The organism is Pseudomonas sp. GL-B-12, from assembly GCF_019955895.1.
Taxonomy (GTDB): domain Bacteria; phylum Pseudomonadota; class Gammaproteobacteria; order Pseudomonadales; family Pseudomonadaceae; genus Aquipseudomonas.
In genome coordinates this window covers 1-55431 of record NZ_JAHBCX010000039.1, presented here as the reverse complement: position 1 = coordinate 55431, position 55431 = coordinate 1, and the positions used below count along the sequence as shown (strand labels likewise).

At 61.3% G+C, this 55431-nt stretch carries 57 protein-coding genes and 1 pseudogene (1 of these 58 only partly in view); 27 read left to right on the top strand and 31 right to left on the bottom strand.

Annotated elements, in window-relative coordinates; genetic code table 11:
* A protein-coding gene (locus KGA85_RS21320) for a FadD3 family acyl-CoA ligase (protein WP_223457134.1) crosses the window boundary here: on the top strand, positions 1-413 show its 3' portion. 1168 nt of this gene lie to the left of the window's left edge; the window shows 413 of its 1581 coding nt (coding positions 1169-1581); its start codon lies beyond the left edge, outside the window; its stop codon occupies positions 411-413.
* A 264-nt stretch (positions 414-677) separates the two neighbouring features.
* Here KGA85_RS21320 and KGA85_RS21315 read toward each other — a convergent pair whose 3' ends face one another.
* On the bottom strand, positions 678-1556 hold the full coding sequence (locus tag KGA85_RS21315) for an SDR family NAD(P)-dependent oxidoreductase (RefSeq protein WP_223457136.1): 879 nt from the start codon (positions 1554-1556) through the stop codon (positions 678-680).
* The gene (locus KGA85_RS21310) at positions 1553-3295 is read right to left on the bottom strand and encodes an FAD-binding protein (protein WP_223457139.1); all 1743 of its coding nucleotides are present in this window, start codon (positions 3293-3295) and stop codon (positions 1553-1555) included. The genes KGA85_RS21315 and KGA85_RS21310 overlap by 4 nt, the downstream gene beginning before the upstream one ends.
* Before the next feature lie 266 nt (positions 3296-3561).
* On the opposite strand from KGA85_RS21310, the gene KGA85_RS21305 reads away from it, so the two are divergent.
* The 3 genes from KGA85_RS21305 (at position 3562) to surE (ending at position 7598) form a co-directional block, all read left to right on the top strand.
* Positions 3562-5139: a DUF1302 domain-containing protein gene (locus KGA85_RS21305; protein ID WP_317848735.1), complete on the top strand. Its 1578-nt coding sequence runs from the start codon at positions 3562-3564 to the stop codon at positions 5137-5139.
* 23 nt (positions 5140-5162) lie between these two features.
* Positions 5163-6542, top strand: a complete 1380-nt coding sequence (locus tag KGA85_RS21300; protein ID WP_223457143.1) for a DUF1329 domain-containing protein — start codon at positions 5163-5165, stop codon at positions 6540-6542.
* 78 nt (positions 6543-6620) lie between these two features.
* Positions 6621-7598 (top strand): 5'/3'-nucleotidase SurE, encoded by a 978-nt coding sequence (gene surE / locus KGA85_RS21295; RefSeq protein WP_223457144.1) that lies wholly within the window; start codon positions 6621-6623, stop codon positions 7596-7598.
* A gap of 144 nt (positions 7599-7742) precedes the next feature.
* Here surE and KGA85_RS21290 read toward each other — a convergent pair whose 3' ends face one another.
* The 3 genes from KGA85_RS21290 to KGA85_RS21280 are packed head-to-tail and all read right to left on the bottom strand — an operon-like array spanning position 7743 to position 10601.
* On the bottom strand, positions 7743-8852 hold the full coding sequence (locus KGA85_RS21290) for a 3,4-dihydroxy-2-butanone-4-phosphate synthase (RefSeq protein ID WP_223457146.1): 1110 nt from the start codon (positions 8850-8852) through the stop codon (positions 7743-7745).
* Positions 8849-9775, bottom strand: a complete 927-nt coding sequence (locus KGA85_RS21285) for an alpha/beta hydrolase (protein ID WP_223533416.1) — start codon at positions 9773-9775, stop codon at positions 8849-8851. The genes KGA85_RS21290 and KGA85_RS21285 overlap by 4 nt, the downstream gene beginning before the upstream one ends.
* Positions 9762-10601 carry an SDR family NAD(P)-dependent oxidoreductase gene (locus KGA85_RS21280; protein ID WP_223457150.1) on the bottom strand — a complete coding sequence of 280 codons (840 nt, stop codon included), beginning with the start codon at positions 10599-10601 and terminating at the stop codon, positions 9762-9764. The genes KGA85_RS21285 and KGA85_RS21280 overlap by 14 nt, the downstream gene beginning before the upstream one ends.
* 146 nt (positions 10602-10747) lie before the next feature.
* Between KGA85_RS21280 and KGA85_RS21275 the strand changes: the two genes are divergently transcribed.
* From KGA85_RS21275 to KGA85_RS21260, 4 genes are all read left to right on the top strand, one after another.
* Complete coding sequence (locus tag KGA85_RS21275; protein WP_223457152.1) at positions 10748-11791, top strand: Rieske 2Fe-2S domain-containing protein; 1044 nt, start codon at positions 10748-10750, stop codon at positions 11789-11791.
* Positions 11792-11927: 136 nt separating this feature from the next.
* Complete coding sequence (locus tag KGA85_RS21270) at positions 11928-13058, top strand: helix-turn-helix transcriptional regulator (RefSeq protein ID WP_095967425.1); 1131 nt, start codon at positions 11928-11930, stop codon at positions 13056-13058.
* Positions 13059-13145: 87 nt separating this feature from the next.
* A complete protein-coding gene (nudE, locus tag KGA85_RS21265) occupies positions 13146-13694 on the top strand; it encodes an ADP compounds hydrolase NudE (protein WP_223457154.1) in 549 nt (182 codons plus the stop codon).
* Between the two features lie 349 nt (positions 13695-14043).
* Positions 14044-14211 (top strand): hypothetical protein, encoded by a 168-nt coding sequence (locus KGA85_RS21260; protein ID WP_223457156.1) that lies wholly within the window; start codon positions 14044-14046, stop codon positions 14209-14211.
* Between the two features lie 62 nt (positions 14212-14273).
* Here the strand turns inward: KGA85_RS21260 and dmpG are convergent, their stop codons facing one another.
* Genes dmpG through KGA85_RS21240 form a run of 4 tightly spaced genes read right to left on the bottom strand, consistent with a single transcriptional unit; the run spans position 14274 to position 17879 of the window.
* Complete coding sequence (gene dmpG / locus KGA85_RS21255; protein ID WP_223457158.1) at positions 14274-15308, bottom strand: 4-hydroxy-2-oxovalerate aldolase; 1035 nt, start codon at positions 15306-15308, stop codon at positions 14274-14276.
* A 13-nt stretch (positions 15309-15321) separates the two neighbouring features.
* Positions 15322-16230: an acetaldehyde dehydrogenase (acetylating) gene (locus KGA85_RS21250; protein ID WP_223457159.1), complete on the bottom strand. Its 909-nt coding sequence runs from the start codon at positions 16228-16230 to the stop codon at positions 15322-15324.
* Between the two features lie 18 nt (positions 16231-16248).
* Positions 16249-17040 (bottom strand): fumarylacetoacetate hydrolase family protein, encoded by a 792-nt coding sequence (locus KGA85_RS21245; RefSeq protein ID WP_223543357.1) that lies wholly within the window; start codon positions 17038-17040, stop codon positions 16249-16251.
* The gene (locus KGA85_RS21240; protein WP_223457169.1) at positions 17037-17879 is read right to left on the bottom strand and encodes an alpha/beta fold hydrolase; all 843 of its coding nucleotides are present in this window, start codon (positions 17877-17879) and stop codon (positions 17037-17039) included. The genes KGA85_RS21245 and KGA85_RS21240 overlap by 4 nt, the downstream gene beginning before the upstream one ends.
* A gap of 159 nt (positions 17880-18038) precedes the next feature.
* Between KGA85_RS21240 and KGA85_RS21235 the strand changes: the two genes are divergently transcribed.
* Together KGA85_RS21235 and KGA85_RS21230 are read left to right on the top strand one after the other, a co-directional pair.
* Positions 18039-18815, top strand: coding sequence for an SDR family oxidoreductase (locus KGA85_RS21235; RefSeq protein ID WP_223457171.1), 777 nt, complete (start codon positions 18039-18041; stop codon positions 18813-18815).
* A gap of 13 nt (positions 18816-18828) precedes the next feature.
* Complete coding sequence (locus tag KGA85_RS21230) at positions 18829-19329, top strand: SRPBCC family protein (RefSeq protein WP_223457173.1); 501 nt, start codon at positions 18829-18831, stop codon at positions 19327-19329.
* Here KGA85_RS21230 and KGA85_RS21225 read toward each other — a convergent pair.
* From KGA85_RS21225 to KGA85_RS21180, 10 genes are all read right to left on the bottom strand, one after another.
* Positions 19305-19739, bottom strand: coding sequence for a nuclear transport factor 2 family protein (locus KGA85_RS21225; RefSeq protein WP_223457175.1), 435 nt, complete (start codon positions 19737-19739; stop codon positions 19305-19307). The genes KGA85_RS21230 and KGA85_RS21225 overlap by 25 nt on opposite strands.
* Entirely contained in the window at positions 19736-20125 is a 390-nt protein-coding gene (locus KGA85_RS21220) for a steroid Delta-isomerase (RefSeq protein ID WP_223457183.1), read from the bottom strand. The genes KGA85_RS21225 and KGA85_RS21220 overlap by 4 nt, the downstream gene beginning before the upstream one ends.
* Positions 20126-21328, bottom strand: a complete 1203-nt coding sequence (locus KGA85_RS21215) for an acetyl-CoA C-acyltransferase (protein WP_046042767.1) — start codon at positions 21326-21328, stop codon at positions 20126-20128. It lies immediately after the preceding gene.
* Positions 21329-21357: 29 nt separating this feature from the next.
* Complete coding sequence (locus KGA85_RS21210; RefSeq protein WP_223457185.1) at positions 21358-21816, bottom strand: MaoC family dehydratase; 459 nt, start codon at positions 21814-21816, stop codon at positions 21358-21360.
* 2 nt (positions 21817-21818) lie between these two features.
* The gene (locus KGA85_RS21205) at positions 21819-22601 is read right to left on the bottom strand and encodes an SDR family oxidoreductase (protein ID WP_046042769.1); all 783 of its coding nucleotides are present in this window, start codon (positions 22599-22601) and stop codon (positions 21819-21821) included.
* 13 nt (positions 22602-22614) lie between these two features.
* Positions 22615-23808: an acyl-CoA dehydrogenase family protein gene (locus KGA85_RS21200; RefSeq protein WP_223457187.1), complete on the bottom strand. Its 1194-nt coding sequence runs from the start codon at positions 23806-23808 to the stop codon at positions 22615-22617.
* A complete protein-coding gene (locus KGA85_RS21195; protein WP_223457189.1) occupies positions 23805-24977 on the bottom strand; it encodes an acyl-CoA dehydrogenase family protein in 1173 nt (390 codons plus the stop codon). Before KGA85_RS21195 ends, KGA85_RS21200 begins: the two co-directional genes overlap by 4 nt.
* A 150-nt stretch (positions 24978-25127) precedes the next feature.
* The gene (locus KGA85_RS21190; RefSeq protein WP_223537297.1) at positions 25128-26537 is read right to left on the bottom strand and encodes an ArnT family glycosyltransferase; all 1410 of its coding nucleotides are present in this window, start codon (positions 26535-26537) and stop codon (positions 25128-25130) included.
* 3 nt (positions 26538-26540) lie between these two features.
* A complete protein-coding gene (locus KGA85_RS21185; RefSeq protein WP_223457192.1) occupies positions 26541-26819 on the bottom strand; it encodes a lipid-A-disaccharide synthase N-terminal domain-containing protein in 279 nt (92 codons plus the stop codon).
* Positions 26816-27556: a glycosyltransferase family 2 protein gene (locus KGA85_RS21180; RefSeq protein WP_223457193.1), complete on the bottom strand. Its 741-nt coding sequence runs from the start codon at positions 27554-27556 to the stop codon at positions 26816-26818. The genes KGA85_RS21185 and KGA85_RS21180 overlap by 4 nt, the downstream gene beginning before the upstream one ends.
* Before the next feature lie 305 nt (positions 27557-27861).
* Between KGA85_RS21180 and KGA85_RS21175 the strand changes: the two genes are divergently transcribed.
* Positions 27862-28506: a YceH family protein gene (locus KGA85_RS21175; RefSeq protein ID WP_223457195.1), complete on the top strand. Its 645-nt coding sequence runs from the start codon at positions 27862-27864 to the stop codon at positions 28504-28506.
* Positions 28507-28650: 144 nt separating this feature from the next.
* On the opposite strand, the gene KGA85_RS21170 is transcribed toward KGA85_RS21175, so the two are convergent.
* Both KGA85_RS21170 and KGA85_RS21165 read right to left on the bottom strand, forming a co-directional pair.
* The gene (locus KGA85_RS21170) at positions 28651-29169 is read right to left on the bottom strand and encodes a cupin domain-containing protein (protein WP_223457197.1); all 519 of its coding nucleotides are present in this window, start codon (positions 29167-29169) and stop codon (positions 28651-28653) included.
* 9 nt (positions 29170-29178) lie between these two features.
* Entirely contained in the window at positions 29179-29997 is an 819-nt protein-coding gene (locus KGA85_RS21165) for a shikimate 5-dehydrogenase (protein WP_223533413.1), read from the bottom strand.
* Positions 29998-30243: 246 nt separating this feature from the next.
* On the opposite strand from KGA85_RS21165, the gene KGA85_RS21160 reads away from it, so the two are divergent.
* The 3 genes from KGA85_RS21160 (at position 30244) to KGA85_RS21150 (ending at position 31342) form a co-directional block, all read left to right on the top strand.
* On the top strand, positions 30244-30606 hold the full coding sequence (locus KGA85_RS21160; protein ID WP_223457201.1) for a hypothetical protein: 363 nt from the start codon (positions 30244-30246) through the stop codon (positions 30604-30606).
* Positions 30607-30840: 234 nt separating this feature from the next.
* Positions 30841-31035: a hypothetical protein gene (locus tag KGA85_RS21155; protein ID WP_008052996.1), complete on the top strand. Its 195-nt coding sequence runs from the start codon at positions 30841-30843 to the stop codon at positions 31033-31035.
* A 115-nt stretch (positions 31036-31150) separates the two neighbouring features.
* On the top strand, positions 31151-31342 hold the full coding sequence (locus KGA85_RS21150; RefSeq protein ID WP_223457208.1) for a hypothetical protein: 192 nt from the start codon (positions 31151-31153) through the stop codon (positions 31340-31342).
* Here KGA85_RS21150 and KGA85_RS21145 read toward each other — a convergent pair.
* Positions 31339-32400: an AI-2E family transporter gene (locus tag KGA85_RS21145; protein WP_223457210.1), complete on the bottom strand. Its 1062-nt coding sequence runs from the start codon at positions 32398-32400 to the stop codon at positions 31339-31341. The genes KGA85_RS21150 and KGA85_RS21145 overlap by 4 nt on opposite strands.
* Positions 32401-32560: 160 nt before the next feature.
* On the opposite strand from KGA85_RS21145, the gene yegQ reads away from it, so the two are divergent.
* Positions 32561-33886, top strand: a complete 1326-nt coding sequence (yegQ, locus tag KGA85_RS21140) for a tRNA 5-hydroxyuridine modification protein YegQ (protein WP_223457211.1) — start codon at positions 32561-32563, stop codon at positions 33884-33886.
* Positions 33887-34004: 118 nt separating this feature from the next.
* Here the strand turns inward: yegQ and KGA85_RS21135 are convergent, their stop codons facing one another.
* Positions 34005-34868, bottom strand: a complete 864-nt coding sequence (locus KGA85_RS21135; RefSeq protein ID WP_008053002.1) for a LysR substrate-binding domain-containing protein — start codon at positions 34866-34868, stop codon at positions 34005-34007.
* Between the two features lie 96 nt (positions 34869-34964).
* Here KGA85_RS21135 and KGA85_RS21130 point away from each other — a divergent pair, with 96 nt between their 5' ends.
* Positions 34965-35876 carry a DMT family transporter gene (locus tag KGA85_RS21130; RefSeq protein ID WP_223533411.1) on the top strand — a complete coding sequence of 304 codons (912 nt, stop codon included), beginning with the start codon at positions 34965-34967 and terminating at the stop codon, positions 35874-35876.
* A 94-nt stretch (positions 35877-35970) separates the two neighbouring features.
* Here KGA85_RS21130 and KGA85_RS21125 read toward each other — a convergent pair whose 3' ends face one another.
* Complete coding sequence (locus tag KGA85_RS21125; RefSeq protein WP_223457215.1) at positions 35971-36681, bottom strand: FadR/GntR family transcriptional regulator; 711 nt, start codon at positions 36679-36681, stop codon at positions 35971-35973.
* A gap of 280 nt (positions 36682-36961) precedes the next feature.
* Between KGA85_RS21125 and KGA85_RS21120 the strand changes: the two genes are divergently transcribed.
* From KGA85_RS21120 to ampC, 3 genes are all read left to right on the top strand, one after another.
* On the top strand, positions 36962-38308 hold the full coding sequence (locus KGA85_RS21120; RefSeq protein ID WP_223457216.1) for an MFS transporter: 1347 nt from the start codon (positions 36962-36964) through the stop codon (positions 38306-38308).
* 24 nt (positions 38309-38332) lie between these two features.
* Positions 38333-39676, top strand: coding sequence for a glucarate dehydratase (gene gudD, locus KGA85_RS21115; protein WP_223537274.1), 1344 nt, complete (start codon positions 38333-38335; stop codon positions 39674-39676).
* Positions 39677-39820: 144 nt separating this feature from the next.
* Positions 39821-40930: a class C beta-lactamase gene (gene ampC / locus KGA85_RS21110; protein ID WP_411741645.1), complete on the top strand. Its 1110-nt coding sequence runs from the start codon at positions 39821-39823 to the stop codon at positions 40928-40930.
* 50 nt (positions 40931-40980) lie between these two features.
* Here the strand turns inward: ampC and KGA85_RS21105 are convergent, their stop codons facing one another.
* The gene (locus KGA85_RS21105) at positions 40981-41334 is read right to left on the bottom strand and encodes a DUF6124 family protein (protein WP_223457222.1); all 354 of its coding nucleotides are present in this window, start codon (positions 41332-41334) and stop codon (positions 40981-40983) included.
* A gap of 521 nt (positions 41335-41855) precedes the next feature.
* Here KGA85_RS21105 and KGA85_RS21100 point away from each other — a divergent pair.
* Both KGA85_RS21100 and KGA85_RS21095 read left to right on the top strand, forming a co-directional pair.
* On the top strand, positions 41856-43223 hold the full coding sequence (locus tag KGA85_RS21100; protein WP_223533408.1) for an AAA family ATPase: 1368 nt from the start codon (positions 41856-41858) through the stop codon (positions 43221-43223).
* On the top strand, positions 43216-43851 hold the full coding sequence (locus tag KGA85_RS21095) for a retron system putative HNH endonuclease (protein ID WP_223457226.1): 636 nt from the start codon (positions 43216-43218) through the stop codon (positions 43849-43851). Before KGA85_RS21100 ends, KGA85_RS21095 begins: the two co-directional genes overlap by 8 nt.
* Positions 43852-43927: 76 nt before the next feature.
* On the opposite strand, the gene KGA85_RS21090 is transcribed toward KGA85_RS21095, so the two are convergent.
* Entirely contained in the window at positions 43928-44479 is a 552-nt protein-coding gene (locus KGA85_RS21090) for a DUF4174 domain-containing protein (RefSeq protein WP_223457228.1), read from the bottom strand.
* Positions 44480-44659: 180 nt separating this feature from the next.
* Between KGA85_RS21090 and KGA85_RS21085 the strand changes: the two genes are divergently transcribed.
* Positions 44660-45028, top strand: a complete 369-nt coding sequence (locus tag KGA85_RS21085) for a VOC family protein (RefSeq protein ID WP_223457230.1) — start codon at positions 44660-44662, stop codon at positions 45026-45028.
* A 20-nt stretch (positions 45029-45048) separates the two neighbouring features.
* Here the strand turns inward: KGA85_RS21085 and KGA85_RS21080 are convergent, their stop codons facing one another.
* Together KGA85_RS21080 and KGA85_RS21075 are read right to left on the bottom strand one after the other, a co-directional pair.
* Positions 45049-45834: a sulfite exporter TauE/SafE family protein gene (locus KGA85_RS21080; protein ID WP_223457232.1), complete on the bottom strand. Its 786-nt coding sequence runs from the start codon at positions 45832-45834 to the stop codon at positions 45049-45051.
* A gap of 186 nt (positions 45835-46020) precedes the next feature.
* On the bottom strand, positions 46021-46770 hold the full coding sequence (locus tag KGA85_RS21075; protein ID WP_223457234.1) for a hypothetical protein: 750 nt from the start codon (positions 46768-46770) through the stop codon (positions 46021-46023).
* A 219-nt stretch (positions 46771-46989) separates the two neighbouring features.
* Here KGA85_RS21075 and KGA85_RS21070 point away from each other — a divergent pair, with 219 nt between their 5' ends.
* A complete protein-coding gene (locus tag KGA85_RS21070; RefSeq protein WP_223457236.1) occupies positions 46990-47811 on the top strand; it encodes an aldo/keto reductase in 822 nt (273 codons plus the stop codon).
* A 29-nt stretch (positions 47812-47840) separates the two neighbouring features.
* Positions 47841-48311, top strand: a complete 471-nt coding sequence (locus tag KGA85_RS21065; RefSeq protein WP_223457238.1) for a DUF1810 domain-containing protein — start codon at positions 47841-47843, stop codon at positions 48309-48311.
* Here KGA85_RS21065 and KGA85_RS21060 read toward each other — a convergent pair.
* A complete protein-coding gene (locus KGA85_RS21060) occupies positions 48276-50636 on the bottom strand; it encodes a DNA polymerase II (RefSeq protein WP_223457240.1) in 2361 nt (786 codons plus the stop codon). The two genes, KGA85_RS21065 and KGA85_RS21060, sit on opposite strands and share 36 nt — an antisense overlap.
* A 240-nt stretch (positions 50637-50876) precedes the next feature.
* Between KGA85_RS21060 and KGA85_RS21055 the strand changes: the two genes are divergently transcribed.
* A complete protein-coding gene (locus tag KGA85_RS21055) occupies positions 50877-51317 on the top strand; it encodes a CBS domain-containing protein (RefSeq protein WP_007987990.1) in 441 nt (146 codons plus the stop codon).
* A 64-nt stretch (positions 51318-51381) separates the two neighbouring features.
* Here the strand turns inward: KGA85_RS21055 and KGA85_RS21050 are convergent, their stop codons facing one another.
* A complete protein-coding gene (locus KGA85_RS21050) occupies positions 51382-52005 on the bottom strand; it encodes a glutathione S-transferase family protein (RefSeq protein ID WP_223457242.1) in 624 nt (207 codons plus the stop codon).
* A gap of 262 nt (positions 52006-52267) precedes the next feature.
* Here KGA85_RS21050 and KGA85_RS21045 point away from each other — a divergent pair.
* Positions 52268-52504, top strand: a pseudogene (locus KGA85_RS21045) (phage infection protein); the annotation flags it as partial.
* An 86-nt stretch (positions 52505-52590) separates the two neighbouring features.
* Here KGA85_RS21045 and KGA85_RS21040 read toward each other — a convergent pair.
* Complete coding sequence (locus KGA85_RS21040; protein ID WP_223457246.1) at positions 52591-53682, bottom strand: DUF1615 domain-containing protein; 1092 nt, start codon at positions 53680-53682, stop codon at positions 52591-52593.
* Between the two features lie 137 nt (positions 53683-53819).
* Between KGA85_RS21040 and KGA85_RS21035 the strand changes: the two genes are divergently transcribed.
* Positions 53820-55355, top strand: coding sequence for an FAD-dependent oxidoreductase (locus KGA85_RS21035; protein ID WP_223457248.1), 1536 nt, complete (start codon positions 53820-53822; stop codon positions 55353-55355).
* The last annotated feature ends 76 nt before the right edge of the window (positions 55356-55431 follow it).

Sequence of the window (55431 nt, the reverse complement as noted above, 5' to 3'; positions counted from 1 at the left end):
CCAGCCAGGAAATTCTCGACGCCGACGGCTGGCTGCACACCGGCGACATCGGCATGCTCGACGAACAGGGTTACCTGCGCATCACCGATCGTCTCAAGGACATGTTCATCACCGGCGGCTTCAATGTGTACCCGGCGGAGATCGAACAGTGCTTGCTGACCTATCCGGGTGTGGCCCAGGCGGCGGTGATCGGTATTCCTGACGAGCGCCTGGGTGAAGTGGCGATGGCGTTCCTGCTGCCCGCGCCGGGTATCGAGATCGAGCAGGCGCGGTTCCTCGCCTGGTGCCGTGAACAGATGGCCAATTACAAGGTTCCGCGCCGGGTGCAGGTGCTGCAGAAGATGCCGATCAATGCGGCGGGGAAAGTGACCAAGAATGTGCTGCGCGAGTGGGCATTGCAGCCAGTCGGTTAAACCACAACCCATGTGGGAGCGAGCCTGCTCGCGAAAGCGGTGTGTCAGTCAACATCAATGTTGGATGTGCCGACGTCTTCGCGAGCAGGCTCGCTCCCACAGTGTTCGAGGGTGTACACAGATTTCGTGTCCGACACTGATCAACTGTGGGAGCGGGCTTGCCCGCGAAGGGGCCATCAGCCTCAACATCAATGTTGACTGACACACCGCTTTCGCGAGCAAGCCCGCGCCCACAGGTATCGTGATTGTCTTACATAAACTGAGTCAGACCACCCGCGCCGGATGCTGCTGGCGCGGGTCGCCGAGCATGGCGCGATGGGACGGCGGCTGGCGGCCTCCGGCTTCGCTGATGCCGTAGCCAGGGGCGATTTCGGCGGTGATCAGGGTCTGCCCGGATAACGCCATCAGCTGCGGATCATTGAGCAAGGCATGGATCACCCGCCCGTTGAATTGCGGGGTTTCGGCGTGGGCCAGAAACGCCTGGTACTGCTCGCCATGCTGCTCGCCGGCAATCCTGGTGCGTTCGGTCAGTTGCGGGCCGAGCCACAGCGACAACGCCGCCACGCCCTGCCCTTCGAAATCGATCGCCATGTCCGCCGCCAGTTTGTCGACTCCAGCCTTTTGCGCGCCGTACGCCGGGCCATGCATGTAGCACCCGGCACCGAACGACGAGGTAAAGCAAATCAGCCCTTGGGCACTGCGCAGCAACAGCGGCGCGGCGTAGAAGCTTGCGATGTAGGCCGAGCGCAGGCCGACGTCGAGAATGCGCACCAGCTCCAGCGGTTTGGCCCAGAACGGCCCTGGTTCGATCAACCGGTCATGGATGAACGCGGCGTTGTTCACCAGCAAATCCAGATGTCCGCACTCTTCTTCTACGCGGGCAAACAGTGCCTGAACCTGCGCGTCATCGGCGTGATCACAGACCACCGCGATACCGCGCCCACCGGCTGCTGTGATTGCGGCGGCGGTGTCCTCCAGCGAGCCATGCAAGGCATGCCCGTACAAATTCGACCCGCCCTGCGTCGGGGCGCGGCCAGTGACATACACGGTCATGCCGGCCGCTCCAAGGGCCAAGGCGATGCCCTGGCCCACACCGCGACTGGCGCCGGTAACGACAGCGATCTGTTGATGTGGGTGATTCATTCGACACTCCCGAACAAGGTTTTCGCCGAAGCGGTTTCGCTCTGGCGCTTGATGTGATTGGCCGCCAGGTAACCGAAGGTCATGGCCGGGCCGATGGTCGAACCGGCACCCGGATAGGTGCGGCCCATCATCGAGGCGGCGCTGTTGCCGATGGCGTACAGGCCGTTGATCGGTTCGCCGTCTTCGTGCAACACGCGGGCGTGCACGTCGGTCAGCAGGCCACCCTTGGTGCCGATGTCGCCGGCGTCGATGCGCACGGCGTAGAACGGCCCCTTGAGCAACGGCGCCAGGCACGGATTGGGTTGCACGTTGGGGTCGCCGTAGTAGCGGTCGAACAGCGATTCGCCCTTGTGGAAATCCTCGTCGACGCCCTGCACGGCCATGCCGTTGAAACGCTGCACGGTGCGCACCAACCCGCCCGCGTCGACGCCGATTTTCGTCGCCAGTTCTTCCAGGCTCGACGCCTTGTGGAAGTAGTCGCGCAGGTGCTCGGGCAATTGCCAGTCGCGCTGGGCATAACCCGGCAGCAAGGCGCCGCACGGGTATTTGCGGCGGAACTCGGCGTCGAACACCATCCAGCACGGCACGCTCGCGGCGCCTTCGCGGTTGTTGGCGTACATTGCGTAAACGATATCGGTGTAGGGCGCAGCTTCGTTGACGAAACGCTCCCCCGCCGCGTTGACCATCACGCACCCCGGCAATGTGCGTTCAACGAACAGCGCACGCTGTTTTTCTTCGCCCTTGACGTAAGTGGTCGGCGCCCACCAGCTGTGTTCCATCAACGCGGTCCGCGCACCGATGGCCTGACCGGCGCGAATGCCGTCGCCGGTATTGTTCGGCGGTGTGGCACTCCAGTTCGCCCGGGACGGCTGCGGCAGGTACTGCTCGCGCATCGCCTGGTTACGCTCGAAACCACCGGCGGCAATGATCACCCCGTAGCGCGCCTTGACGTTAAGCAACTGACCGTTGCGATTGACCCGCGCCCCGCCGACCCGCTCGCCGACCAGCAGCAGCTCTTCCAGCGCACAGTTGAGCCACAGCGACTTGCCGCGATCCTGCAACGAACAGCGCAAGGCACCGATCAAGGCATTGCCCAGGGTCAGGAAACGGTCGCGGCGGGACAAGCGCCGCCCTTCACGATCACGCCAGTAGCGCCACATCACCCGCAGGGTCAGGCGCAACCAGCCGGGGCCGCGGCACAACAACACTTGCGCCTCTTTCATGGTCATCGCCATGCGCCCCATCATCAGGGTGCCGGGAGACGGCGCGCGCATGCGCAAGAACTCTTCACCGAGTTCGGCGGCATCGAACGGTTGCGGATCCATCGAGCGATAGCCCGGTTTTCCGCCCTCGACTTCCGGGTAGTAATCGGCGTAGCGCGGTTGCGCCTCGAAGCGCACGCGGGTGTGTTTTTCCAGGTACTCGACCATCTCCCGGCCGTGCTCGACATAGGCTTCGATGCGCCCGTCGTCGATCTCGCCGTGGGTCACCGCGCGGATGTAGGCAATCGCTTCGGCCGCCGAATCACTGCCGCCTATCGCATTGATCCGGTGGTTATTGGGGATCCAGATTCCGCCGCCGGACACCGCCGAGGTGCCGCCGTACTCGCCGCTCTTTTCGATCAGCAGCGCATTCAGGCCCAGGTCGTGGGCGCGCAGCGCAGCGGTCATGCCCCCGGCTCCCGAGCCAATCACCAACACATCACAGCACTCGTCCCATTTGATCCCGGCAGCGTTCATGCGATCACCCTTGTTCAGCGCCCATCAGGCAGAAACCGCCACCGCCGGATCTTCGCCCGGTGCAGTCGGTCTCGGGATTGTTCGCCGCCCGCGCCGGGTGTTCATCGTCCGATAAGACTAAGGCCAGGCCTGCGGCCGCCCCGTACAAATCGCTTAGTCCGCTTGGACGATGTTGCGCGCAAGTCGTGACTCCATAGTCGCCCACAGCACCAATCACCCCCCTGAATTGCAGGTCGGGCAGGTCTGACCTGGGCCATGAGGACGACATGATAAAAACAATAATCGCCCCACCAACACAGCACCCTCGCACACAGCTTGTTCTATTGATGCTGGCTGGCGGACTTAGCGCTCACGTTAACGCCATGAGCTTTCAGCCAAGCGAAGACTTGAGCATCGACTGGGACACCACACTGACGTACAGCCTCGCCTGGCGGACCGAGTCTCGCGATCACAAATTGACCGCCAACGCTAACGGCAACGACGGCGACAACGCGTTCGACAAAGGCAGCCTGATCAACAACCGCAGCGGCTTTCTCACCGAAGCCAACATCAAGTGGCAGGACGACTACGGCGTGTTTGTCCGGGCGACGGGCTTCTACGACAACGTCTACGATCAGGACAACGACAACACCACCGGTACCTCGAACTGCTTCGCCGGCGGCCATTGCAGCAAGCCCGACCGCTTCTCCCAGGACACCATCGACCAGCACCGCAATGAACTGCGCATGCTCGATTACTACGCCTATGGCACCTGGGACCTGAGCGGCCACGCCTTCAACGCGCGCCTGGGTAACCAGGTGGTGAGCTGGGGTGAGAGCCTGTTCTATCCGGGCATTTCCGCGGCCCAGAGCCCGGTGGACGCGACCAAGGCGACCACCCCCGGCGTCGAGGTCAAGGAAATCCTGCTGCCGGTCGGCCAGCTGTTCACCCAGTTCGCCCTGACCGAAAGCCTGGGTATCCAGGCCTACTACCAATACAAGTGGGAAAAGACCGAGCTGTTCGGCGTGGGCAGCTACTTCTCCACAACCGACTTCATCGACGAGGGCGGCTTCAACGACGCCTCCGGTTTTGTCACCCGTCTGAAGGATGACAAACCGAGCGACAGCGGCCAGTACGGTGTGGCTTTCACCTACGCCGCCGAGTCGCTGAACAACACCGAGTTCGGCCTCTTCTACTCGCGCTATCACGACAAGACGCCGTCGCTGGATTTCGCGACGAACCTTGGCCGCTACCAGGTGCGCTACTTCGACAACATCGACCTGTTCGGCGCGAGCTTCGCCACCGTGCTGGGCGACGTCAGCTGGGCCGGTGAAGTCAGCTACCGCGACGGCACGCCGGTGATGGTCGACAACGGTTTCTCCAGCCCCGTGCGTGGCAAGACCGTGCAAGCGCAAACGTCGATGATCTACGTGCTCGGCCCGACCGCCTTCGCCGACAACACCAGCCTGACCGGCGAGTTGGTCTACAACACCGTGGTCAGCAACGACAGGTCGCAGCCGGTAACCCTGGCGCCGGGCTTCGCGCTGCCGGGAACCGACAGCCTGGTCTATGACCGCGATGCCTGGGGCTACACGGTGCAGGCGAACTTTGACTACAACGACGTGTTCAGCGGATGGGACATGTCGGTTCCCGTCACCTTCAGCGCCGCCGCCCACGGCGACAGCTCGATGGTCGGCTCGATCAACGCCGGCCAGAACGATAACCGCGCCAGCATCGGCAGTTCGTGGCGCTACCTGGGCAACTTCACCGTCGAGGCCCGCTACAACGCCTACCTCGGCAATGCCAACAACAGCCCGTTGGCCGACCGCGACAACGTCGCGCTCAACTTCAAGTACCGGTTCTGATTCCCCTGTCGGAGGAGCACAGCATGTCCAGATTCACCCAAACCTTATTGAGCACGGCGCTGACCGTCGGCCTGCTCGGCAGTGGCCTGGCTTATGCCAAGGTCAGCCCCGAAGAAGCCGCCCGCCTGGGCCAGGACCTGACCCCGATGGGCGCCGAAAAGGCCGGCAATGCCGACGGCAGCATTCCGTCCTGGTCCGGCAAATGGCTCGGCCTGCCGCCAGGCCTCAAGTTTGACGGCCCCGGTACGCCATACCCGGACCCCTATGCAGCGGAAAAACCGTTGTTCGTGATCGACTCGAAGAACATGGACAAGTACGCCGCCAACCTCACCGAAGGCCAGAAAGCGTTGCTCAAACGCTACCCTGACACCTTCAAGATCCCGGTGTACCCGAGCCACCGCGACTTCCGCGTTGACCCGAAACTGGTCGAGGCGGTCAATCACAACGCAGTCAACGCCGAGCTGGCCAACGACAACAACGACACGAAAAACGCCTGGGCCGGTTCGCCGTTCCCGATTCCAAAGAACGGCAGCGAGTTGATGTTCAACCACACCCTCGCCGGCCGTGCCGCCGCCGAAGAGGCCAACTACCGGCAGGCCGTGGTGTACTCCAACAAGGAGCGAGTGCTCGAAGAGGTCAACTATAAGATCTTCTCGATCTGGTCCAACCCGGACAGAACCCTGGAGACATCCAACGGCATCCTCACCAACTTCCTGATCACCACCCTGGAACCGGTGCGCAAGAAAGGCGAAATCGTCGTCGGCCACGAGTTCATCAACCCGACCTCCTCCCCGCGCCAGGCCTGGCAGTACAGCCCCGGTCAACGCCGGGTGCGTCGCGCGCCGACCGTGGGCTATGACTCGCCGACCGGCGCGGGAGGTTTTCGCGTGTACGACGAAGACCGTTTGTTCAACGGTGCACCGGACCGCTACAACTGGACCATCGTCGGCAAAAAGGAAATCTACATTCCTTATCACAACTACAAGATCGACGACCCGAGCGTGAGCACCGATCAGATTCTGGCCACCACCGGCCATATCGATCCGCAGTACATGCGCTATGAAAAACATCGCGTCTGGGTGCTGCAAGCCACCCTCAAGGAAGGTGCCCGCCACGTGTACGCCAAGCGTGTGATGTACCTGGACGAGGACACCTGGGCCGCGACCCTGGCCGACAACTACGACAGTCGCGGTCAACTCTGGCGCACCAACATGCAGACTTCGATCTACGCCTACGAGATGCAGCGCTACCATGCTCGGCTCGGGATCTATCACGACCTGATCGCCGGCTCGTATCTGGTTGACCGGATGCTGATCGATCAGAAACCGGCCAAGCTCAACGCCACCGCCTTCACCGAAGACGAATTCACCCCTGGCAACCTGCGCAAACTCGGTACCCGCTAAACCCGCCGCGCCCCGACCGATTCCTTCGGTCGGGGCGTTGTGCTTTGTAAAATCCGCTCCTCCCACGGAAGACTCCCCATGAACAAACTCCTCACCGGCATCATTGCCATGGCCAGCGTTGGCCTGTCGATGCAAGCCAACGCCCTGAACATCCTGCTGACCAACGACGATGGCTGCCGCGCGCCCGGCATCGATGCGATGTACCGCGCCCTGACCGCTGCCGGGCACAAGGTCACCCTGGTCGGCCCGTTGAACGACAGCAGCGGCATCAGCGCTGCCAGCGTAGTCGTGCCCGGCCAGGCCCTGGCGGTGACCGAACTGGCGCCGGGCAAATTTTGCGTCGGGCCACCGGAGGGCTACACCCCGCCTGCCGGCAAGACCTCTGCCATCGGCACGCCGGTGGATGCGGTGAATGTCGGCCTCGATGTGATCCTCAAGGATTCGCCGCCAGACCTGGTGGTGTCCGGCAGCAATTTCGGCGAAAACGTCGGCCCGCTGACGCAGATGTCCGGCACCCTCAACGCCGCCGTGCGCGCCATGTTCAAGGGGATTCCGGCGGTGGCGGTGTCTACGGCCATCGACATGGACCTGATCATCCGCGACCAGCAGGCCGGCTACCGCAAGACCCTCGGCGCCATGGACGACACGGCGCGCTTTGCCGTGAAGGTCATCGAACAGGCGAGCCTGGCCGGTACAGAAGCCAGACAGGCCTGCGCCAGGAACAAACATCAGTGTGATTTGAACGTGCTCGGCCTGCCGGGTGCCAGCGGTCTGAACCTCAACTACCCGCCCCTGAAACCCGAGGAGGTCAAAGGCGTGAGCTTTGCGCCGATTGGTAATTGGGATCGCGTTAACTTCACCTCACAACGCGGCGCCGATGGCGTGGTCCACGTCAACCTGGCCCCGCCGTCGACACCGACCGAAGCCCAGCAAAAGGCCGATGCCTTTCAACTATGGCAAGGCCACGCGGTGATCACCGTGATCGACGGCAACATGACCGCGCCGGAGGCGGTGCAGGATCAGGCGAAGAAGATGCTGCGTGGAATCAAGCCTTAAGCCAACACGGAACCTGTGGAAAATACAAACATGTGGCGAGGGAGCTTGCTCCCGCTCGGGCGCGAAGCGGCCGTAAGATTTTTACGACTGCTGCGCAGCCGAACGGGAGCAAGCTCCCTCGCCACAGGTGTATGTCAATTCAAGTCACGGTTGAAACGGCACGAATTCCGTCACTTCCAGATCAAACCCGGAAACGGCGGTGTACGGCACCGGCGAACTCATCAGGCGCATTTTGCGCACGTTCTGGTCCCGCAGGATCTGCGCGCCAATGCCCAGGGTCCGTTGCGGAAACTGTGGCGCCCGGTGTTTGCCTCCACTGCGCTGACGCAGTTGTTCGAGCACGCCCTCGGCCGATTCCTTTTGCGCCAGCAGCACCAGCACACCGCTACCGGCCGCCGCGATACTGGCCAGCGAACGTTCCAGGGTCCACTGTTGCGGCCCGCCTTCGCTTTCACAACCCAGTACGTCACGCAACGTCTCGATGCTTTGCACCCGCACCAGCGCCGGTTGCGTGCTGTCGATCCGGCCCTTGACCAGCGCCAGGTGCAACGAGCCCTGGTAGGTGTCCTGATAGGTGGTCACCTGGAACTCGCCGTGACGGGTTTGCAACGGATATTCGCCGCCGCGCTCGATCGTGCCTTCATGCAGGATGCGGTAGTGAATCAGGTCGGCAATGGTGCCGATCCGCAAGCCATGGCGCTGGGCGAATTCATGCAGCTCGGCACCACGGGCCAGTTCGCCGTCCTCGTTGAGAATGCCCACCAGGGTTGCCGCCGGTTGCAGCCCCGCCAGTCGTGTCAGGTCGCAAGCGGCCTCGACATGGCCGGCCCGCTGCATCACGCCACCGGGCAAGGCCTGCACCGGGAAGATATGCCCCGGTTGCACCAGGTCCGTCGGAACGCTGGCCGGGTCGACCGCCACCTGGATCGACCGCGCCCGGTCCGCCGCCGAGATGCCGGTGGACACCCCGGTGGCGGCTTCGATCGAGCGGGTAAAACCCACGCCATGTTGCGCCCGGGAGTTGGGCACCATCAGGTCCAGGCCCAGCGCGCGGCAGCGCTGCTCGGTCAGGGCCAGGCAAATCAGCCCGCGCGCCTGCACCGCCATGAAGGTGACGGCCTCGGCCCCGGCCTGTTCGGCGGCCATCAGCAGCGAGCCTTCGCCGTTGTGTTCGTCGTCGGTGATCACCACCATCCGACCGGCGCCGATGGCCTCGATCAGTTGCGGCACCGTGTTGAAAACCAGGCCGCTCATTTGAGTGCCCCGCGCAAATCGGCGCAAGCTTCTGTCAACGCTTGTGCTGCTGCTTCAACAAACGGCGCCATGCTGATAAAGCCGTGAATCATGCCTTCGTAACGCTGCACGCGCACCGCCACACCGGCTTCGCGCAGGTACTCGGCCAATGCCTCGCCCTCGTCCCGCAGCGGATCGAACCCGGCGGTGAACAATGTGGTCGGCGGCAAGCCTGCCAGGCTCTCGGCGCGCAGTGGCGAGGCCAAAGGATCATCCGCCTGCCCGACGTCTTGCAGATATTGCTGCCAGAACCAGCGCATCATCCCGGCGGAAAGCAGATAGCTCTCGGCAAAGTCTTCGAAGGACTGAGAGTCGCAACCTGCGTCAGTGACCGGATAAAACAGGCACTGATAACTGATCTTCGGCCCCTGGCGTCGTGCCGCCAACTGACTGACCGCCAGCGCCAGATTGCCCCCGGCGCTGTCCCCGGCCACGGCCAGCCGGCTGCCATCGACGCGCAGTTCAGCCGCGTGCTCGACCAGCCAGCAGGTGGCCGCATAACAATCGAGGGGCGCCGCCGGGAACGGGTGTTCCGGGGCCAGTCGGTAGGCAACCGACACCACCACCGCCTCGGTCTGACGGGCCAATGAGCGGCAGAGATTGTCGTGGGTATCGAGATTGCCCATGACAAAGCCGCCGCCATGGAAAAACACCAGCAACGGCAGATTGGGTTCTTCCGATGGCCGGTACAGCCGTGCGTCCAGATCACCGTCCGCGCCAGCCACTTTCAGCTCGCGCACCTCGCTCATCGGCTCGCCGGGAATGGCCGGCAGCAGGTTGTCGGAGAACTGCCGGTATTGAGCCGCATCGACCTGGCTGAAATCGGGTTCCGGGATGTCGCGAAACTGCTGGAGTACTCCAGCGATTTGCTTATCGAGCGGCATGGGCATCGTCCTCTACGTCAGTCATTTGAAACTGCGGATTGGTCTCGCCCAGGATGCTTTGTACCCGGCGCTCAAGGGCCGGTTTGAAACCCTTGTGGGGCAGGATCCAGAAGCGTTTTTGCGCGACGGCGGCGAACACTTGCGCGGCCAGTTCCGCCGGGGTCATGCCCTGGCGAATGGTGCTGTCGAGCAGTTGACTGAAGTCGGATCCGGCGGTGTCCACCACCTGGTTCGACGCCATGATTTCACTGGCCACCGGCCCCGGGCACAGCACCGAAACCGACACCGGCGCACCGATCATGGCGAGTTCGTAATGCAGGGTTTCCGAGAGCGCGACCACCGCCTGCTTGGTCACGTTGTACGGCGCCATCAGCGGGCTGCTGACCAGCCCGGCAAGGGACGCCGTGTTGATCACGTGGGCGGCCCGGCCCTGGCTGAGCAACAGCGGCACAAAGGTGCGAATGCCGTTGATCACGCCATTGAGGTTGACGTCGAGCATGCGCTGCCATTGCGCCTCGGTGATTTCCCAGCTGAAGCCGGTTTGCATCACGCCGGCGTTGTTGAACAGCAGGTCGACCCCGCCAAAGTGCTCGACAGCCCGGTCACGCAAGCGCTCGACCTGCTTCACATCACCGACATCGGTGACGCAGGCAATCGCTTGCGCACCGCTGGCCTTCAATTCGTCGCACAGGGCTTGCAGGCCCGCTGCATCCCGATCCGCCAGCACCAGGCGCATGCCCAGCGTCGCCGCGTGTTCGGCCAGGCCACGACCAATACCACTGGCGGCCCCGGTAATCACCGCTACCGGCCCTTGTTCATTACTCATCGCCAACTCCTGCCATGGGTCCAATGGCGCCAGTAGAGCGGGCCTACTTGAAGCAGCCATCGTCCATTCAGACGATGCCCGCTTTTACAGGGGCGGCAGAATCCGTTACATGCGCCAAACCCGTGATCCCTTGGGAGAATAATAAGATGAGTACCCTGCACCGCATCGAAGCCAAACTGCTGGAAGACCGCTACGCCCGCGGCTGGCATTGCCTGGGCCTGGCCGCGCAATACCGCGACGGCAAGGCCCACCGCCTGGAGGTGTTCGGCACCCGCTTGGTGGCGTTCCAGGGTGAAGACGGCGAACTGCATATTCTTGATGGCTACTGCCCGCACATGGGCGCCGACCTGAGCACCGGTTGCGTTGAAGGCAACTCGATCCGCTGCCCGTTCCACGCCTGGCGTTGGGGCGCCGATGGCGTGTGCGATGACATTCCTTATGCCAAGCGCATTCCGCCACGGGCCAAGATCAAGAGCTGGCCGATCATGGAAGAGAACCAGCTGCTGTTCGTCTGGAATGACCCTGAAGGCAACCCGCCGCTGCCGGAACAACGCATTCCGCGCATCGACGCCTGCTACAGCGACGAATGGGCTGCATGGGAAGTCGCCGAATTGCAGATTGGTACCAACTGCCGCGAACTGATCGACAACATCGCCGATATGGCGCACTTCGGTACTGTGCACGGCGCGCCGGTCGAAGAGTTCATCAATATTTTCCAGGGCCACCTGGCCACCCAGATCATGCGCGCCCGCAGTGAGCGTCTGTCCGGTGACAGCGTGTTGACCACCGAAGCCACCTATTTCGGCCCGGCCTATCAGATCACCGAAATGAACGGCGCCATGAACGGCCAGCCGATCCACTCGATCCTGCTCAACTGCCACGTGCCGATCGACCTGGACAGCTTCACCCTGCGCTACGGCGTGCTGGTGAAGAAGATCCCGGGGCTCAGCGAAGAGCAGAACCAGGCGATGGCCAAGGCCTACGTGGCGCAGGCGCAGGCAGCCTTCTACGAAGACGTGGCCATCTGGCACAGCAAGACCCGCGTCGACAACCCGCTGCTGTGTGACGGCGACGGTCCGGTCTATCAGTTGCGTCGTTGGTACGAGCAGTTCTACACCGATGTGGAAGCGCTGTCGGCCGACGTTGCCGAACACAAGAAGTTTGTCGTGCGCGCCAGCGAACGGGTCTGACGTCAGCGACTTTTCGCCCGCCCCGGGCCTGACCGGCAGCCGCCTGTCAGGCCCTGAGCCCAAGCGTTGCAAGGAGTCGATACCGGCGCTTATTCTCGGCCACCGCCAATGCTAATAATAAAAACGGTTTTTCCCCATGCAGCAGAGCCTCAGCCTCGATACGTTCAGTGATTTGATCGGCAACCTCTATCAGGGTCCGCTGGAAACCATTCCCTGGGCGACTTTTCTCAATCAGCTCAATGTGCATCTGAACAGCAAGTACGTGACCTTCATCCTGCGTCCGCCCAGCGCCCACGTGGATGGCCTGATGGTCAACACCACCGGCACTTCGACCGAGGCGACCGCGTCGTACAACAAACACTTCTTCAGCTTGGATCCGTTTGTCGACCTGCCCAACCGCCAGGTCGTGACCCTCGCCGAGTTCGTTTCCAACGACGACTGGCAGAATTCCGAGTTCTACAAGAACTTCCTTGAACCGGTGGACGTGTTCCACATCCTCGGTGCCGACATCAACACCGTCGACGGCGCCCAGTGCCGCATTCGCATCAGCCGCGGGCGTGACGACAAGCCTTTCGGCAATGAAGAAAAGGCCATGCTCACGCATTTCATTCCGCACCTGGAACGTTCGATCAAGATCCACATGCAACTCAACCGCATCGAAGCCGAGCGCAATCTGTACGCCGGCGCGGTGAACCAAATGGCGGTCGGCACGATCATCCTCGACGAATCCGGCAAGGTGTTGCAGACCAACCAGGTCGCCGACCGGCTGATCCAGGAAAAGGACGGCATCAAACTGGTCAACGATGGCCTGCAGGTCGGTACGGCCCGGGACACCCAGGAGTTCCGCCGACTGGTCAAGCAGTCGCTGCTGTCGCAAAAGAGCAGCAACCCGTCGGTGGTCGAAGCCCTGCGCGTGCAGCGTCCGTCCGGCAAAGCGGACCTGGGGATCATCGTGCGCTCGGTACCATTGACCGACTGGAGCGAAGGCAAGCAGTGCCCGACCGTGGTGATTTTCATCAGCGACCCGGAGCAGCAATCCACCGCACCACAGGAAATCGTTCGCGCGCTGTTCGACTTCACCCCCGCGGAAACCCAGCTGGCGATGTTGCTGGCCAACGGCTTGACCCTCGACGAAGCGTCGGAAGAGCTGGGCATCAGCCGCAACACCTCGCGGGCACACCTGCGTTCGACCTTCTCCAAGACCGGCGTGACCCGCCAGACCATGCTGGTGCGCCTGATCCTGCGCAGCGTGGCGACCCTCGGTTAACCCTCATTGCCGCCCTCGTCCGCTCGGACGATGGCGGCTCCCGTTGTACAGCGCACAGTGTCTTTATCCCAAACAGGGGACTGCCCCATGCGCAACTGCCCAACCATCCTCAAGACTGAATTGCTGGCGCAAAGCGGCCACTTTCAGATCGAAGCCCTGCACCTGCAATTCAGCAACGGCCAGCAGCGGGTCTACGAACGCCTGCGCGGCACCGGTTATCGCTCGGTGATGCTGGTGGCGATGCCCGATCCAGAGCATGTGCTGCTGGTGCGCGAGTACGCGGTCGGAGTGGAGAAAACCATTCTTGGCTTGCCCAAGGGCGGCGCCGAGCCCGATGAAGACTATTTGCAGGCGGCGCAGCGTGAGCTGAGTGAAGAAGTCGGAATGCGCGCAGCACGTCTCACTGAACTGGGCGAGCTGACCTTGGCACCGGGACACCTGTGCCACCGTTACCGGGTGGTACTGGCCGAACAACTGAGCCCCTGCCAACTTGAAGGCGACGAACCCGAACCCCTGGAATGCCTGCGTGTACCCCTGGCGCAGATCCCCGAACTGGTGGCCCGCGGCGACCTCCATGAAGCCCGGGCCATTGCGGCGCTGTTCATGGCCATGGGCGCCCTCGCCCGCCGCACCTGACACAACACTAAAAACTGTGGGAGCGGGCTTGCTCGCGAAGAGGCCAGCACATCCAACTTCTACATCGCCTGACCCACCGCCTTCGCGAGCAAGCCCGCTCCCACAGGGAATCACCGCCAGACACAGATCCCGGAAACGCCAAATCATCTTGTGGGAGCGGGCTTGCTCGCGAAGAGGCCGGCACATCCAACATCCATGTCGCCTGACACTCCGCCATCGCGAGCAAGCTTGCTCCCACAGGGGATTGCAGCGCTTTCAAGTCATCACCTAGTCCATTCGGACGAAGTCACGCTCCGCACGCCGTCATACCGTATCGCTACAACAACAAAAATCCGTATCGAGGCTCGCCATGCGAAAAGCCACCTGCGCCCTGTTCATCGTCGTCTGTGCCGGCAGCACCGCCAGCCTGTGTGAATTGTTCAAGAACGAAGCCTACCGACCGACCACGGCTTACTTCAGCTGTGCGAGCACGGCCATCAACTGTTATCCGCCGCTGGTGCGCAACCTGCTGCCTTGAACACGGTTTCCACCGGCCATAAAAAAACCACCGATTCGGTGGTTCTTTCGTTGCCTCAATAATCAGGTAGGCAGTACACCCCTGGCCCGCGACAGGGTCAGCGCCAGGTCTTCGATCATGTCTTCCTGACCACCCACGGTGCCGCGTCGGCCCAGCTCCACCAGCAGCTCACGGGCAGCAATTCCGTACTTCTGCTCGGCACGCTTGGCGAACAGCAGGAACGAGCTGTAGACCCCGGCGTAACCCAAGGTCAGCGCATCGCGGTCGAGGCGGATCGGCTGGTCCATCATCGGCACCACCAGGTCTTCGGCCACGTCCATGATCTTGTACAAGTCCACGCCACTGTTAACACCCATCCGCTCCAGCACCGCGACGAACACTTCCAGCGGCGTATTGCCCGCCCCCGCGCCAAGACCCGCAACGGAGCCGTCGATGCGCGCAGCACCGGCCTCGATCGCGGCCAGGGAGTTGGCGATGGCCATGCCCATGTTGTGGTGGCCGTGGAAACCGACTTCGGTCCCGGCGTTCAGGCCGGCACGCAGGGCCCCGATCTTTTGCGTCACTTCATCGGGCAGCATGTAGCCGGCCGAGTCGGTGCAGTAGATGCAGTTGGCGCCGTAGCTCTCCATCAGCCGCGCCTGCTCCAGCAGCTTCTCCGGGCTGACCATGTGCGCCATCATCAGGAAGCCGACGGTGTCCAGGCCCATCTTCGCCGACATGCCGATGTGCTGGCCGGAAACGTCCGCTTCGGTGCAGTGGGTGGCAACTCGAATGGTCGATACGCCATATTCGTGGGCCATCTTCAGGTGGTCGAGGGTGCCGATCCCCGGCAACAACAGGGCCGAAACCCTGGCCTGTTTCATCTGAGGAATCACCGCAGCGAAGTACTCCTCGTCGCTGTGGGCCGGGAAACCGTAGTTCAGCGAAGCACCGCCCAGGCCATCGCCGTGGGTGATTTCGATCAGCGGCACACCGGCCGCATCGAGGCCGGTGGCCACCGAGACCATTTGTTCAATGCTGATCTGGTGCTGTTTGGCGTGCATGCCGTCGCGCAGGCTCATGTCATGCAGACGGACGCTCTTACCTTGCAAATTCATAGAGATTCTCCACTCAACGGGCAGGCAGTTGCAGGGTGCCCTTGTGGGCTTCTTCGGCGAACATCTCGGCCGTGCGCAAACCGGCGGCAGTCATGATGTCGAGGTTGCCGGCCGACTTGGGCAGGAAATCGCCGAGGCCTTCGACCTCGATGAAAATCGACACCTTGCGTCCGTCGAACACCGGCCCGTTGATCAGCTTGTAGCCGGGCACATAGCGCTGCACTTCGCGGACCATCTCCAGCACCGAGGTGCGGATCGCGTCCTGGTTCGGCTCGTCATCGGTCAGGCAGTGGATGGTGTCGCGCATCATCAACGGCGGCTCGGCCGGGTTGATCACGATGATGGCCTTGCCGCGTCGGGCGCCGCCGATCTTCTCCACCGCACCGGCCGTGGTACGGGTGAATTCGTCGATGTTCTGCCGCGTACCCGGGCCGACCGAACCGGAGGACACCGTCGCGACGATTTCGCCGTAGCTCACCGCTTGCACCCGCGACACCGCCGCCACCATCGGGATGGTTGCCTGGCCACCGCAAGTGACCATGTTGACGTTCATCGCCAACTTCGCGGCGTGCTCCTTGAGGTTGACCGGCGGCACGCAGAACGGGCCGATGGCCGCTGGCGTGAGGTCGATCATGATCACACCCAGTTCGTTGAGCTTGCGGCTGTTTTCCGCATGCACGTAGGCCGAGGTGGCATCGAAAGCGATGCGAATGTCATCGTCGAGGACGTGGGGTAACAAGCCGTCGACACCACCGGCGGTGGTTTTGATGCCCATTTCCCGAGCACGTTTCAGGCCCTCGGATTCTGGGTCGACACCCACCATCCACACCGGCTCGATCCATTCCGATCGGCACATTTTCATCAGCAGATCGGTGCCGATGTTGCCCGGGCCGATAATGGCCGCTCTGAGTTTTTTGCTCATTGGGTCAAACTCCAAAAGTCAGGCGCAGAAAGACACCCGGGCACTGCCCAGGCCATCAATGGTCAGAGAAAAACAGTCGCCGGCACGGGCCGGTTCCAGTGGCACCAGCGAGCCGGACAGGATGATTTCCCCGGCCTTGAACGGAATGCCGAAGGCGCCCAGGGTGTTGGCCAGCCAGGCCACGGCGGTCAGCGGATTGCCCTGCACCGCCGAGCCCAGGCCTTCGCTCAGGGGCTCACCATTCTTGAACACACGCATGCGCAAGTTGGGCAAGTCCAGTTCACGGGGATCGACCTTGCTGTCGCCCAGCACGAACACGCCGCAAGAGGCGTTGTCGGCCACGGTGTCCTGGATGCGGATGCGCCAGTCGTGAATCCGCGAGTCAACGATCTCGAAGCACGGCATCACGTATTCGGTGGCGGCCAGCACGTCGGCTTCAGTGATGCTGGGGCCGACCAGATCATGCTTGAGCTTGAAGGCGATCTCGCCTTCGGCACGAGGCTGGATCAGCTTGTTGGCGGACAGGGAAATCCGGGCATCGTCATCGAACGACATCTGCCGCGTGATGAAGCCGAAATCCGGCTGATGCACGTTGAGCATCTGTTGCACCGCCGCCGAGGTCACACCGATTTTCTTGCCGACGATCTGGTCACCGGCCGCCACCCGACGCTCAATGGCGTACAGAGAAATGTGATAGGCGTCTTCGATGCTGATCGACGGCCAACGCTCGGTCAGCGGCGCCAGGGTGGAGCCGCTGAGCAGCGCCTGATAAAGCTCTTCGCCGAACTCACGGCGTAATTGCACGCTCATCCGCGGGCCTCCTGAAGAAACGCCAGGCACTGGCGGTTGAACAGATCACGATGCTCGACCTGAACCCAATGCCCGCACTCGCTGAGCATCACGAAACGGATGCCGGAGCAGTTTTCCAGCATGGTCTGGGCACCGGAGGACGGGCAGAACTTGTCGTTCATGCCCCAGAAACCGAGGATCGGGCACTGCAATTCGCCCAGGCGCGACGTCATGTTCGGCACCTGCATGGTCGACAGCACGCACACCGGCTGCTGTTGCACCACGGCCACGCGCTCGTTGACCGTTTCGTCGCTGATCAGGCTTTCATCGAACAGTTGCAGGGCCAGCAGGCGACGCATGCCCGCTGCGTCGTTCAGTTCACCTTTGGCGAAGGCCGCGCCCATTTTCTGGATGCCTTCCATCTGCAGGTAATACTGTTCTTTTTCCATCAGGCCACCGGGCGCCATCAGCACCAGACGGCTGACACGCTGTGGTTGGTCGAGGGCCAGTTTGATCGCGATCGCGCCGCCCAGAGAGTTGCCGACCAGCACGCAGCGCTGGATGTCGAGGGCATCGAGCAAACCGCTCAACGCTGCGACAAAGAAGTCCAGGGTGTAGAGGGTGTCGGGTTTGTCCGAAGCGCCGTAGCCCGGCAAGTCGGGAACGATCACCCGGTAACCGGCTTCGGCGAACACCGGGTAGTTCTGCTTGAAATTGCTGTGACCGCTGGCGCCCGGCCCGCTGCCATGGATGAAAATCACCGGCTCGCCGTTGCCGGTGTCTTGCCCGCCGATGTCTTTGTAGTGCAGCTGCAAACCATCCGGCAGCGTAACGAAGTGCCCTTGCGCTGAAGCGCCCATAAGGTGTCCTCCCGGCCTGTTGTTGTAGCCGGATTATTCCGAGGGGCCGGGTGGTCAACATCGTCCGACAAGACTACCTAGTCCCTTTGGACGTTGGCCTGCGCAAGGCTGCGGACCTAGCATCGACGGCATTCCCGAGCGACAAAAAAGAGAATTCCCATGCTTGATCCGATGGACTTTCGCGGCAAAGTGGTACTGGTCACCGGCGGTGGCAAAGGCGTGGGGCGCGGCATCAGCCAGCGCTTCCTCGACTGCGGCGCCGAAGTGGTGATTTGCGGTCGCGAAGCCCCGCCAACCCTGCCGGCCAGCGGCGGACGCGAGGCGCTGTTCGTGCCCTGCGACCTGCGGGACGTCGAGCAGTCCGGGCGCTTGATCACGCAAATCGTCGAGCGCTTCGGTCGCCTCGATGTGCTGGTCAACAACGCCGGCGGTTCGCCGAACGCCGACGCGGCCACGGCTTCGCCGCGCTTCAGCGAAGCGATCATTCGCCTGAACCTGATTGCACCGCTGAACCTCTGCCAGCAGGCCAACCAGGTGATGCAGGCCCAGGCCGATGGCGGGGCGATCATCAACATCTGCAGCGTCAGCGCCACCCGCCCTTCCCCCGGCACCGCCGCTTATGGCGCGGCCAAGGCCGGCCTGCTGAACCTGACCACCTCGCTGGCGGTGGAATGGGCGCCGAAGGTGCGGGTCAACGCCGTCACCGCCGGGCTGATTCTCACCGAACAGGCGGCCATGCATTATGGTGACGACGCGGGCATTGCCCGGGTGGCGGCGACCATTCCGCTGCAACGTCTGGCGACTCCGCAAGACATTGGCGACACCTGCCTGTACCTGGCCTCGAAGCTGGCCCGTTACGTCAGCGGCGCGGATATCGCGGTGCATGGCGCGGGTGAACGCCCGGCGTTTCTCGACGCGGCCCAATCCCATTCATAAGAGGACTTTCGACATGCCCGTAGCCAGCCACAGCGTATTGCTGGACCTCACGCCACAAGCAGCCTGGGCCAAACTGCGCGACCTGAGCCTCGCCCCGCACTATGTGCCGGGCCTGACCGGTTGCCAGTTTCATCCCGGCGCGCAGGAAGGCCTCGGCGCCAGTCGCCGGGTGTTGCGCAAGGGCGGACAGTATCTGGATGAAAGCGTGGTGCAGTGGCAGGAAGGCACGGGGTTCGTGCTGCGGTTGCACAAGGGCAGCAATGGCTCGCCCTTTCCGTTTCGCGAGGCGAGTTTCAGTTATGCCTTGCAGGCCGAAGGTGACGCGACCCGCATCACCCTGCAAATGCGATACAGCCTGCGCGGCGGCAGGCTGTTTGAAAGGTTGCTGGCCAAGGCCTTCAACAAGGTCGTGCAGCAGATTGCCGAGAACCTCAAGGCCTTCTACGAAACCGGCCGGACACAGAACCCCGACCGGATCGAAACCCGCCTTCAGGAACGCGCCACTTCCGAGTGAGCGGTAAAACGGGTGGCGACGATCTTCCATTGCCCGGCAATACGCTGGTAACGGTCCTGATAGAAGCCACCCAACTGTCGCGTCGCCCCGCTCTCGCCATCCAGGTTGAAATACCACAGGGCCCAACGGCCCCGGGCCTGATCCTCGTTCAGCACCTCGATTTCCGGGTTGGCGCCGTGATGCAGGTCGATCACCCGCTCATGACAGGCCATTTCGCGGTACAGCGCGACAAAACTGTCGCGTTCACGAAAGATCCCCAACAGACCGTAATCGATCAGCACTTCACCTTCGGCAAAGCAGTCGGCAATCACCTCGACCTGCTTGAGGTCGCAGGCGTTGAGGTAGCGATGCTTGAGCTGGCGGATATCCTCCAGCGCTTCCAGACGGGCGATCCGCTGCTCCAGATTCATACTGCACCTCGCGCTGTCACGTTAACCTCACTCCAGAAGGCTTTCATCGAGCGGACCTTGCCGTCGGCATCGAACTCCATCACGTCGATCACATGCAGCGAGCACGGTTGCCCGCCCCACTCCATGTCGACCCGGAACGGCATCGCGCCGCAACCGTTGAGTGTCGCGCGCACCGGGCCGGTCTGGGTTGCGGAGACTTTCATCGCCCCCAGTCCTTCACGGTAAAAGCGCGCGATAGCTTCGATGCCTTGCAACGGCACCTGGCCGACCGGGTCTTCAACGGTAGCGTCTTTGGCGTAGAGCGCGAGGATGCCGTCGATGTCGCTGGCATTCACCAGTTCCACGTAGCGGGCCATGGTCGCCTGAATCTGTTGAGCGCTGATCATTCAGACCACCTCGAACAGAGCAGCAGCGCCCATGCCGCCACCGATGCACATGCTCACCACCACGTAACGCAAACCGCGACGCTGGCCTTCGACCAACGCGTGGCCGACCATCCGCGCCCCGGACATGCCGAACGGATGGCCGATGGAGATCGCCCCGCCGTTGACGTTCAGGCGTTCGGCTGGAATGCCCAGGGTGTCGCGGCAGTACAGCACCTGACAGGCGAACGCTTCGTTCAACTCCCAGAGGCCGATGTGGTCCATGGTCAGGCCGTGGCGCTTGAGCAGCTTGGGAATGGCGTACACCGGGCCGATGCCCATCTCGTCGGAATTGCAGCCGGCGACGGCCATGCCGCGATAGATCCCCAGCGGTTCCAGTCCACGCTTCTCGGCCATTTTTGCGCTCATCAACACCGAGGCCGACGCACCGTCGGACAGCTGCGAGGCATTGCCGGCGGTGATGAAACGCCCCTTGTCGCTCCACTGACCGCCCGGCCATACCGGCTCCAGCGCCTTCAGGCTCTGGAGGGTGGTGTCGATGCGGTTGCACTCGTCGCGCAGCAAGGTGACGGTTTCATAACTGGTTTCGCCGGTGGCCTTGTCGAACAGTGCCTTGCGGCTGGCCAGCGGCGCGAGCTCGCGGTCGAAGCGCCCGGCGCTCTGGGCCTGTGCGGTACGCAGCTGGCTCTGGTAGCTGTACTCGTCCTGCTCGTCGCGGGAGATGCCGTAGCGCGCGGAGACGATCTCGGCGGTTTCGATCATCGGGATATAGGCGTGCGGGTCCAGCTCGATCACCGAACCCGACTGATTGCGATACAGGTTCTTGTGCTTGTTCTGCACCAGGGAAATCGACTCCAGGCCACCGGCCACGGCGATGTCGATTTCGTCGCACATGATGCCTTTGGCGGCCATGGCGATACTCATCAGGCCCGACGAGCACTGGCGCTCGACGGCCATCCCGGCAACCGATGCCGGCAAGCCGCCGGCAATCGCGCACAGGCGGCCCAGGTTGTAGGACTGCGTACCCTGCTGCGCCGCGGCGCCGATGATCACGTCGTCCACTTCACCCGGCTCGATGCCGGCACGGCGCACGGCTTCGCGCACCACGTGGCCACCCAGTTGCGGCGCTTCGGTGTCATTGAACGCACCGCGAAAGGCTTTGCCGATCGGAGTACGGGCGGTCGAAACGATGACGGCTTCTTTCATGCTGGATTCCTCGAAAATGCTGTTGAAGGTCAGGCCGGGTAATAGCGACTGATTGTGTCGACCACGCAGCCGGGGCGTTCCTCACCGTCGATTTCGACCGTGACGCGGATGGTCGCCTGCACGCCGCCCTTCACTTCCTCGACCGCGATCAGTTGCGCACTGCCACGCACCCGCGAGCCGACGCGCACCACCGAAGGGAAGCGCACGCGCTCACAGCCGTAGTTGACGCCCATGGCCAGGCCACGGACTTCGACGATCTGCGGCAAGAACAGATTGACCAGCGACAGGCTCAGGTAGCCATGGGCAATGCAGGCGCCAAACGGGCCGCTGGCGGCCTTGAGCGGATCGACGTGAATCCACTGATGATCGCCGGTGGCGTCGGCGAACTGGTCGATGCGGTCCTGCTCCAGCAGCAGCCAGTCGCTGACGCCGAGTGATTCGCCCACGGCCCCGAACAAGGCCATCGGCGTGTCGAAAATACGTGGCATGGTCACGCCCTCTGGCTGGACACCGACAACACTTCGCCGGTCATGTAGGAGCTGTAGTCGCTGGCCAGGAACATCATCACGTTGGCCACTTCCCAGACTTCGGCGGCACGGCCGAACGCTTCGTTGGCGGCCAGTTGATCGAGCACCGCCTGGGGCGCGGATTTGCGCAGGAAATCGTGCAGGGCAATGCTCGGGCTGACCGCGTTGATGCGGATGCCGTAGTCAGCGGCCTCGACCGCTGCGCAGCGGGTCAGCGCCATGACCCCGGCCTTGGCGGCGGCGTAGTGCGCCTGTTCTTTCTGCGCGCGCCAACCCAGCACCGAGGCGTTGTTGACTATCACCCCGGCACGTCGCTCCATCATTTTCGGCAGCATGGCGCGGGTCATGCGCATGGTGCCGGTGAGCGTCACGTCGATGACCCGATTCCACTCTTCGTCGGCCATGTCCACCAGCAACCGCGAGCCGCCAAGCCCGGCATTGTTGATCAGCACATCGACGCCTTGCAGGTCACGTTCGGCGCAGGCGATCAGCTGTTGCACCTGGGCTTCGTCGGCAACGTTGCAGACCTGGCCGAACACTTGTTGCAGCCCGGTGGTTTCGCGGATTTTCAGCACCGCTTCGGCCAACCGGCCTTCATGGATATCGCTGATCATCAGCGCGCGGCAGCCTTCTTCGGCAGCGCGCACGGCAGCGGAAAAACCGATCCCGGCACCGGCGGCGGCAGTGATCAGTACCGACTTGCCGCGCAGCAGGCCGCGACCTTCAACATATTGAGGTACAGACATGAACTCTCTCCTTTCAGGCGCGCGGACGCGGCTCTTTGGGCATGCCCAAGGCACGCTCGGCGATGATGTTGCGCTGGATTTCGTTGCTGCCGCCGTAGAGGGTGTCGGCGCGGCTGAACAGGTACAGCGACTGCAAACGGGTCAACTGGTAAGGCGCGGCTTCGAGCAATTCCGCCTCGGCGCCGAGGACGTCCATCGCCAACTTGCCGAGGCTGGCGTGCCAGGTCGACCAGAACAGTTTGTAGATGGTCGCCTCTTTGCGCAGCGAACCGTCCTGGCTACCCGAGAGCATGCGCAGCGAGTTGTAGCGCATGATCCGCAACCCGCTCCAGGCCTCGGCCAGGCGCTGACGCAGGATCGGATCGCGGTCGGCGCCGTTGGACTTGGCGATGGCGATGATTTCGTTGAGTTCGTTCTGGAACTGCATCTGCTGGCCGAGGGTCGAGACACCCCGCTCGAAACCCAGCAGCGCCATGGCAATCTTCCAGCCTTCGCCCGGCGCGCCGATGATGTTGGTGGCGTCGGTGCGGGCATCGTCGAAGAACACTTCATTGAATTCCGAGGTGCCGGTCAGTTGCTCGATCGGTCGTACGGTGATTTCCGTCTGGTCCATCGGCACCAGCAGGAACGACAGACCACGATGGCCGACGCTGCCCGGTTCGGTGCGGGCGATGACAAAGCACCAGTCCGACTCGTGGGCCAGGGAGGTCCAGACTTTTTGCCCGTTGATCAGCCATTGGCCGGTCGCTTCATCCAGTGTTGCACGGGTCTTGACGTTGGCCAGATCGGAACCGGCGCCCGGCTCTGAATAGCCCTGGCACCAGAACGACGTACCGCTGACGATCCCCGGCAAAAAGCGCTGTTGCTGTTCGACCGTGCCGAACGCGGCAATGGTCGGCCCGGCCAGGCCTTCGCCGATGTGGCCCATGCGGCCGGGGCCGCCAGCGCGGGCGTATTCTTCGTTGAAGATCACTTGTTGAGTGATCGACAGACCGCGTCCGCCATGCTCCGGCGCCCAACCGACACAGGTCCAGCCGCCTTCGGCGAGCTTGCGCTCCCAGGCTTTGCGCTCCTCGGGAAACATGTGCTCGTCGCCCGGACCGCCGCGAAAACGCAGGGCTTCAAATTCGCCGCAGAGGTTGGCGCTCATCCAGTCGGCAACTTCCCGGCGGAAGCGTTCGTCCTGCTCGCTGAAACTGATTTTCATGGCTGCTCTCCCAGAATCACCGAAGCAATGCGCTCGCGATGCCAGGCCGGTAGCCCGAGGAAGCTCTCGCTGGCGCGGGCGCGCTTGAAGTAGAGGTGCGGGTCGTATTCCCAGGTGAATCCGACGCCGCCATGCAACTGGATCGATTCGGACGCACAGTGGAAATAGGTTTCCGAGCACTGCGCCTTGGCCAGCGCCGCCGCCAGCGACAGTTCGGCCGCGACCTGCGGATCACCCTGGGGATCGAGGACTTCCTGGGCCACGCACGCGGCGTAATAACTGGCCGAACGCGCGCATTCGACTTGCAGCATCATGTCGGCGGCGCGGTGTTTGAGGGCCTGGAAACTGGCAATCGGGCGACCGAACTGCTGGCGCTCCTGCATGTAGGCCACGCTGAGGTCGAGCACCTGCTGCGCGCCGCCAGTCTGCTCGGCAGCCAGGCCGATACAGGCCAGTTGCAGGACTCGCTCAAGGTGCGACCAGCCGTTGCCGAATTCACCCAGCAGGCAGTCGGCTTCAAGGTACAGGCCCTTGAGCTGGACCCTTGCCTGACGCCGGGTCTGGTCCATGGTCGGCAGCATTTGCCGCTCGATGCCGGCCCGCTCCGCGCTCACGGCAAACAGGCTGATGCCCTTTTCGCCGGTGGTTCCGGGTTGCCGTGCGGCAATGACCAACAGGTCAGCGCCATGGCCATCGAGCACATGCTTGAGGGTGCCGTCGAGGACGAACCCGTCGCCTTCGGCCACCACCGTTGCCTGGACATCGTCGGCAGACCAGCCGTTGGCACTGCTGAACGCCAGCGTTGCGGTCACGCTACCGTCAGCAATCGACGGCAACCAGCGCTGCTTCTGTTCATCATTGGCCGCCAGCAACAGCGCAGGCGTGGCCATGCAGGCGGTGGCGAAAAACGGCGAGCACAGCAAACGCCGGCCCATCTGTTCCAGCAGGATCGTCAACTCGACAAAGCCGAGGCCCAGGCCGCCATAGGTTTCGGGGATATGAATGGCCGGCCAGTACATTTCCTGGCACAGACGTTGCCAGAGGGCTTCGTCGAAACCCCGTTCGCTGATCATTGCCGCACGCACGGCGGCAGAATCCGAGACATCGGCGAGGAAGCCCTCGGCCGATGCGCGGATCATTTCCTGTTCGTCGCTGAATGCAAACTCCATCGCGGCGCCTTCTGCTCGTTTGGCGGGGCGCGCGTGGCGCAACACCCCTTTGAGCATGAAGTTTGGCGCCGGCCGGACGCGGCAGAATCGTTAGCCCTGCCTAGTCCGAACGGGGGATGTGGTGACGTGACTGTTCGGCCGGGAAGCCGATCAGCGGCAGTCTCCGCCCATACGCACCAGCAGCGCTGAACTGTGCGGCTTGAGGTACGGATTGATTTCACCAACCTGGCACGACGCCAGGTTCTGCAGTTCCGGTGCGAGGGGTTCTTGCACAAACAGCAGCCCCGCCGGACGGGACTCGGACTGCAACTGCGCCACCGTCAGCGGCGCCACCGGCCGGCCCATGTAATAGACCAGGCGGATATCCGGCTCACCGAGGGTATAAGCCTTCTGCCCCGGCTGCCCATCGGCCAGCGTGGCAACCTGCTCAAGACCACCAACCCGGTGCGACAACACCCGCGCCTCGACGAACATGTAGAACACCACAAACCCGGCCAGCATCACATAGGGCACAACGGCCAGGACCGTACGCCAGCGCCCCTTCAGGTCATCGAGCAGCGCCGACCAGTGCATCGCCAGCAGCAACGCCATCGACGGATAGACCGGCAACAGGTATTTACCGTGTTTTTCAGTAAACAAGGAAAAAACCAGCAGCGGCAGCAGACTGCAAATCAGCAACATGCCCGCCTCGCGGCGCGAGCGGATCATTGCCCAGAACTTGCGCGGCTGTACGAACACGATCAGCCAGAACGGGAAGAAATCCCCGGCCAGGTACAACAGATACGCGTACCAGGCCTCGGCGCCCTGCCCGTCGATCTTCTTCACGATGTCTTCGCTGATGATCGAGGCCCAGATGCCCCAGCCCTGACTCACCGACACCGCCAGGTACCAGGAACTGCCCAGCACCACGGCAATCAGCCAGCCCCAACCGTCGCACAGGTAAGCCTTGGCCCGGGCATCGCGGTAGATCAAGGCATAGGCCAGGATCGGCGCCGTCACCCACAACAGGCAAACCGGCCCTTTGGTCAGCAGCGCGCAACCCAGCAGCACGTAGCTGAGCCGACTCCACAAGGCCCGGCCTTGCAGGAAGATGAACTGCCAGGCCGCCAGCAGCGCGCCGAAGCACAGCAGGGTCAACAGCATCTCGATTTCCGAGCGCCGTGCGAACAGGCTGAAGGCACCGTTCGCGGCCAGGAACACCACGGCGAACAGACCGACCTGCCGCCCCGCCTGCCGAACGCCGTACAAATAGGTGCCAACACAGCACAAGGCGGCGGCCAGCGCCGAAGGCAGACGCACGCTCCACTCGGACAAGCTGCCCAGCACCGCCGTCGAAACCAGGCCGGCCCAATAGAAAAACGGCGGCTTGGACAAGTACAAGTCGCCGTTCATGTAAGGCAGCAGCCAGCTACCTGCCTCTCGCATTTCGCGCACGGTAACGGCGCGGCGAGCCTCGTTGACACTGAGGAACGGCACGCTGCCCAGCCCCCAGAAAAACAGCAACGCAATCGCGATAGCCACGAGCAACGTAATATTTCGGGTCGATAACGATCCGCGCATGACCTACTCCTTCAGGTGTTTGCTTTTTTTGATCAATTGCAGGTTGCGAAAGTAGACGATGGAGCCAAACGCCTGACCGGCGATGAACACCGGGTCTTCACGATAAATGGCATAGGCGAGCAGCAAGGTGCTGCCGACGATGCTCAGGTACCAGAAGCTCACGGGGATCACGCTGCGTTTCTTGTACTCGCTGTACAACCACTGCAGGACAAATCGCCCGGTAAAGGCGATCTGGCCGACAAAACCGACGATCAGCCACAAGGCCTCGCGGGTGAGATTCATCCTTCAATCTCCTGGGCAATGGTGTTCAACCGCGTGCGTTTGATCAGCCACCAGACACCGAACAAATCGAGAATGCCGACCAGTGCGCGGTCGATGTTGCCGTATTTCGACACCCCGGCCGTGCGCGGCCGGTGGTTGACCGGATGCACGATCATGCGGCCGTTATGGCGCTGGATCAGTGCCGGAATGTAGCGATGCATGTGGTCGAAGTACGGCAGGCGCAAGAACGCCGCGCGCTCGATCAGCTTCAGGCCGCAACCGGTGTCCGGGGTGGCGTCCTTGAGCAGGCGGCGGCGCAGGTTGTTGGCGAAACGTGAGGCGTAACGTTTGCTCGCCGTGTCGCGGCGATTGACCCGGTGCCCGGCAACCAGTTGCACGTCAACCTTGCCCGGTTCGCCGCGCACCAGCGCCAGCATGCCGGGGATGTCCGCCGGGTCGTTCTGGCCGTCGCCATCGAGGGTCGCCAGCCACTGCCCGCGGGCCTCCCGTGCGGCGTGGTACAGCGAGGTGCTCTGCCCCAGCGAACGTTCGTGATGCAGGATGCGCAGGGTGTTCAGGCCGTCGTGGCGGATCTGCCGCAGTTCCTGCAGGGTTGCGTCGGTGCTGCCATCGTCGACGACGATAATTTCGTACGATTCAGCGGCCAATGCGACGCGGATTTCCTCAAGCAGCGGCTTGAGGTTGTTCGCTTCGTTCTTGGCGGGAATCAGTACGGATACAAAAATGTCTTGGCTCATGGAGTCACTCTCGCCTTTATTGGATTTCTTTTATCAGAGGCGAATGAAGGTGTCGTACACCGGCCGACTCGATGCAGGGTTCAGCTATTGCGGGCGATGACGCCAACAATATCCCGCCCTATGGACGCACTCGCGCGCGACCCCGCATACGGTGCCCGGCCAATTGTAAAAATGGCGTTAATATTTCATACACTTTTTGTCATCATTCACTTGATGACGCAACGAATTCGGTTGCCATTGGCGCTTGCCCATCTAAAGTGCATTCACGCGAGTGAAAAACATGAATCGGGTAAGGATGCAGAACCATGAGCACTGAGCAAGAGACGACTTTAGACGAGCAGCGGCTCGACAGTACGGAAATCCGCATTCTGGGCTCGTTGATCGAGAAACAGGCCACCAGCCCGGAAACCTATCCCCTGACCCTCAATGCCCTGGTGATTGCCTGCAACCAGAAAACCAGCCGCGAGCCGGTGATGAACCTCACACCAGGCCAGGTCGGTCATAGCCTGCGCGTCCTCGAAGGACGCGGTTTCGCCAGACTGGTGATGGGCAGCCGCGCCGACCGCTGGGAACACAAGGTCGACAAGGCTCTGGAACTGGTGCCGGCGCAGGTCATCCTGACCGGGCTGATGTTTCTGCGCGGACCGCAGACCGTCAATGAACTGCTGACCCGCAGCGGCCGCATGCATGAATTCGAAGATGCCGAACAGGTGGTGCATCAGCTCGAACGCCTGATTGCCCGGGGCCTGGCCGTACTGATTCCGCGCCAGGCCGGCCAGCGCGAAGACCGCTATACCCACGCCCTGGGCGACCCGGCGGATATCGAGGCGATCATGGCGGCAAGGAGCAACCCGGCCGAGCGTGGCGGCAGCGGGGTTTCGGTTGAACGGATCGAAGAGCTGGAAGCGCGGATTGCGGCGCTGGAAGAAAGGCTGGCTCGGCTCGAATAATCAGGCTACAGAGATCCCAATGTGGGAGCGGGCTTGCTCCGGGCGGCGTTCCGACGAAGGCGGACTGTCAGTCACATCAATACCGGATGGGCCGACGCTTTCGCGAGCAAGCCCGCTCCCACAGGGGTTTGGCGGTGTTTGCGCCTATTCGCCGTCCCAGTAATCCACCCCGTCCGCCTGCCGGGCAACGGCAACAAAGCCTGACGCATTACCCTCGGCATCCACCTTGAAGTCATCCATCACGGCGTATTTGCCGGAATCCGGGTATTCACAAATCTCCGGTGATTGCTGGGTGCTGACGGCCAGGTACCGCAACTCGCCGTGGCTGGTATTGATGATCTGATGCGCCTTTTCAGGCCCGCCCGGTGGACAGGCGATCACATCACCGGCACGGATCGGAAAGCGTTCGGATCCCAGGCGAACTTGCCCTTCCCCGGCCACGACGTAGAACATTTCCTCATTGACCCGATGACTGTGAAACGGGCTGCCGCGCATGCCTGGCTCCAGCACATACAAGCGATAACCCAGCTTTTGCGCCCCCAGTTGTTGACCGACACGGGCCAGACGCTGTTGATAGCGACCGGCGGTTTCACCGCTCGGCGCAAACGCTTCGGGCAGCGGTTCAAGTTCGACTGAATTCAGATTGAGAATGGGGGGATGCATGGACACCTCCTAGCTGCGGGCAAACGCCACGGCCTTGTGGAATTGCTCATCCGTTGGCCGCACGCCGGTATAGAGCACAAACTGCTCCAGTGCCTGGATCGCGATCACTTCCAGGCCGGTGATGACCCGCTTGCCTTCGGCACGAGCACGCACGATCAGCGGCGTTTCCGAGGGAATCGCCACCACATCGAACACAGTTTCCGCTTTTTCGATCACGTCAGCCTCAAAGGCCAGTTGATCGGCCTCCGGTCCTCCCGTCATGCCGATCGGGGTGACGTTGACCAGCATCTGCGGGCGACGACTCCCCAGCTCGGCCTGCCACTCATACCCCAACGACTGCGCCAGCGCCTGCCCGGCGCGTTCGTTGCGGGCCACGATCAGGCCGTTTTCATAGCCGCCATCGCGCAAGGCACTCGCCACGGCCTTGGCCATGCCGCCGCTGCCGCGCAGGGCAAAGGTCGAGTCCCTGGGTACCTGGTGTTTTTCCAGCAACTGGGCCACGGCGATGTAATCGGTGTTGTAGGCCTTGAGATGACCGTCGGTGTTGACGATGGTGTTGATCGATTGAATGGCGGCAGCCGACGCGTCGAGTTCATCGACCAGGGCAATGCTGGCTTCCTTAAACGGCATCGACACGCCACAACCACGAATCCGCAGGGCACGAATGCCGGCAACGGCACCCGGCAGGTCCTGGCTGGCAAAGGCCTTGTAGTAAAAATTCAGGCCCAGCTGTTCATACAGATGATTGTGAAAACGCAGACCAAAGTTCCCGGGCCGTCCTGAAAGGGACATGCACAGCTGGGTGTCTTTGTTGGGGTTCATCTGCATGGGGAAGCTCCTTCAAATGCACTTTTCGGATGGACGGGATTAGCCCTCCATCGGGTTCTGATCGATCATATAAGTGTGTTAACGCGGGCTTACACGGGTCGGTAAGAAAGTCGGTACAGACCTTACACAAAATTTACCTAATGGCCGTGCTGTTTTTCAGAAAAACGCTGTCTTAGAAGTATCCCCGCGACAATCCTTGGGTCTATTGCAGACACAAGCGCCGGGCTGAAGAACCGAGGAACTATCATGATCCGTAAAGTCTCCACAGTTGCCTTACTGATCGGCGCCCTCGCTATCGCAGGACAGGCGCAAGCCCATGGTGGTGGTAATTACTGGCAAGGCCCGGCAGTGTTTGGCGCGATCGTCGGTACTGCCATTGTCGGCTCGGCTCTGATCAACGCCAACCGCCCGGTTTATGTCGCACCGCAACCGGTCTACTACCAGCCCGCGCCAGTTTATTACGCACCACCGCCTCCGGTTTACTACCAACCGGCCCCGGTCTACGTGCAACAACCGATCTACTACCGCCCCGCCCCGGTGTACTACGGACCACCCGGTGGTTACTACGGCCCGCCACGCGGCTACTACGGCCATCACGGCCGCTGGTAACGAACTCATCCAGCCCCGCTGAAACAGCGGGGCTTTTTTATGCAGGTTTGTCGGTGCAGGTCTGGATAAATCTCGCCAAGGTCGCTATCGGGACAATGCACGTGGCAGAAACGGGCAAGATGGACTCGACCCGTTTTCTGCCGTGCGGCAAAAAACGGTCATATTTTTGTCATGACGGTTCCGCAAGCTCGGTGCTGTCCGTCAATAACAGTTGATAACAACAAGGACGACCACATGCCAACGCAAAACCCGCACCGCATCGTCGGTCTGTGCACCTCCAGCAAGGTCTACAACGCACTGACCGAACTCAAGCACCTGGAAGGTCATCGCAGCGCCAAGTTTCTCTCGCTGCTGACGCAAAGCCTGGTGCGCAAGGGCCTGCTCAACGAGCAGGAAGTGGTTCATATGCTCGATCAGGTGGTCAGCTGACCGACCAACGGTCGTTTGCCCCCTCTGGCATCAATGACCACTATCGAAAGCGTTGATTACCCCTCAAGGCACCCTGACCTTAAAGTAACTCCACAGATTGATGGAGGTACTTGTCATGTCCAAGGTTCATATCATGTCCGTTATCGGCAGCGCCGTCCCCGCACAGCTCAGAGAGCTGGGCATGCTCGCCTGCTGGTATCTGGTGCAGGACGGCGTGCAGATCAGCGGCCCGCTCACTTCGCTACCCGCCGCCAAGGAGCTGTCGCAACGCGTCGGCACCGGCCAGTCCGGCAGGCTCAGCGCCTAAGGCAGCTGCACCCGCGGTTTGGTTTCAATGAAAATGGCCCAGCTCGACATGAACAGGGCCGCGATCAATGGGCCGATGACAAAGCCGTTCAACCCGAAAATCGCCAGGCCGCCGAGGGTCGAGATCAGGATCATGTAGTCCGGCATCCTGGTGTCCTTGCCTACCAGCAATGGCCGGAGCAGGTTGTCCACCAGCCCGATCACCAAGACCCCGAACAACCCCAGCACCACGCCCTGCCAGATCGCCCCGGTGAGCAGGAAAAACGCCGCCACCGGCACCCAGACTATTCCCGCCCCTACCGCCGGCAGCAGCGACAAAAACGCCATCAACACCGCCCAGAGCAATACGCTGGGAATGTCCAGAAACCAGAAGATCAGACCGCCCAGCGCGCCTTGGGTGATCGCCACCAACAGGTTGCCTTTGACCGTGGCCCGCACCACACGATTGAACTTGAGCTGCAAACGGCGTTTCTGCTGCTCCTGCAACGGCACCGCCAGGCGCACCTTGCGCGCCAGTTCCGCACCGTCGCGCAGGAAGAAGAACAGCAGGTACAGCATGATGAAGATACTGACGATGAACTCGAACGTGCCCTGGCCGAAACTGAACGCCTGAGAGGCCAGCACCTGCCCGCCGGCCATCGCGCTTTTGACGATTTTCTCTCGCAGCCCGTTCAACTCGCCCATGCCGAAGCGATCCAGCAGATGCTGGAAATACGGCGGCAGGCTGTGCTTGAACTGCAACACGTACCCGGCGATGTCGAGTTCGCCACTCTCGACGCTTTTGTAGAGTGCCGCGCCCTCCTGAACCAGCAAGGCGCTGATGATGATCACCGGCAGAATCGCGATCACCAGGCAAATGCCCAATGTGCACAGCGACGTGAGGTTGCGTTGCCAGCCGAACTTCAGCTGCAGTCGGCCCTGCAGTGGCGCAAAGACGATGCCGAGGATCACCGCCCAGAACACCGCGCCGTAAAACGGCAGCAGGATCCAGACGAAGGCAGCGCTCACCAGCGCCAGCAAAACCGTCAGCGATTTGTCTTGTAGGGGCGCTTCGTTCATATCCGATCCGTGCCAGAGAGGACGAAAAACTTCCGCCCTGATGTTTAGTCCACTACGGCTCGCGCGAGTGCCATCGGTTTGTTGAACAAGCATAGATCCAGGTCAATAAACCCTCGCCACCGAACGTTTACCCTGCGCGGCTTTTGCGACCGACACCGCCATGAACCTCACCGCGCCAGAACTGCTCGCCCCCGCCGGCACCCTGAAAAACATGCGTTACGCCTTCGCCTACGGCGCCGATGCCGTGTACGCCGGCCAGCCGCGCTACAGCCTGCGGGTGCGCAACAACGAATTCGACCACGCCAACCTGGCCCTCGGTATTCGCGAGGCACAGGCTCAGGGCAAGCGCTTCTACGTGGTGGTGAACATCGCGCCGCACAACGCCAAGCTCAAGACCTTCCTCAAGGACCTTGAACCGGTGATCGCCATGGCCCCGGACGCGCTGATCATGTCCGACCCCGGCCTGATCATGCTGGTGCGCCGGCACTACCCGCAGATGCCGGTGCACCTTTCGGTGCAGGCCAATACGGTGAACTGGGCGAGCGTCGAGTTCTGGCAGCAGCAAGGCTTGAGCCGGATCATCCTGTCGCGGGAGCTGTCCCTGGAAGAAATCGCCGAGATCCGCGAGCAAGTGCCCGCCATGGAACTGGAGGTGTTCGTGCACGGCGCGTTGTGCATGGCCTATTCCGGGCGATGCCTGCTGTCGGGCTACATGAACCGGCGTGACGCCAATCAGGGCAGTTGCACCAATGCCTGTCGCTGGAAATACTCCGCGCAACCGGCCACGGAAAACCAGCTCGGCGAGATCGTGCAGCAGTATCAGCCGGAACCCACCCTGGGCATCGGCGCGCCCACTGGGCAGGTGTTTCTGCTGCAGGAAGCCAATCGTCCCGGCGAGCAGATGCCGGCCTTCGAAGACGAACACGGCACTTACATCATGAACGCCAAGGACCTGCGCGCCGTGCAGCATGTCGAACGCCTGACGCACATGGGCGTGCACTCCCTGAAAATCGAAGGCCGGACCAAATCGCACTTTTATTGCGCGCGCACCACCCAGGTTTATCGCCGAGCCATCGACGATGCGGTGGCGGGCCGAGCCTTCGACCGCGACCTGATGACCGACCTGGAATCCCTCGCCCAGCGCGGCTACACCGAAGGCTTTCTGCGCCGGCATGTGCATGACGAATACCAGAACTACCAGAACGGCAGCTCGGTGTCGGAGCGTCAGCAGTTTGTCGGTGAGTTGACCGGGCAGCGGCGGGATCGCCTGGCCGAGGTCAAGGTGAAGAACCGCTTCGGCCTGGGCGATCACATGGAGCTGATGACGCCCAAGGGAAATTTCCACTTCGATCTACATCAGTTGCAAAACGCCAAGGGTGAAGCGATCGAAGTTGCACCGGGGGATGGGCATACGGTGTATTTGCCGATACCGGATGCGGTGGATCTGAGTTTTGGCCTGCTAATGCGAGATATCAACATGCCGTAATCTCTGTGGAAGCGGGCTTGCTCGCGGAGGGGGCGGCACATTCAAAGTCAATATTGCCTGACACACCGCCTTCGCGAGCAAGTCGGATCGCCGCACCGCCGCTCCCACAGATACTGCGTTACGCAAACTCTTCGCGGAGCATCGCCACAAACGCCTCACGCGCCGGGTGCACCCCGGCGTTTTCGTGCCAGTAAAACAGGTTGTCGACGGCGGTCAGTTCGGGGAATTCAAACCCCGCGCACCCGGCACCTTTGGCATATTGATCGAACACGCCTTTGGGCACCAGCGCCACGCCGGCCCCGGCGCTGACGCAACCGACAATCGCGCCATAACTGGCCAGGCTGACAATCGGCAGCGCCTGGCCCTGTCGCAACAACCAATGCTCCAGCGCCGCCCGGTACGGACAGCCCTGGGGCCACATGAACACGGTCTGGTCCTGTAAATCGCTGACGTCCCGCAGCGGCCCCAGGGAGGTCGAGGCGATCAGCAGCAGCTCTTCGCGGTACATCGGCGTGCGCTTGAGGTGCGAACGCTCGACATCCACCGCGACGATAGCGCCGTCGAGCTTGTGGTTGAGTGTGTCATCGAGCAACTGCCCCCAGGAGCCGGTGGTCAACTCCAGTGCGACCTGCGGGAAACGCTTGTGGAATTTCGCCAGCAGGCGCGGCAATCGCCCGGTGGCCGATGACTCGATGGCCCCGATGCGCAGCGGCCCCGAGGGTTCGGCCGAAGGGTCGACCGCACGCTTGGCTTCGGCGGTGAGGGCGAGAATTTTCGAGGCGTAGGCCAGAAAGGTTTGCCCCGACGGGCTTATGCGCAACCCTCGCCCCTCGCGCAGAAATAGCGCAACACCCAGTTCGGCCTCCAGGGCCTTGATCCGGGCCGTGATGTTCGACGGCACGCAATGCAACAGCTCGGCCGCGCGGGCGATGCTGCCGACATCGGCCACGGTCTTGAACATGCGAATCTGTGCCAGCTCCATACATCACCCATAGTGAACGATTGGCACAGTATAAGTCAGTTGTGGCGAACGATCCGCTTTCTGATACTCGGTGCATCCACCCACAGGTGCACGACCATGACGCCGCTCACACCCTCCCCCGTTTCACCCTGGAAAATCATCCTGGCCATGGCATTTGTCGTGGCGTGCTGGGGCTATTCCCCGGCCGGCATCCATATCGGCTTGCAGGCCTACGACCCCGTGCATCTGGCACTGCTGCGCTTCCTGCTGGCTTCCGTGTTCATGGCGGTGGTTGCGATGTTCAAGGGCATTCGCCTGCCGAGCCTGCGCGATCTGCCGCTGATGTTCAGCCTGGGTTTCTTTGCCGTGAGCCTGCACCACGTGGCGATCAACTTCGGGCAGCAAGGTGTCAGCGCTGGTGCTTCGAGCGTCCTGGCCCAGACCACGCCGCTGTTCAGCACGCTGATCGCGCGCTTCGTGTTCAAGGATCAGGTGAGCCTGTGGCGCTGGGGTTGTGTGCTGCTCGGGCTGTTTGGCGTGGTGATTGTGGTGGCGGGCGATCATGGCCTGGGTAGCATTGACGCCCACGGCTTGCTGATCCTGCTGGCGGCGGTGTCCTGGAGTCTCTACTTTGCCCTGCAAAAGCATCACACCGGGCGTTACGACGGGCTGACGCTGGTGTGTTACACGGTGTGGTCCGGGACGGCGCTGTTGCTGGTTTTCTTACCCGGCCTGGCGGATCAAGTCGCCCTGGCGCCGATGCGTGTGCAGTTTGCGGTGATTGCCCTGGGGATATTCCCCAGTGCCCTGGCGTACCTGGCCTGGGCCTATGTGCTGGCGCATGTCGATTTGAGTCGGGCGACGATGACCCTGTATTTGACGCCGCCGACGGCGATGGTCATTGCGTCTTATGCACTAGGCGAGCGGCCGACGTTGATGATCGTGGTCGGGGGGCTGGTGGTGTTGGCGAGTGTGTTGGCGTTGAATCTGGAGCGGCGAGCTGTGATTGTTCAAGCTGTCAGGGTCTGATTCAGGTTTTTTGCTGCCTGGACTGACGTCTTCGCGAGCAAGCCCGCGAAGAACGATGACTCTGTGTAACTGAAAAAAAGCCACCAGGTCAGCATCAGCTAGCCGAAAACCGGTCGCGACTGTTGGTCAGGTGCAGCCACATCGCCGCCCGCGCCGCATCCGGGTCCTGGCGTTTGATGGCGTTGAGAATCGCCTCGTGCTCCAGGTTGGCCAACTGACCGAGCTTGCTCAAATCCACCGCGCCACGTTCGGCTGCATTGACCCGGGTGCGCGGGATCATGGCACTGCCCAGGTGCTGCATGATTTCGGTGAAGCATACGTTGCCGGTGGCTTCGGCGATCAGCAGATGAAAACGCCGGTCCGCTTCGACACAGCTGTCGTTGTTGGCCAGCAGGCTTTGATAATCATCCAGCGCTTCACGCATCTGCGCCAGTTGCAGATCGGTGCGGCGAGTTGCCGCCAGCGCCGCCGCCTGGGTTTCCAGGCCCATGCGCAACTCCAGAATGCTGCGCACCCCCAACGCGGTATCGACATTCAGCCGCAGCCCCTGCTCCGGCGCGCGCTCGATCACGAACGTGCCGATACCGTGCCGGGTCTCCACCAACCCCGAGGCCTGCAACTTCGAGATCGCCTCGCGCACCACCGTGCGACTGACCCCGTGCTCCTGAACGATGGTGTTTTCCGACGGCAACTTGTCGCCGGGCAACATCTGGCCGAGCAGGATGCGCTGGGTCAGTTTCTCCACCAGGTCATGGGCCAGGTTGTGGCTGCGCTTGCGGGTGGGTACTTCGAGGTCTTCTTGCATGGGGGTGTCCGGAAATCAGGGCTATCGAATCGTAGCACCGCGCCGAGCGGGAATCCTGAAAAATCTAGCCAAGCTTGTATGACAACACTCAACAAAAAGCCCACATTGATACGATTCAGAGCCCATCAAACACCGCCAATAGAATAAAAAACCTCTTGAAATACGCCATTTCATTGAATAAACATGGTTGCAAGATCAAAAAACCAAGTTGTATGATGTCCAGCAACAACGCAGTACCCAGCTTCACCCCGCATAAAAATAACGAGTGGGAGAAAACGCAGTGAATACATCCATCTCCGGGATGCACGACGACGCCAATTCAGCGCTGAAGTCCGCCATCGCCAAAGTCAAACGTCACGTCTTGCCGCTGTTCGTCATCATGTTCATCGTCAATTACATTGATCGCGTGAACATCGGTTTCGTCCGCACCCACATGGAACACGACCTGGGCATTGGCGCGGCCGCCTATGGCCTGGGTGCCGGTCTGTTCTTCATCGGTTATGCACTGTTCGAGGTGCCCTCCAACATCCTTCTGCAGAAAGTCGGCGCGCGCATCTGGCTGACCCGGATCATGCTGACCTGGGGCCTGGTCGCCGCGGGCATGGCGTTCATCCAGAACGAAACCCACTTCTACATCCTGCGTTTTCTGCTGGGCGTGGCCGAAGCCGGGTTCTTTCCCGGGGTGATCTACTACTTCACCCGCTGGTTGCCCGGCGTGGAGCGTGGCAAGGCGATTGCCATCTTCCTCAGTGGCTCGGCGTTCGCGTCGCTGATCTCAGGCCCCCTGTCCGGTTTGCTCCTGCAAATCGAAGGGCTGGGCCTGCACGGCTGGCAGTGGATGTACTTCATCGAGGGCATGTTTTCGGTGGGGTTGTGCGTGTTCGTCTGGTTCTGGCTGGACTCCAGACCCCACGACGCCAAATGGCTGAGCCGCGAAGAGCAGGACGCGCTGGTCAAGGCCATCGACGACGAACAGCTGGCCCGGGAAGCCGCCACGCCGATCAAGCCGTCGCTGGGCAAATTGCTCAAGGATCGCCAGATCATTCTGTTCTGCCTGATCTACTTCTTTATCCAGCTGACCATCTACGCCGCGACCTTCTGGCTGCCGAGCATCATCAAGAAGATGGGCGACCTGAGCGATGTCCAGGTCGGGCTGTTCAATTCGATTCCGTGGTTGCTGTCGATTGTCGGCATGTACGCCTTCGCCTCCTTGTCGGGCAAATGGAAACACCAGCAAGCCTGGGTCGCCACCGCCCTACTGATCGCCGCGGCCGGGATGTTCATGTCCACCACCGGCGGGCCGGTCTTCGCCTTTGTCGCCATCTGCTTTGCAGCGCTGGGCTTCAAATCGGCCTCATCGCTGTTCTGGCCGATTCCCCAGGCCTACCTGGATGCGCGCATTGCCGCTGGCGTCATCGCGCTGATCAACTCGGTGGGCAACCTCGGCGGTTTCGTTGCGCCGACCACTTTCGGCCTGCTGGAAGAACGCACCGGTTCCATTCAGGGCGGGCTGTACGGCCTGGCCGCGACCTCGATCATCGCCGCTATCATCGTGTTTGCCGCCCGCAACACACCGAAACCCGCACTTGCCGTGACGCTGGGCAAACCCGCTCCCAACCACGCCTGAATTGTGCTTTTTAAGGATTGGAAAATGAACCCACAAGACACCGCAAAAGCCCCGATCATCACCAGCATGCAAGTGGTTCCAGTTGCCGGCCACGATGGCATGCTGCTCAACCTGAGCGGCGCCCACGGCCCGTTTTTCACTCGCAACATCGTGATCCTCAAGGACAACGCCGGCCACACCGGCGTTGGCGAAGTACCGGGGGGCGAGCGCATCCGCCAGACCCTCGAAGACGCACGCAGCCTGGTGGTCGGCAGCCCGATTGGCACCTGGCAGAAGATCCTCAATCAGGTGCGCCAGACCTTCGCCGACCGCGATGCCGGTGGCCGCGGCTTGCAGACCTTCGACCTGCGCATCACCATTCACGCCGTCACCGGCCTGGAGGCCGCATTGCTCGACTTGCTCGGCCAGCACCTGGACGTGCCGGTGGCAGCCCTGCTCGGCGAAGGCCAACAGCGCGATGAAGTGAAGATGCTCGGCTATCTGTTTTATGTCGGTGATCGCAACGAAACCGACCTCGCCTACCGAAGCGAACCGGACGCCGACAACGACTGGTTCCGCGTGCGGCACGAGAAAGCCATGACCGCCGACGCGGTGGTCCGCTTGGCCGAGGCGGCCCACGCTCGTTATGGCTTCAAGGACTTCAAGCTCAAGGGCGGTGTGCTCAGCGGCGACGCCGAAATCGAAGCGGTCACGGCCCTCGCCGAACGCTTCCCCGATGCGCGCATCACCCTCGACCCGAATGGCGCCTGGTCATTGAAAGAAGCGATTCGCTTGTGCCGGGACCAGCATAATGTTCTGGCCTACGCCGAAGACCCGTGCGGGGCGGAGAACGGTTACTCGGGTCGAGAAGTCATGGCCGAATTCCGTCGCGCCACGGGCCTGAAAACCGCGACCAACATGATCGCCACCGACTGGCGGGAGATGGGCCACGCGATCCAGTTGCAGTCGGTCGACATTCCCTTGGCCGACCCGCATTTCTGGACCATGCAAGGCTCGGTGCGGGTGGCGCAGATGTGCCACGAATGGGGTCTGACCTGGGGTTCGCACTCCAACAACCACTTCGACATTTCCCTGGCAATGTTCACCCATGTCGCGGCGGCCGCGCCGGGCGAGATCACCGCCATCGACACCCACTGGATCTGGCAGGACGGCCAACGCCTGACCAAGGCCCCGCTGCAAATCGTCGATGGCTGCGTGCAGGTGCCACAGAAACCGGGGCTAGGGGTGGAGCTGGACATGGATCAGGTCGCCAAAGCTCATGAACTGTACAAAGGCATGGGCCTGGGGGCGCGGGATGACAGCGTGGCGATGCAGTTCCTGATTCCCGGCTGGAAGTTCGATAACAAGCGGCCTTGCCTGGTACGTTGAGTTGACGGTTGCGCGTGGCCGCCTGTTGGCGGCCGATTTTAAAAAAGCGCTCGGAGCATGGCGCTTAAGCCCCTAAAATGACGCGCAACTGAATCAACGACGGATGAAACCAACATGGACAGGCTGAAAACCATCGCCGCTTGCATGGCGATGTTCGCTGCGGGCCAGTGCGTGGCACAGGATCAAATCGAGACAGTGGTGAACGCCGCTGTACAACCGGTGATGCAAGCCGAGGGCATTCACGGCATGGCCGTAGCTGTCACCATCAACGGCCAAGCGCATTACTTCAACTATGGCGTCGCCTCGAAAGAAACCGGCACACCCGTCACGCAAGACACCCTGTTCGAAATCGGCTCCGTCAGCAAGACCTTCACCGCCACCCTCGCCGCTTACGCCCAGGCCACGGGCAAGCTGTTGCTGTCGGACAAGGCCAGCCAGGTCCTGCCGGCCTTGCGCGGCAGTGCGTTCGACCACATCAGCGTGCTGCAACTGGGCACCTACAGCGCTGGCGGTTTACCGCTGCAATTCCCTGCTGAATCGGATTCGGCCGACAAAATGCTCGGCTACTACAAACTATGGAAACCGCTCTACTCCCCCGGCAGCCACCGACTGTATTCGAACCCCAGCCTTGGCCTGTTCGGCTACCTCGCCGCCCAAAGCATGGGCCAGCCGTTTGATGACCTGATGGAGAAAACCCTGCTGCCGAAACTGGGCCTCAAGCACACCTATGTGCATGTGCCGCAGGATCAGATGGCGCTGTACGCCCAGGGCTACAACAAGGACGGCAAACCGGTACGGGTCAGTCCGGGTGCGCTGGATTCCGAGGCATACGGGGTGAAAACCAGCGCCGCGGACTTGCTGGGCTATGTCGGCGCGAACATGAAGCCCGCGTCCCTGGAAAAGCCGTTGCAGCAAGCCATCGCCTTGACCCATAGCGGTTACTACACCGTTGGCGATATGACCCAGGGCCTGGGCTGGGAGATGTATCGCTACCCGGTCACACTGGATCGCTTGCTGGACGGCAACTCCACGCCAATGGCCATGGAGGCGCACAAGGTCCAATGGCTGAACCCGCCGAAAGCGCAGCCGCAGAACGTGCTGATCAACAAGACAGGTTCAACCGGTGGCTTTGGTGCTTACGTGGCATACGTGCCATCGAAGGACATCGGCATTGTGATTCTGGCCAACAAGAATTATCCCAATGCGCAGCGGGTCAAGATTGCTCATCAGATATTGAGTGCCCTGACTCAATAAGCCTTGCCGCCTTTTCCATAGAGAAGGGCGACCTCTAGAGGTCGCCTTTTTTACTTTATCGGCACACCTTCGGGCGAGTCGATATTGTCCAGCGCGCGGTTCACCAACAATTCGCCCACGACTGCCAGTTGCTGAATCGAAAGCGCCACATTGCGGTTGGAGCTTTCCAGGTTACAGGCCAGATCGGTGACCAGCACGTTCAGGGACGCGAGGGTTTCACAGGCGTGGCACAACAGCGTTGGGGTGTCGACGTTTGGGAGGATGGTGAAGATATGGCTGACCGGGTCGGCGTGTTTGGGGTTGCGCAAGCGAGCGCTGACGGCGGGTTCGGTGATGTCGGAGAGTGGGACGTGGAGATCGGAATCGGTTGAAGATTCGGGGGGATCGGGCGTGATCTTTTTCATGTGCGGCGCTCTTTTTGTTTTCAAGGAGCTGCCCATCTCATTTCCACAAATAAGGTGGTAGCTGTACGCAGGTGTGGAAGACCAGGGAAAGAGTACCAAAACCCGGTGCACTCGAAAGTGCCCCGCGCACAGCCACCATAACGCAGCAATGTTGACATAAAAAAATGCCGATATGCGCTCTATGGGCGTTGATCTCTTTCGCTGAAAACGGACTTCCACATCCGGCCGCTGATTTGCAGCGGCTGAAGAAGGTTATCGATACGGCCCAATGAGCACCAGTTCACGGGGTGCGCCACGTCATGCAGGAAATTTCCGACGCAACTGAAGTCCTTTGCCTACGCTCGATTTTCTGAGCATCCAGTTACAAACACCTTTTTGCTCATGACCGTTGTGATGCAGGTGAAACCGTTGTATCTAATGGACCTCCCAAGCCTGCAAACGGCATCGGATCAATCCGTGGCCGGGAATGACATAATGCGCGCTCACCTATTCAAACCGACTGACCCTAAAAGGGCGTTGTAATGGAAATTTTCAGCTTTCAGCTCAAGGATGTCGGTCGCTTCACCGATATGACTATTTACCTGGCCCCCACCCCCAAACACCGCTCAAATGTGACGGTGCTTGTGGGAAACAACGGTGCCGGGAAAACCACCCTTTTAAAATCATTGGCCACCTCATTGAGTTGGCTAGTTGCCAGGATTCGTACTGAGAAAGGTATTGGCCGTTACCTTACAAATGAAGACATTCGAAACGGCGCTGCAGTCGCAATCGTTTTGACTTCCGTATCAGACAGTTCGCCGGCGCAACCATGTTCCCCCGACGATTATTCAAAACATGATCTCTTTAACTGGGCCATTGCTCGTAGCAGGCAAGGGCGAAAGAGTGATGTCCATAGTGAATTAGCGGAAGCCAGCCTCCTTGCAGACCACTATCGCACTCAACTAACCATTGATGAAAAAGCTTCACTCCCTCTGATCGCCTACTACCCGGTAGAGCGCTCGGTTCTGGAAATCCCCCTAAAAATCCGCACCAAACACTCCTTCGATCAACTCGACGGCTACGACAACGCATTGAATCGCGGCGTCGATTTCCGTCGTTTCTTCGAATGGTTCCGTGAACGCGAAGACAGCGAAAACGAAACCGGTGTATCCGATACTGCGTTATCCGAGATTTCCGCAAAGTTCGGCAATGACAGCGACATCTGGAAAACGCTATCCCAAATGAAGGCGTCCTCCCGCGATCGTCAGTTAACAGCGGTTCGCTCTGCCATCGCCGCGTTCATGCCAGGTTTTACCAACCTGAGAGTAAAGCGCAAACCACGCCTGCACATGGCGATAGACAAGGACGGCGTAACGCTCAATGTTTCCCAGCTTTCGCAGGGCGAGAAGTCGATGATGGCGCTGGTCGGCGACATCGCTCGCCGGTTGGCGATGATGAATCAGTCTCTGGACAACCCATTGGAGGGTGACGGCATCGTCCTGATCGACGAGGTCGATTTGCACCTGCACCCTAAATGGCAGCGCAGTTTGATTCGGCAGTTGAGCGAAACCTTCCCCAATTGCCAGTTTGTCCTGACCACTCACTCGCCATTGGTCATCAGCGACGCGAAAGACGTGCTGTGCTACGTGCTCAATGACGGGGAACTGCACGAACAATCTGGTCTGTATGGATTGGATGCCAATCAGGTGTTGCTGGAAGTCATGGACACCGACGTGCGCAACAGCGAAGTGCAACAACGTCTGAATCTTTTGCTCAAGCATTTGCAGGATGGCGATCTGGACGGTGCGAAAAAACTGTATTCCGAGCTCTCGCTAGAGCTTCCAGAGGGACATCTGGAACTGGCGAAGGCGGCACTGTTAATACGCAAGTTGGAGTTGCGCCGTGCGTAAGATCGATAAAGGCATGGAGCCGCCATCGTTGACGCGCTTCAAACACTCAAACAAGACCTCGCGTTATCAGGATTTGCCACCGGATGAGAGACGACTCATTCGAGCATCGTGCATCTCGGAACAGTACGGTTTATGCGCGTATTGCTGCCAGTCGATTACGATTGATGATGCCCATAACGAGCATCTTGAAGCCCAGGACCATGCTCCGAATCGAACCCTGGACTTTTCCAACATCGTCGCCAGTTGTCAGCGCCCTCATCAATGCGGTCATGGTCGAGGAACACGAGTGTTGCCGCTTACACCCTTGATGGCCGAATGCGAGTCCGAATTGAAGTTCTACTTGTCCGGCCTGGTCGCGGGAAAGACCGAGCGGGCCAAGGTAACAATTCAGACATTGAATCTGGGTCATACCGGGCAAAGTAACAAAGGACTTGTTGGCAAACGAAAAGCGATGGTTGATGCACTCATTTATAGCCTGAGCGTACCTCCCGAAGACCTGCAATTTGAAGACGAAGAACTTCTAAGCCTGCTTTTGGAGGATCTGAAGGTTCCCGATGCGGCTCAATGTCTTCAGCCGTTTTCACCCGTGCTGGTCAATGTCATCCATCAATTTCTGGCTCAACCTTGAGCCAGAGTCAGCGCCTCTACAGATACGGGTAACGCTGCTGCGCAGCGAACACAGGCTGTGCTCGCTGCAACAAGAATCAATCATCCGGCATTTCAGGCGGCTTGGCGGGCTTGGCCGGTTTGCCAGGCTTTGTACCTTTGGTGCCTTTGGCCGCTGGCTCGGCTTCAGCTACAGGAGCAGCCACGGTCGCGGTAAACTCTTTCTCGGCCGCTGGCAACTGATCGACAGCGCTGAAAATCTCCTCCAGCTTGAAGGCGTCCGATTGCTCAAGTTTCTTTTCGCCGTCCTTGCCGACCAGAATCACCTTGGTCTTGGCGCCGGCACCCAGTTTGAGCGAGCGGATCAGCGCCGCCGTGTCCTGTGGCCCCAGGTCCTTGCCGTCGCGCTGGCCCATCAGGTTGAGTACGGTGTAGAGCACCATGTTGCGGTCGGTGAAACCCTTGCGGTTGGCCGGCTCATCCAGGGACTTTTTCAGGCTGACCCAGTTGGGATCAACGGTGCTTGGAGCGATGACAATCAGTGGCCGGACCCTGCCTTTGTCCATGTCCAGTGGTGAGTCGCCATCAGCGGCGAACGAGGTGCCGGCAATCGCCAGCAAGGTAGCCAGGGTCAGTGACCTGATGAGCATGCGCATCTCCTTTTGATATCCACGCTCTAATGATTGCGCATCGCGGCGATCGTTCCGGGTGACGTACCGCAAATATTTTTCGCCTTGCCCCAAGCTTAGGTCAGGGCGGTCATTGCGCAACAGGCTGGGCTAATCTGAAGACTCAAGACAACCCGCCTGATCCGTCGTGAGGACTTGCCCATGAGCACTCAGTTGAACCACACCATCGTCTGGTGCCGGGACAAGCAGGTTTCGGCGAATTTCCTGGCCAGCCTCCTTGGCCTGCCCGCCCCGCAGCCCTTCGGGCCCATGCTGATCGTCAAACTGGATAACGGCGTGTCACTGGATTTCTACGACAACGACCCGCCGATAGCGTCTCAGCACTACGCATTTTTTATGGGCGACGAAGATTTCGATGCGGCCTTCGCACGCCTGCAAGCCAACGGTCAGCCGTGGTGGGCCGACCCGGGCAAGCAGCGACTGAGAGAGATCAATGACTACGCGGGAGGACGGCGGGTGTATTTCGATGACCCGGACGGGCATCTGCTGGAAATATTCACCCGCGAATGAAGCTGGCGTGACGGCTTGAATCAGAACGCCAGTTTGTAGCCGATCAACAACAGCATGGTCGCCAGGCAAGGGCGCAGCAGTTCGTCGGAGATGCGCCCGGTCAGGTGGCTGCCCAGGTAAATCCCCGGCAACGAGCCCACCAGCAAGTAACCCAGGACGTGCCAATCCATGTTGCCCATGCTGGCATGGCCAAGGCCCGCGACCAGGGTCAGCGGCACGGCGTGGGCGATTTCAGTCCCCACCAGACGGCGGGTCGGTAGCATTGGATAGAGGATGAACAGTGCCACGGTGCCCAGTGCGCCGGCGCCGATGGACGTCAGCGCGACCATGGTGCCAAGGACCAGCCCGGTGATGACCGTCATCACATTCAGGCGCAATCCGCTGGGGTGGTAGTTGCCGCCCGCACGTTTGTGGGCGAAGTCGAGCAGGCGCTTCTTGAACAGGATCGCCAGTGCTGTGGCAAACAGTACAAAACCGAGGGCCTGCTTGATGATCGCGTTCATGGCCTCGGGGGCGCTGTGCAGGGTACTGAGGAACCACAGCGTCAACGCCACCGCAGGCACGCTGCCCAAGGTCAGCCAGCCGGTAATCGCCCAGTCGATGTTGTTGTTCTTGCGGTGAACCAGTACACCGCTGGATTTGGTGATGGCGGCGTACAGCAGGTCGGTACCGACCGCCGTCGCCGGGTTGATACCGAACCCTAGCAGGATCGGCGTCATGAGCGACCCGCCACCCACGCCAGTCATGCCGACGATGAAGCCGACGACCAGCCCGGCAACCACCAACCCGATGTTCACTAAATCCATGAATACGTCCACAAAGATCGCAAGGGAAATCTGGCCCGCAGCATAGCGATATTTCTTATAACCAGTTATATCGATGCGATCTATCTTTATGCCTGTAGGAGCGAGCTTGCTCGCGAAAGCGTCGGCACATCCGGTATTGATGTGATTGAAAGTCAGTCATCGCGAGCAAGCTCGCTCCTACAGGATTCACTGCACCGGCAGGAAATTCAGGAACAGCAGGCTCTGGGCATAGTTCAGGCCGATGCGCCGGTAGCGTTCGTCGAGCATCTGGGTCAGCAGGTCCAGCCGGGCGACGATTTTGCCGAACTCGACGGCAAAGCTCAGGTTGCTACCCTCCTCCGAGATTTCATTGGAGAACAGCAAGGGCTGGCCCTCTTTGTTCTGTCGCTGGCTGAGCATCCAGGTGGCGATCTCGATGTTGCGCGCGGCATTGCTGACGAAGATAGGGTTGATCGTATCGGTCATGTAGAACTCGAGTCGATTGCCATGGGCGGTCACCAGCATGCTGCCGATGGCATAGATGAACGCCCCGACCCGATCGCCGAGAAATTCCGGGCTCATGGCAAAACGCAGGGCCGCGAGGTCCTTTTTGCCGCCCAGGGTCGGCAGCGGTTGCTGCTGCTCGATGGCCATGCGCACTTGCTTGCCGGCGGTGCGGGCATCGAGGAAACCGGACTTTTTCAGCTCATCGGGGTTACGCAGGTAGAGCTTGCTCATCAACAGGTAAAGACTGTTCAGGTTGTCGCGCATGGTCAGGGTGGCCATGCGGTCGACGCTGGTTTGCAGGAACTCCTGGGGTTTGCCTTCGCGCATCTGGTTGATGATGTCGCCGCCCTGCTGTTGGCTGCAAGCGGTGACGAAGAACATCGACAGACCTGCCAGCAGCAGGCAATGACGGCGGATTTTTGTGCTGATCGCGGGTGAAACTCGAGCCATGGGTTCTTGAACTTGGGCATGGGCCGACGGTGGGGATCGCCGCAGGCTGCCATGGATAGAGCCGGACATTTCGAAAAAGTGCAGTATCGGTACAGAGCAATCGATCACCGGCAGGGTGCAGCTCAAGAGATCACAGCCTGCGGCAACCCCTGCGGGGAAACCGATGGACTATTCTGCTGCCCACCGAAATAACCATCGGCATTCATAAAGGAGGTTTGCATGCGTACGCTTGAACTGGCTGGCGCCAGGGTCCCGATTATCGGCCAGGGGACCTGGCAGATGGGCGAAGACCGCTCACGGCACACGGAGGAAGTCGCGGCACTGCGCCTGGGCATCGAACTGGGCATGAGCCTGATCGACACCGCTGAAATGTACGCCGAAGGCGGCGCCGAAGAGGTGGTCCGCGATGCCATCGCCGGCCAGCGCGACAGCGTCTTTCTGGTCAGCAAGGTGTACCCGCACAACGCCAGTCGCCAGGGCATTCCCCTCGCTTGCGAGCGAAGCCTGCGCAGGCTTGGCACCGATTACATCGATCTGTATCTGCTGCACTGGCGCGGCCAGTATCCCCTGGAAGAAACCGTCGAGGCCTTCGAACGCCTGCGCGAAGCCGGCAAGATCGGCCGTTGGGGCGTATCCAACTTCGACCTCGACGACCTGCTGGAACTGGACGCCCCGGCCTGCGCCACCAATCAGGTGCTCTACAACCTCGAACAACGGGGCATAGAATTTGATTTGCTGCCCTGGAGCCAACAACGGCGGTTGCCGGTCATGGCTTACTGCCCGATTGGCCAAGGCGGTAAAATGCTCGCCAATGCTACGCTCAGGCAAGTGTCCGCCCGTCACGGCGTCGCACCGGCACAGGTAGCGCTGGCATGGATACTGCGTCAGGAAGGAGTGATCGCCATCCCCAAAGCGGTCCAACCCGAGCATGTGCGGCTCAATGCCCAGGCCGCAACATTGCAGCTTGAACCCGGGGATCTGGAGGCGCTGGACCAAGCGTTTCACGCGCCACAACGCAAACAGCGGCTGGCCATGGTCTGAACCACCGCAGTCTGTCAGAGAGCTTCACCATGAGAAGCACCGACCACCTGGACCCGTTCAATCTGCAACGCTTTCTCCAGGCTCAGGCCCCGGTATTCGACCGGGTTCAAAACGAGCTGAGCAACGGACACAAGCGCAGTCACTGGATGTGGTTCATTTTTCCGCAGTTTGCCGGGCTCGGCGGCAGCGAGATGTCGCGCCGCTTTGCCATCCACTCGCGGGAGGAGGCCCTGGCCTATCTTGAGCACCCGTTGCTGGGCGCCCGGTTACGCACCTGCACCCAGGAAGTGCTGAACATCCGGGAGCGTTCGGTGGCCGGAATTTTTGGTCATCCCGACGACCTGAAGTTTCATTCCTCGATGACCCTGTTTGCCCAGATCACCAACGCCGACAGCCTTTTCCAGCAAGCCCTGAACCAATACTTCCACGGCATCCTGGATGACTGGACCTTGTCGCTGATGGACTCAAAACAGGCCCAGTTGCCCCCCAATCAGGGTTGAGAAGTCGTCGTCGACAAACGGCAGTATCGCGTCCGCCACCGGTTGCAGCTGCCGGGAGATGTAGTGGTCGTAATCGATGGGCGTGCTGCGCACTTCCAGCGGTTCAGGGCCCGCGACGGTGATCACGTAGCTGATCCAGCCACCGTTCTGGTACTGCCGCGGGCGCCCCTGCCGGTCGTTGTACTCGTCGGCCAGGCGCGCCGCGCGCACATGGGGCGGCACGTTGCGCTGATAGTCATCGAGGGTGCGGCGCAGGCGTTTGCGGTAGATCAGCCGGTCATCGAATTCACCGGCCAGGGTCTTGCGCACGTAGTCACGCACATAATCCTGGTAGGGCTTGCGCAGGAAGATCCGCGAATACAGCTCCTGCTGGAATTGCCGGGCCAGCAGCGACCAGTCGGTGCGCACGGTTTCCAGGCCCTTGTAGACCATTTCGTCACTGCCGTCGTCCCGAGTGACCAGCCCGGCGTAGCGCTTTTTACTGCCTTCTTCGGCGCCGCGAATGGTCGGCATCAAAAAGCGCTTGTAATGGGTTTCGAACTGCAATTCGAGAACACTCTGCAAGCCGTATTCCTGCTGCACGTGCTCGCGCCACCACTGATTGACGTGCGCCACCAGTGCGTGGCCGATCTGCGCCGCCTCCTGCTGGCCATGGGCGCGACGCAGCCAGACGAAGGTCGAATCGGTGTCGCCGTAGATCACCGCGTGTCCCTGGGCCTCGATCAACTGGCGGGTGCGCAACATGATTTCGTGCCCGCGCAAGGTGATGGACGACGCCAGGCGCGTGTCGAAGAAGCGACAACCGCTGGAGCCGAGCACGCCGTAGAACGCGTTCATGATGATTTTCAGCGCCTGGGACAGCGGTGCGTTGTGTTCGCGCTTGGCGGTTTCCCGGCCTTCGGCCACCCGGGCGACGATGGACGGCAGGCAATGCCGGGTGCGGGAAAAGCGCGCGCCACGAAAACCCGGCACCGACTCACTGTCGTCCGGGTGCTTGAGCCCTTCAATCAGACCCACGGGGTCAATCAGGAAGGTGCGGATGATCGACGGGTAGAGGCTTTTGTAGTCGAGCACCAGAACCGATTCGTACAGTCCTGGTTGCGAATCCATGACAAAACCGCCGGGGCTGGCTTGCGGTGGCTTGCCGCCGAGGTTCGGCGCAACGAAACCCTGTCGGTGCATCAGCGGCATGTACAGGTGCGTGAACGCCGCCACCGAACCGCCCATGCGATCGGCCGGCAAACCGGTGACGCTGGCCCGCTCCAGCAGAAAGGTGAGCAATTCGGTCCTGGCGAAAATCCGCGTGACCAGTTCGCAGTCCTTGAGGTTGTATTTGGCCAGCGCCGGTTTGTCCTCGGCGAACATGCGGTTGATTTCGTCCATGCGCTGGTACGGGTTGTCGATGGACTTGCCCTCGCCGAGCAAGGTTTGCGCGACGTTTTCCAGGCTGAACGAGGGAAAACTCCAGGTCGCCGAACGCAGGGCCTCGATACCGTCGATGATCAAGCGGCCAGCGGCTGAAGCGAAGTAATGGTTGCCGCTGCCGTGTTCACGCCACTGCATTTCCTCGCCGCCACGCCCCAGTTTCAACGGCACCGCCAGGCGTCGGGCGTGTTCGTGAAGCACCCGCAAGTCGAACTGCACGACGTTCCAGCCGATGATCGCGTCGGGGTCGAACCGGGCAAACCAGTCGTTAAGTTTTTTCAGTAGCAGGGTCCGCGAATCGCAGTACTCAAGCTGGAAATCCACCTGGCTGGCGTCGCCATTGGGCGGACCGAGCATGTACACCTGACGCTCGCCGCAGCCTTCCAGGGCAATGGAGTACAACTCGCCTTGGGCGGTGGTCTCGATGTCCAGGGACACCAGCTTGAGGCTCGGCCGGTAGTCCGGATCGGGTTTCATCTGCGCGTCGAGCAGCAGGCCCTCGGCATTCGGCGCGCCACTGAAACGCACCGGTGCGGTGATGAAGCGTTCCATCATGTAGCGTTCCGGTGGGCGTACGTCGGCTTCGAACACCTCGACACCGGCCCGGCGCAGCGCGGCTTCCAGACGCATCAACTGGCCATGTTGCTGGCAGTAAAGCCCGAGGACCGGGCGATGCTCGAAATCCTGCAGGGCCAGGGGCCTGAGCTCGACGTTCTTCTCGTCATGCAAAACGCTTTCGGCGGGCTGACGCTGAGCAGCAGGGATGAACGCCACCGACGGTTGATGAGGCAGGCGGATACGCCGGGGACCGCTGTCGGTCGCCAGCCAGAATTCGACTTCCGTACCGGCCGGGGTGTCGCGCCAATGCCGGGTCAGGACGAAGCCCTGCTGTAGATCCACCACTGCAAACCTCGAAACTGATTCAGAGGGTGATTCTACCCGTCATCAGTCGCGATAGCGCGTTTGCCGCAGGCCTATCAGGCTCGCTCCCACAGGTAAGGTGCTGGCCCGAAATGAGGGGTTTGCCAAAGAAAAACCGCCGAATGACGTTTTTTGCGTGTTATCTGCCGCATTCGCCCTTGCCCTGAACGCTCGCGTCTACGATTCTTCAAGAACAACGACAACACCCGAGTAACCACCATGAAAACCGTCGCCCAACTGCTCAAGCTCAAAGATCAGAAAAATCAGGAAGTGCACCAGATCAAACCCGACCACATGGTGCTCGAAGCGCTGATGAAGATGGCCGAGAAAAACGTCGGCGCCTTGCTGGTGGTGGAAAATGATGAAGTGCTGGGCATCATCAGCGAACGGGACTACGCGCGAAAACTGGTGCTGCACGGCCGCTCTTCGGTAGGCACGCCGGTGCGCGACATCATGGTGTCACCGGTGATTACCGTCGACACCCATCAAACCGTGGAGACCTGCCTGGGCATCATGTCCGATAGACGCCTGCGTCACTTGCCGGTGGTCGAAGGCGGCAAACTGATCGGCCTGCTGTCGATCGGTGACCTGGTCAAGGAAGCGATTGCCGAACAGGCGGAACTGATCAAGCAGCTGGAACAGTACATTCGCGGGGAATAAATCCGGACACCTTGCTTTCCTCCTGTGGGAGCAGGCTCGCTCCCACATTTGGCTTTCAGGGTATTCAGGCCGGCCAATGCCGGGCGAACACCGGTGCCAGTGCCGGGTGGCGGTCGATGCGTTCCAGCCAGGCGAAAAACCCCGGCCGCGCGTTGCGCAAATACTCCCGACTGCCCGCCCATCGCGAGATCACTGCCGCCAGCACATCCAGGCCCCCTGGCTTCTCGCTGCCCAGGTACAACTCGCCCGAGAACTGATCGGCAAACACCTCCCAACTCCAGTGCAGGCGCCGGCGGGCGCCCTCCATGAGGTTCTGCCTGGACGACTCATCCGCCTCGGCCAGCCAGCGTTCGGGGTAATCAATGATGCCGATGGCCGCATAGCAATTGCTGACGATGTACGCCATGCCGCGAATGGCCTGGGCCCGCTCGGCTGGATCCTGCGGCAACAATCCCGATGCGGGAAAGGACAGACCGAGGTGAATCAGGATCGCCGCGCTCTCGGTCAGGACGCCGCCATCGGGTAGCTGCAAGGTCGGGATCTGTTTGAGCGGGTTGAGTTTCTCCAGCGCCTGGGCCGCCTCCGCGGATGCCTCGACATCGATGAAGCGATAAGGAATATCACAGAGTTCAAGGGCAGCTTCGATGGCCGCCGCCCCGGAGTTCTGATAGCCGTAGAGCTGGTACATAAACGTCTCCTTTCACACCGCGATCTCTGCAGTGCCTCATCAATCGTCCCGGCAGAGGAACGCGCCAGCTATCCAGTGTAGAAGCCGCCACCCGTCACACAGCGGCCATCCGACGATCGCACCATCACGCTCACAAGGGGCATGGCGCGTGTCCTATCATTGCCGTCGATGTTCACCATCACGTCAATGAAGTTCTCATAAAAAATCCCCGGCGTAACATCTGCTCCATACCCACCCAATAAGCACCCCGGAGCACACCATCATGAAACGCCAGACCCTCCTCAGCATTGCTTTCTCGGTTTTCGCAGTTAACGCTTTTGCCGCTACCTCTGCTCAACCTGTGGTCGCTGAAGGCGGCTCGGATCGTCTGATTGAAAGCCGTGTGGCCGAGGGTGGTTCGGATCGCCTGCTGGAAAAACGTGTTGCCGAAGGCGGCTCCGACAAGCTCCTGCAAAACCGCGTCGCTGAAGGCGGCTCGGACCGTCTGATCGAAAGCCGCGCCGTCTGAATGCAGTGCTTTACCGCAGGACTCAATGAAAACCCGGCCTCACCCGCCGGGTTTTTTATGCTTTTTTTGCGCCGCGATTACTTCCCGGCCCGCACCATGCAGCGCTGGTAACGCTCATCGACCCGCTTGGCGAACCACGCGGTAGTGAGTTTGCGGGTGATTTTCGGGCTTTGCAGCACGATCCCCGGCAACACTTCACGGGGTAACGGCCGGCCCTCCGCCCGTTCGGCCAGTTCGAAAACCCGCCGATAGAGTTTGCTGTCTTCGAACGCCAGGGTTTTCCCCTCCTCCAGCTGCTCACGGATCGTCGGATTGCGCATGTCCAGTTGCTTGCCGAGGGTGCGCACGGCCAGTTCCGTGGTACCGGGCATGATCGAACCGTAGTTCACCAGATCGCCATCCAGCGCCAACGGGATGCCGGAAGCCCGGCTCACTGCGTTCTGAAACGCGGCGTTACGGCTGGCGTACCAACCCGCGTTGAAATCCGCAAAACGATACAGCGGCTGCGGGTAGCTCACCGGGTACCCAAGCAGATGCGCGATGCCGAAATACATGCCGCCGCGCCGGGTAAACACTTCATGGCGAATCGAGCCCTGCACCGGGTACGGATAGCCCTTGGCCTGCTGTTCGGCAAAATCAATACCGACCTGCATCGGCCCGCCGGTATGCACCGGATTGAAGCCGCCGAACAGTTTTTTTCCCATCGGTACCATGTCGATGAAGTCGTCGAAAATGGCGCTCAGTTCCTTTTCACTGCGCGCGGCATTCAGGCGGTTGCTGTAGCTTTTGCCGTTGGGCGAATCGAGCATTAACGCACCGCTCACCAACAGGCCGGGAATGTGTGCCTTGGCGGCGCGACGGTCGATCTCGTCGCGGGCGATCTTGCCCAGGCCCGGTACTCCCGGATCGACCTGAAAGGTCGACTCCTGTTCAGTCACCGCCAGTACCGAGCACAGGTTTTGCGTGGTCGGTGAGATGTCTTGCGCGGTAAACGCCACCTGGATATCCGTGGCCCACCCCTGGGGGTCAGCAGCCTTGGCCGGCAGCAAACGTACAATCTCGGCCTTCACTTCGGCCGGGCTGCGCGCCGCCGGTTCCTGGGTCCGTTGGCTGCCGCAACCGGCCAATACCAGCAACACGGCGACGCTTGTGATCAATCTGATTTGCATGTCGTTCCATCTAATCCGTTTGTCCGGGCCAACCATACGACCAATGGCAGGTCAGCGGCTACGTCCGTGGCAGTCCGACGGTTGCCGCCCTCCCCGACTGGACCATACTTGATTCACACAGCGAGGAGGACAGGCTCATGCACCGCAGCGATGTGTTGATCATCGGCGCCGGCCCGACCGGGCTGGTCCTGGCGTTGTGGCTGAGCAAACTGGGGGTTCGCGTGCGGATCGTCGACAAAACCTCGGCCCCCGGCACCACCTCCCGGGCGCTGGCCGTCCAGGCACGGACGCTGGAGTTGTATCGCCAACTCGGGCTGGACGACGCCGTGGTGCAACACGGCCATCAAGTAAAGGCCGGCAACTTCTGGGTCAAGGGTGAGCCCGTGGCGCGCCTGCCCCTGTCTCAGATCGGTGAAGGCCTGACCCCCTACTCGTTTCTCGAGATCTTCCCCCAGGACGAACACGAACGGCTTCTGATCGAGCGCCTGGAAGCCTTCGGTATCACGGTGGAACGCAACACCGAACTGGCAGGTTTCGAGCAAACCGCAGACGGCATCACGGCCACGCTGGACCTGCCCGACGGCCAGCAGGAAACCTGCCAGGCCTGTTACCTGGCCGGGTGCGACGGTGCCCGGTCGATTGTGCGCAAGACCCTGGATACCGGGTTTCCCGGCGGCACTTACCAACAGATTTTCTACGTCGCCGACGTGCAGGCCAGCGGCCCGACATTCAACGGCGAACTGCATGTGGATCTCGACGAGGCGGACTTCCTCGCCGTGTTCCCACTGGGAGACAGTGGTCGTGCCCGTCTGATCGGCACGGTGCGCGACGAGCGCGCCGAACACGCCGAGACCCTGCGTTTCGAGGACGTCAGCAGCCGGGCCATCGAGCACATGAAGGTGAAGATCGAGCAACTGAACTGGTTTTCGACCTACCGCGTGCATCATCGGGTGGCGGATCACTTCCGTAACGGCCGGGCGTTTTTGCTGGGCGATGCTGCCCATGTGCACAGCCCGGCGGGCGGTCAGGGCATGAACACCGGTATTGGCGATGCCATCAACCTGGCCTGGAAACTTGCGGCCGTGCTGAGCGGCGGCGCAGAGGCCAGGCTGCTCGACACCTATGAAACCGAGCGCATCGCGTTTGCCCGCAAACTGGTGGCCACCACCGACCGGGTATTTAACTTCGTCACCGCCGAAGGGCGGATGGCCGATTTGCTGCGTACACGCCTGGCACCCTTCTTGATACCGAAAATAACCTCGTTCGAAACCTCCCGCGATTTCATGTTTCGCACGGTGTCGCAGATCACCCTGAATTATCGGGGCATGCCGCTGAGCACGGGCGTTGCCGGGCACGTGCATGGCGGCGACCGCCTGCCCTGGGCCCATGACGGTGAGGGGGATAATTTCGAGTCGCTCAAGTGCCTGACCTGGCAGGTGCATGTCTATGGTGACACCAGCGACGAGATGATCGCCTGGTGCAATGAGCACCATCTACCGCTGCATGTGTTCGACTGGCGGCCGGCGTTCGAAGCCGCGGGCCTGGGGCGCAACGGCTTTTATCTGCTGCGGCCCGATACCTATGTGGCGATTGCCGAGACGTGTGCGGACCCGAAAGTGATCGAACGGTATTTCCGTGATCACGGGATCCGGCCGTTTTTTGGCGGGACCTGATGCAACACAGATCAAAATGTGGGAGCGGGCTTGCTCGCGAAAGCGGAGTGTCAGTCAATGCATCTATCACTGACAC

Coding starts and splice junctions, on each gene's coding strand:
- KGA85_RS21315 (WP_223457136.1), bottom strand. CDS start 1,556: ATGAATCACCCACATCAACAGATCGCTGTCGTTACCGGCGCCAGTCGC.
- KGA85_RS21310 (WP_223457139.1), bottom strand. CDS start 3,295: ATGAACGCTGCCGGGATCAAATGGGACGAGTGCTGTGATGTGTTGGTG.
- KGA85_RS21305 (WP_317848735.1), top strand. CDS start 3,562: ATGATAAAAACAATAATCGCCCCACCAACACAGCACCCTCGCACACAG.
- KGA85_RS21300 (WP_223457143.1), top strand. CDS start 5,163: ATGTCCAGATTCACCCAAACCTTATTGAGCACGGCGCTGACCGTCGGC.
- surE (WP_223457144.1), top strand. CDS start 6,621: ATGAACAAACTCCTCACCGGCATCATTGCCATGGCCAGCGTTGGCCTG.
- KGA85_RS21290 (WP_223457146.1), bottom strand. CDS start 8,852: ATGAGCGGCCTGGTTTTCAACACGGTGCCGCAACTGATCGAGGCCATC.
- KGA85_RS21285 (WP_223533416.1), bottom strand. CDS start 9,775: ATGCCGCTCGATAAGCAAATCGCTGGAGTACTCCAGCAGTTTCGCGAC.
- KGA85_RS21280 (WP_223457150.1), bottom strand. CDS start 10,601: ATGAGTAATGAACAAGGGCCGGTAGCGGTGATTACCGGGGCCGCCAGT.
- KGA85_RS21275 (WP_223457152.1), top strand. CDS start 10,748: ATGAGTACCCTGCACCGCATCGAAGCCAAACTGCTGGAAGACCGCTAC.
- KGA85_RS21270 (WP_095967425.1), top strand. CDS start 11,928: ATGCAGCAGAGCCTCAGCCTCGATACGTTCAGTGATTTGATCGGCAAC.
- nudE (WP_223457154.1), top strand. CDS start 13,146: ATGCGCAACTGCCCAACCATCCTCAAGACTGAATTGCTGGCGCAAAGC.
- KGA85_RS21260 (WP_223457156.1), top strand. CDS start 14,044: ATGCGAAAAGCCACCTGCGCCCTGTTCATCGTCGTCTGTGCCGGCAGC.
- dmpG (WP_223457158.1), bottom strand. CDS start 15,308: ATGAATTTGCAAGGTAAGAGCGTCCGTCTGCATGACATGAGCCTGCGC.
- KGA85_RS21250 (WP_223457159.1), bottom strand. CDS start 16,230: ATGAGCAAAAAACTCAGAGCGGCCATTATCGGCCCGGGCAACATCGGC.
- KGA85_RS21245 (WP_223543357.1), bottom strand. CDS start 17,040: ATGAGCGTGCAATTACGCCGTGAGTTCGGCGAAGAGCTTTATCAGGCG.
- KGA85_RS21240 (WP_223457169.1), bottom strand. CDS start 17,879: ATGGGCGCTTCAGCGCAAGGGCACTTCGTTACGCTGCCGGATGGTTTG.
- KGA85_RS21235 (WP_223457171.1), top strand. CDS start 18,039: ATGCTTGATCCGATGGACTTTCGCGGCAAAGTGGTACTGGTCACCGGC.
- KGA85_RS21230 (WP_223457173.1), top strand. CDS start 18,829: ATGCCCGTAGCCAGCCACAGCGTATTGCTGGACCTCACGCCACAAGCA.
- KGA85_RS21225 (WP_223457175.1), bottom strand. CDS start 19,739: ATGAATCTGGAGCAGCGGATCGCCCGTCTGGAAGCGCTGGAGGATATC.
- KGA85_RS21220 (WP_223457183.1), bottom strand. CDS start 20,125: ATGATCAGCGCTCAACAGATTCAGGCGACCATGGCCCGCTACGTGGAA.
- KGA85_RS21215 (WP_046042767.1), bottom strand. CDS start 21,328: ATGAAAGAAGCCGTCATCGTTTCGACCGCCCGTACTCCGATCGGCAAA.
- KGA85_RS21210 (WP_223457185.1), bottom strand. CDS start 21,816: ATGCCACGTATTTTCGACACGCCGATGGCCTTGTTCGGGGCCGTGGGC.
- KGA85_RS21205 (WP_046042769.1), bottom strand. CDS start 22,601: ATGTCTGTACCTCAATATGTTGAAGGTCGCGGCCTGCTGCGCGGCAAG.
- KGA85_RS21200 (WP_223457187.1), bottom strand. CDS start 23,808: ATGAAAATCAGTTTCAGCGAGCAGGACGAACGCTTCCGCCGGGAAGTT.
- KGA85_RS21195 (WP_223457189.1), bottom strand. CDS start 24,977: ATGGAGTTTGCATTCAGCGACGAACAGGAAATGATCCGCGCATCGGCC.
- KGA85_RS21190 (WP_223537297.1), bottom strand. CDS start 26,537: ATGCGCGGATCGTTATCGACCCGAAATATTACGTTGCTCGTGGCTATC.
- KGA85_RS21185 (WP_223457192.1), bottom strand. CDS start 26,819: ATGAATCTCACCCGCGAGGCCTTGTGGCTGATCGTCGGTTTTGTCGGC.
- KGA85_RS21180 (WP_223457193.1), bottom strand. CDS start 27,556: ATGAGCCAAGACATTTTTGTATCCGTACTGATTCCCGCCAAGAACGAA.
- KGA85_RS21175 (WP_223457195.1), top strand. CDS start 27,862: ATGAGCACTGAGCAAGAGACGACTTTAGACGAGCAGCGGCTCGACAGT.
- KGA85_RS21170 (WP_223457197.1), bottom strand. CDS start 29,169: ATGCATCCCCCCATTCTCAATCTGAATTCAGTCGAACTTGAACCGCTG.
- KGA85_RS21165 (WP_223533413.1), bottom strand. CDS start 29,997: ATGCAGATGAACCCCAACAAAGACACCCAGCTGTGCATGTCCCTTTCA.
- KGA85_RS21160 (WP_223457201.1), top strand. CDS start 30,244: ATGATCCGTAAAGTCTCCACAGTTGCCTTACTGATCGGCGCCCTCGCT.
- KGA85_RS21155 (WP_008052996.1), top strand. CDS start 30,841: ATGCCAACGCAAAACCCGCACCGCATCGTCGGTCTGTGCACCTCCAGC.
- KGA85_RS21150 (WP_223457208.1), top strand. CDS start 31,151: ATGTCCAAGGTTCATATCATGTCCGTTATCGGCAGCGCCGTCCCCGCA.
- KGA85_RS21145 (WP_223457210.1), bottom strand. CDS start 32,400: ATGAACGAAGCGCCCCTACAAGACAAATCGCTGACGGTTTTGCTGGCG.
- yegQ (WP_223457211.1), top strand. CDS start 32,561: ATGAACCTCACCGCGCCAGAACTGCTCGCCCCCGCCGGCACCCTGAAA.
- KGA85_RS21135 (WP_008053002.1), bottom strand. CDS start 34,868: ATGGAGCTGGCACAGATTCGCATGTTCAAGACCGTGGCCGATGTCGGC.
- KGA85_RS21130 (WP_223533411.1), top strand. CDS start 34,965: ATGACGCCGCTCACACCCTCCCCCGTTTCACCCTGGAAAATCATCCTG.
- KGA85_RS21125 (WP_223457215.1), bottom strand. CDS start 36,681: ATGCAAGAAGACCTCGAAGTACCCACCCGCAAGCGCAGCCACAACCTG.
- gudD (WP_223537274.1), top strand. CDS start 38,333: ATGAACCCACAAGACACCGCAAAAGCCCCGATCATCACCAGCATGCAA.
- ampC (WP_411741645.1), top strand. CDS start 39,821: ATGGCGATGTTCGCTGCGGGCCAGTGCGTGGCACAGGATCAAATCGAG.
- KGA85_RS21105 (WP_223457222.1), bottom strand. CDS start 41,334: ATGAAAAAGATCACGCCCGATCCCCCCGAATCTTCAACCGATTCCGAT.
- KGA85_RS21100 (WP_223533408.1), top strand. CDS start 41,856: ATGGAAATTTTCAGCTTTCAGCTCAAGGATGTCGGTCGCTTCACCGAT.
- KGA85_RS21090 (WP_223457228.1), bottom strand. CDS start 44,479: ATGCTCATCAGGTCACTGACCCTGGCTACCTTGCTGGCGATTGCCGGC.
- KGA85_RS21085 (WP_223457230.1), top strand. CDS start 44,660: ATGAGCACTCAGTTGAACCACACCATCGTCTGGTGCCGGGACAAGCAG.
- KGA85_RS21080 (WP_223457232.1), bottom strand. CDS start 45,834: ATGGATTTAGTGAACATCGGGTTGGTGGTTGCCGGGCTGGTCGTCGGC.
- KGA85_RS21075 (WP_223457234.1), bottom strand. CDS start 46,770: ATGGCTCGAGTTTCACCCGCGATCAGCACAAAAATCCGCCGTCATTGC.
- KGA85_RS21070 (WP_223457236.1), top strand. CDS start 46,990: ATGCGTACGCTTGAACTGGCTGGCGCCAGGGTCCCGATTATCGGCCAG.
- KGA85_RS21065 (WP_223457238.1), top strand. CDS start 47,841: ATGAGAAGCACCGACCACCTGGACCCGTTCAATCTGCAACGCTTTCTC.
- KGA85_RS21055 (WP_007987990.1), top strand. CDS start 50,877: ATGAAAACCGTCGCCCAACTGCTCAAGCTCAAAGATCAGAAAAATCAG.
- KGA85_RS21050 (WP_223457242.1), bottom strand. CDS start 52,005: ATGTACCAGCTCTACGGCTATCAGAACTCCGGGGCGGCGGCCATCGAA.
- KGA85_RS21040 (WP_223457246.1), bottom strand. CDS start 53,682: ATGCAAATCAGATTGATCACAAGCGTCGCCGTGTTGCTGGTATTGGCC.
- KGA85_RS21035 (WP_223457248.1), top strand. CDS start 53,820: ATGCACCGCAGCGATGTGTTGATCATCGGCGCCGGCCCGACCGGGCTG.